The organism is Streptomyces sp. NPDC026575 (assembly GCF_055567415.1).
The window spans coordinates 1-54,783 of the sequence record NZ_JBVHQM010000038.1; the positions used below are offsets into that span (position 1 = coordinate 1).

52 protein-coding genes and 3 pseudogenes (1 of these 55 only partly in view) are annotated in these 54,783 nt (G+C 70.4%); 31 read left to right on the forward strand and 24 right to left on the reverse strand.

Going from position 1 to position 54,783, the window contains the following annotated elements:
- Positions 1-206 precede the first annotated feature (206 nt).
- From gcl to ACZ4NB_RS34835, 4 genes are all read right to left on the reverse strand, one after another.
- Positions 207-1,988: a glyoxylate carboligase gene (gene gcl / locus ACZ4NB_RS34820; RefSeq protein ID WP_467667048.1), complete on the reverse strand. Its 1,782-nt coding sequence runs from the start codon at positions 1,986-1,988 to the stop codon at positions 207-209.
- 360 nt (positions 1,989-2,348) lie between these two features.
- The gene (locus ACZ4NB_RS34825) at positions 2,349-2,843 is read right to left on the reverse strand and encodes a cupin domain-containing protein (protein WP_467667049.1); all 495 of its coding nucleotides are present in this window, start codon (positions 2,841-2,843) and stop codon (positions 2,349-2,351) included.
- Positions 2,844-2,977: 134 nt separating this feature from the next.
- Entirely contained in the window at positions 2,978-3,415 is a 438-nt protein-coding gene (locus ACZ4NB_RS34830; RefSeq protein ID WP_467667050.1) for a VOC family protein, read from the reverse strand.
- A gap of 1 nt (position 3,416) precedes the next feature.
- A complete protein-coding gene (locus tag ACZ4NB_RS34835; RefSeq protein ID WP_467667051.1) occupies positions 3,417-3,989 on the reverse strand; it encodes a DinB family protein in 573 nt (190 codons plus the stop codon).
- Positions 3,990-4,051: 62 nt separating this feature from the next.
- On the opposite strand from ACZ4NB_RS34835, the gene ACZ4NB_RS34840 reads away from it, so the two are divergent.
- Positions 4,052-5,011 carry a helix-turn-helix transcriptional regulator gene (locus tag ACZ4NB_RS34840; RefSeq protein WP_467667052.1) on the forward strand — a complete coding sequence of 320 codons (960 nt, stop codon included), beginning with the start codon at positions 4,052-4,054 and terminating at the stop codon, positions 5,009-5,011.
- A 218-nt stretch (positions 5,012-5,229) separates the two neighbouring features.
- Here ACZ4NB_RS34840 and ACZ4NB_RS34845 read toward each other — a convergent pair whose 3' ends face one another.
- Together ACZ4NB_RS34845 and ACZ4NB_RS34850 are read right to left on the reverse strand one after the other, a co-directional pair.
- Complete coding sequence (locus ACZ4NB_RS34845) at positions 5,230-5,715, reverse strand: pyridoxamine 5'-phosphate oxidase family protein (protein WP_467667053.1); 486 nt, start codon at positions 5,713-5,715, stop codon at positions 5,230-5,232.
- Between the two features lie 171 nt (positions 5,716-5,886).
- Entirely contained in the window at positions 5,887-7,317 is a 1,431-nt protein-coding gene (locus tag ACZ4NB_RS34850) for a globin domain-containing protein (RefSeq protein WP_467667054.1), read from the reverse strand.
- 169 nt (positions 7,318-7,486) lie between these two features.
- Here ACZ4NB_RS34850 and ACZ4NB_RS34855 point away from each other — a divergent pair, with 169 nt between their 5' ends.
- Positions 7,487-8,221 carry a response regulator gene (locus ACZ4NB_RS34855; RefSeq protein ID WP_467667055.1) on the forward strand — a complete coding sequence of 245 codons (735 nt, stop codon included), beginning with the start codon at positions 7,487-7,489 and terminating at the stop codon, positions 8,219-8,221.
- Between the two features lie 151 nt (positions 8,222-8,372).
- On the opposite strand, the gene ACZ4NB_RS34860 is transcribed toward ACZ4NB_RS34855, so the two are convergent.
- Positions 8,373-10,046: a sensor histidine kinase gene (locus tag ACZ4NB_RS34860; RefSeq protein WP_467667104.1), complete on the reverse strand. Its 1,674-nt coding sequence runs from the start codon at positions 10,044-10,046 to the stop codon at positions 8,373-8,375.
- 693 nt (positions 10,047-10,739) lie between these two features.
- On the opposite strand from ACZ4NB_RS34860, the gene ACZ4NB_RS34865 reads away from it, so the two are divergent.
- Positions 10,740-11,579, forward strand: coding sequence for a DUF1963 domain-containing protein (locus ACZ4NB_RS34865; protein ID WP_467667056.1), 840 nt, complete (start codon positions 10,740-10,742; stop codon positions 11,577-11,579).
- 157 nt (positions 11,580-11,736) lie between these two features.
- Here ACZ4NB_RS34865 and ACZ4NB_RS34870 read toward each other — a convergent pair whose 3' ends face one another.
- Positions 11,737-12,546, reverse strand: coding sequence for an alpha/beta fold hydrolase (locus ACZ4NB_RS34870; RefSeq protein ID WP_467667057.1), 810 nt, complete (start codon positions 12,544-12,546; stop codon positions 11,737-11,739).
- Positions 12,547-12,681: 135 nt separating this feature from the next.
- Here ACZ4NB_RS34870 and ACZ4NB_RS34875 point away from each other — a divergent pair, with 135 nt between their 5' ends.
- Positions 12,682-13,050: a MerR family transcriptional regulator gene (locus ACZ4NB_RS34875; protein WP_467667105.1), complete on the forward strand. Its 369-nt coding sequence runs from the start codon at positions 12,682-12,684 to the stop codon at positions 13,048-13,050.
- A gap of 135 nt (positions 13,051-13,185) precedes the next feature.
- Here ACZ4NB_RS34875 and ACZ4NB_RS34880 read toward each other — a convergent pair whose 3' ends face one another.
- A complete protein-coding gene (locus ACZ4NB_RS34880; protein ID WP_467667058.1) occupies positions 13,186-13,959 on the reverse strand; it encodes a HisA/HisF-related TIM barrel protein in 774 nt (257 codons plus the stop codon).
- A gap of 278 nt (positions 13,960-14,237) precedes the next feature.
- Here ACZ4NB_RS34880 and ACZ4NB_RS34885 point away from each other — a divergent pair.
- Positions 14,238-14,534: pseudogene (locus ACZ4NB_RS34885) on the forward strand (MerR family transcriptional regulator); the annotation flags it as partial.
- Positions 14,535-14,816: 282 nt separating this feature from the next.
- A complete protein-coding gene (locus ACZ4NB_RS34890) occupies positions 14,817-15,452 on the forward strand; it encodes a hypothetical protein (RefSeq protein WP_467667059.1) in 636 nt (211 codons plus the stop codon).
- A gap of 104 nt (positions 15,453-15,556) precedes the next feature.
- Here the strand turns inward: ACZ4NB_RS34890 and ACZ4NB_RS34895 are convergent, their stop codons facing one another.
- Positions 15,557-15,916 (reverse strand): DUF6300 family protein, encoded by a 360-nt coding sequence (locus ACZ4NB_RS34895; protein WP_467667060.1) that lies wholly within the window; start codon positions 15,914-15,916, stop codon positions 15,557-15,559.
- Positions 15,913-19,554 carry a DNA polymerase III subunit alpha gene (dnaE, locus tag ACZ4NB_RS34900; RefSeq protein ID WP_467667061.1) on the reverse strand — a complete coding sequence of 1,214 codons (3,642 nt, stop codon included), beginning with the start codon at positions 19,552-19,554 and terminating at the stop codon, positions 15,913-15,915. The genes ACZ4NB_RS34895 and dnaE overlap by 4 nt, the downstream gene beginning before the upstream one ends.
- An 840-nt stretch (positions 19,555-20,394) precedes the next feature.
- Between dnaE and ACZ4NB_RS34905 the strand changes: the two genes are divergently transcribed.
- Positions 20,395-21,432 (forward strand): PP2C family protein-serine/threonine phosphatase, encoded by a 1,038-nt coding sequence (locus tag ACZ4NB_RS34905; RefSeq protein ID WP_467667062.1) that lies wholly within the window; start codon positions 20,395-20,397, stop codon positions 21,430-21,432.
- A gap of 20 nt (positions 21,433-21,452) precedes the next feature.
- Here the strand turns inward: ACZ4NB_RS34905 and ACZ4NB_RS34910 are convergent, their stop codons facing one another.
- Positions 21,453-21,617 carry a hypothetical protein gene (locus ACZ4NB_RS34910; protein WP_467667063.1) on the reverse strand — a complete coding sequence of 55 codons (165 nt, stop codon included), beginning with the start codon at positions 21,615-21,617 and terminating at the stop codon, positions 21,453-21,455.
- A gap of 360 nt (positions 21,618-21,977) precedes the next feature.
- Here ACZ4NB_RS34910 and ACZ4NB_RS34915 point away from each other — a divergent pair, with 360 nt between their 5' ends.
- The 5 genes and pseudogenes from ACZ4NB_RS34915 (at position 21,978) to ACZ4NB_RS34935 (ending at position 24,767) form a co-directional block, all read left to right on the forward strand.
- A complete protein-coding gene (locus tag ACZ4NB_RS34915) occupies positions 21,978-22,718 on the forward strand; it encodes a DUF6333 family protein (RefSeq protein ID WP_467667064.1) in 741 nt (246 codons plus the stop codon).
- A gap of 101 nt (positions 22,719-22,819) precedes the next feature.
- A complete protein-coding gene (locus ACZ4NB_RS34920; protein WP_467667065.1) occupies positions 22,820-23,317 on the forward strand; it encodes a GNAT family N-acetyltransferase in 498 nt (165 codons plus the stop codon).
- Between the two features lie 195 nt (positions 23,318-23,512).
- A pseudogene (locus ACZ4NB_RS34925) lies at positions 23,513-23,821 on the forward strand (DUF6924 domain-containing protein); the annotation flags it as partial.
- Positions 23,822-23,877: 56 nt separating this feature from the next.
- The gene (locus tag ACZ4NB_RS34930; RefSeq protein ID WP_467667109.1) at positions 23,878-24,057 is read left to right on the forward strand and encodes a hypothetical protein; all 180 of its coding nucleotides are present in this window, start codon (positions 23,878-23,880) and stop codon (positions 24,055-24,057) included.
- Positions 24,058-24,320: 263 nt separating this feature from the next.
- A complete protein-coding gene (locus ACZ4NB_RS34935; RefSeq protein ID WP_467667066.1) occupies positions 24,321-24,767 on the forward strand; it encodes a TIGR03618 family F420-dependent PPOX class oxidoreductase in 447 nt (148 codons plus the stop codon).
- Between the two features lie 261 nt (positions 24,768-25,028).
- On the opposite strand, the gene ACZ4NB_RS34940 is transcribed toward ACZ4NB_RS34935, so the two are convergent.
- Both ACZ4NB_RS34940 and ACZ4NB_RS34945 read right to left on the reverse strand, forming a co-directional pair.
- Positions 25,029-25,748, reverse strand: a complete 720-nt coding sequence (locus tag ACZ4NB_RS34940) for a leucine-rich repeat domain-containing protein (RefSeq protein WP_467667067.1) — start codon at positions 25,746-25,748, stop codon at positions 25,029-25,031.
- 346 nt (positions 25,749-26,094) lie between these two features.
- Complete coding sequence (locus ACZ4NB_RS34945; protein WP_467667068.1) at positions 26,095-26,745, reverse strand: recombinase family protein; 651 nt, start codon at positions 26,743-26,745, stop codon at positions 26,095-26,097.
- A gap of 259 nt (positions 26,746-27,004) precedes the next feature.
- Here ACZ4NB_RS34945 and ACZ4NB_RS34950 point away from each other — a divergent pair, with 259 nt between their 5' ends.
- Positions 27,005-27,730 carry a dienelactone hydrolase family protein gene (locus ACZ4NB_RS34950; RefSeq protein ID WP_467667069.1) on the forward strand — a complete coding sequence of 242 codons (726 nt, stop codon included), beginning with the start codon at positions 27,005-27,007 and terminating at the stop codon, positions 27,728-27,730.
- Positions 27,731-27,763: 33 nt separating this feature from the next.
- On the opposite strand, the pseudogene ACZ4NB_RS34955 reads toward ACZ4NB_RS34950, so the two are convergent.
- From ACZ4NB_RS34955 to ACZ4NB_RS34965, 3 genes and pseudogenes are all read right to left on the reverse strand, one after another.
- Positions 27,764-27,940, reverse strand: a pseudogene (locus tag ACZ4NB_RS34955) (DUF4158 domain-containing protein); the annotation flags it as partial.
- 1,069 nt (positions 27,941-29,009) lie between these two features.
- The gene (locus tag ACZ4NB_RS34960) at positions 29,010-29,522 is read right to left on the reverse strand and encodes a hypothetical protein (RefSeq protein ID WP_467667070.1); all 513 of its coding nucleotides are present in this window, start codon (positions 29,520-29,522) and stop codon (positions 29,010-29,012) included.
- Between the two features lie 154 nt (positions 29,523-29,676).
- Entirely contained in the window at positions 29,677-30,150 is a 474-nt protein-coding gene (locus ACZ4NB_RS34965; protein WP_467667071.1) for a MarR family winged helix-turn-helix transcriptional regulator, read from the reverse strand.
- 101 nt (positions 30,151-30,251) lie between these two features.
- On the opposite strand from ACZ4NB_RS34965, the gene ACZ4NB_RS34970 reads away from it, so the two are divergent.
- The 3 genes from ACZ4NB_RS34970 (at position 30,252) to ACZ4NB_RS34980 (ending at position 34,929) form a co-directional block, all read left to right on the forward strand.
- A complete protein-coding gene (locus ACZ4NB_RS34970) occupies positions 30,252-30,548 on the forward strand; it encodes a hypothetical protein (protein WP_467667072.1) in 297 nt (98 codons plus the stop codon).
- A 505-nt stretch (positions 30,549-31,053) separates the two neighbouring features.
- On the forward strand, positions 31,054-34,473 hold the full coding sequence (locus tag ACZ4NB_RS34975; RefSeq protein ID WP_467667073.1) for an NACHT domain-containing protein: 3,420 nt from the start codon (positions 31,054-31,056) through the stop codon (positions 34,471-34,473).
- Positions 34,474-34,593: 120 nt separating this feature from the next.
- Positions 34,594-34,929 (forward strand): trypco2 family protein, encoded by a 336-nt coding sequence (locus ACZ4NB_RS34980; RefSeq protein ID WP_467667074.1) that lies wholly within the window; start codon positions 34,594-34,596, stop codon positions 34,927-34,929.
- Between the two features lie 70 nt (positions 34,930-34,999).
- Here ACZ4NB_RS34980 and ACZ4NB_RS34985 read toward each other — a convergent pair whose 3' ends face one another.
- Positions 35,000-35,692 (reverse strand): MerR family transcriptional regulator, encoded by a 693-nt coding sequence (locus ACZ4NB_RS34985; RefSeq protein ID WP_467667075.1) that lies wholly within the window; start codon positions 35,690-35,692, stop codon positions 35,000-35,002.
- Between the two features lie 86 nt (positions 35,693-35,778).
- Here ACZ4NB_RS34985 and ACZ4NB_RS34990 point away from each other — a divergent pair, with 86 nt between their 5' ends.
- Both ACZ4NB_RS34990 and ACZ4NB_RS34995 read left to right on the forward strand, forming a co-directional pair.
- On the forward strand, positions 35,779-36,270 hold the full coding sequence (locus tag ACZ4NB_RS34990) for a DUF6194 family protein (RefSeq protein WP_467667076.1): 492 nt from the start codon (positions 35,779-35,781) through the stop codon (positions 36,268-36,270).
- Positions 36,271-36,560: 290 nt separating this feature from the next.
- The gene (locus ACZ4NB_RS34995) at positions 36,561-37,103 is read left to right on the forward strand and encodes a hypothetical protein (protein WP_467667077.1); all 543 of its coding nucleotides are present in this window, start codon (positions 36,561-36,563) and stop codon (positions 37,101-37,103) included.
- Between the two features lie 91 nt (positions 37,104-37,194).
- Here ACZ4NB_RS34995 and ACZ4NB_RS35000 read toward each other — a convergent pair whose 3' ends face one another.
- Positions 37,195-38,424 (reverse strand): acyl-CoA dehydrogenase family protein, encoded by a 1,230-nt coding sequence (locus tag ACZ4NB_RS35000; protein ID WP_467667078.1) that lies wholly within the window; start codon positions 38,422-38,424, stop codon positions 37,195-37,197.
- Positions 38,425-38,586: 162 nt separating this feature from the next.
- Here ACZ4NB_RS35000 and ACZ4NB_RS35005 point away from each other — a divergent pair, with 162 nt between their 5' ends.
- Positions 38,587-39,234 carry a TetR/AcrR family transcriptional regulator gene (locus tag ACZ4NB_RS35005; RefSeq protein ID WP_467667079.1) on the forward strand — a complete coding sequence of 216 codons (648 nt, stop codon included), beginning with the start codon at positions 38,587-38,589 and terminating at the stop codon, positions 39,232-39,234.
- A 77-nt stretch (positions 39,235-39,311) separates the two neighbouring features.
- Here the strand turns inward: ACZ4NB_RS35005 and def are convergent, their stop codons facing one another.
- Positions 39,312-39,884 (reverse strand): peptide deformylase, encoded by a 573-nt coding sequence (gene def / locus ACZ4NB_RS35010; RefSeq protein WP_467667080.1) that lies wholly within the window; start codon positions 39,882-39,884, stop codon positions 39,312-39,314.
- A 185-nt stretch (positions 39,885-40,069) separates the two neighbouring features.
- Here def and ACZ4NB_RS35015 point away from each other — a divergent pair, with 185 nt between their 5' ends.
- From ACZ4NB_RS35015 to ACZ4NB_RS35035, 5 genes are all read left to right on the forward strand, one after another.
- Complete coding sequence (locus ACZ4NB_RS35015; protein WP_393500810.1) at positions 40,070-41,308, forward strand: Mur ligase family protein; 1,239 nt, start codon at positions 40,070-40,072, stop codon at positions 41,306-41,308.
- Positions 41,309-41,337: 29 nt separating this feature from the next.
- Positions 41,338-42,066, forward strand: coding sequence for a type 1 glutamine amidotransferase (locus ACZ4NB_RS35020; RefSeq protein ID WP_384434810.1), 729 nt, complete (start codon positions 41,338-41,340; stop codon positions 42,064-42,066).
- A gap of 143 nt (positions 42,067-42,209) precedes the next feature.
- Positions 42,210-43,235 carry a 6-phosphofructokinase gene (locus ACZ4NB_RS35025; protein WP_467667081.1) on the forward strand — a complete coding sequence of 342 codons (1,026 nt, stop codon included), beginning with the start codon at positions 42,210-42,212 and terminating at the stop codon, positions 43,233-43,235.
- Between the two features lie 373 nt (positions 43,236-43,608).
- Complete coding sequence (locus ACZ4NB_RS35030) at positions 43,609-44,568, forward strand: cytochrome c oxidase assembly protein (protein WP_467667082.1); 960 nt, start codon at positions 43,609-43,611, stop codon at positions 44,566-44,568.
- 178 nt (positions 44,569-44,746) lie between these two features.
- Positions 44,747-44,905: a hypothetical protein gene (locus ACZ4NB_RS35035; protein WP_467667083.1), complete on the forward strand. Its 159-nt coding sequence runs from the start codon at positions 44,747-44,749 to the stop codon at positions 44,903-44,905.
- 93 nt (positions 44,906-44,998) lie between these two features.
- On the opposite strand, the gene ACZ4NB_RS35040 is transcribed toward ACZ4NB_RS35035, so the two are convergent.
- Positions 44,999-45,481, reverse strand: a complete 483-nt coding sequence (locus ACZ4NB_RS35040; RefSeq protein WP_467667084.1) for an SSI family serine proteinase inhibitor — start codon at positions 45,479-45,481, stop codon at positions 44,999-45,001.
- Positions 45,482-45,631: 150 nt separating this feature from the next.
- Entirely contained in the window at positions 45,632-46,303 is a 672-nt protein-coding gene (locus ACZ4NB_RS35045) for a hypothetical protein (RefSeq protein ID WP_467667085.1), read from the reverse strand.
- Between the two features lie 282 nt (positions 46,304-46,585).
- Here ACZ4NB_RS35045 and ACZ4NB_RS35050 point away from each other — a divergent pair, with 282 nt between their 5' ends.
- The 3 genes from ACZ4NB_RS35050 (at position 46,586) to ACZ4NB_RS35060 (ending at position 49,605) form a co-directional block, all read left to right on the forward strand.
- Positions 46,586-47,314: a lysophospholipid acyltransferase family protein gene (locus ACZ4NB_RS35050; RefSeq protein WP_467667086.1), complete on the forward strand. Its 729-nt coding sequence runs from the start codon at positions 46,586-46,588 to the stop codon at positions 47,312-47,314.
- 183 nt (positions 47,315-47,497) lie between these two features.
- Entirely contained in the window at positions 47,498-48,628 is a 1,131-nt protein-coding gene (locus ACZ4NB_RS35055; RefSeq protein WP_467667106.1) for a GDSL-type esterase/lipase family protein, read from the forward strand.
- A gap of 149 nt (positions 48,629-48,777) precedes the next feature.
- Positions 48,778-49,605, forward strand: a complete 828-nt coding sequence (locus tag ACZ4NB_RS35060; protein WP_467667087.1) for a TIGR02452 family protein — start codon at positions 48,778-48,780, stop codon at positions 49,603-49,605.
- A 94-nt stretch (positions 49,606-49,699) separates the two neighbouring features.
- Here the strand turns inward: ACZ4NB_RS35060 and ACZ4NB_RS35065 are convergent, their stop codons facing one another.
- Complete coding sequence (locus ACZ4NB_RS35065) at positions 49,700-51,337, reverse strand: alpha/beta hydrolase (RefSeq protein ID WP_467667088.1); 1,638 nt, start codon at positions 51,335-51,337, stop codon at positions 49,700-49,702.
- A gap of 547 nt (positions 51,338-51,884) precedes the next feature.
- Between ACZ4NB_RS35065 and ACZ4NB_RS35070 the strand changes: the two genes are divergently transcribed.
- From ACZ4NB_RS35070 to ACZ4NB_RS35085, 4 genes are all read left to right on the forward strand, one after another.
- The gene (locus ACZ4NB_RS35070; RefSeq protein ID WP_467667089.1) at positions 51,885-52,268 is read left to right on the forward strand and encodes a hypothetical protein; all 384 of its coding nucleotides are present in this window, start codon (positions 51,885-51,887) and stop codon (positions 52,266-52,268) included.
- A 44-nt stretch (positions 52,269-52,312) separates the two neighbouring features.
- Positions 52,313-53,161 carry a hypothetical protein gene (locus tag ACZ4NB_RS35075; RefSeq protein WP_467667090.1) on the forward strand — a complete coding sequence of 283 codons (849 nt, stop codon included), beginning with the start codon at positions 52,313-52,315 and terminating at the stop codon, positions 53,159-53,161.
- Between the two features lie 70 nt (positions 53,162-53,231).
- Positions 53,232-53,615, forward strand: coding sequence for a roadblock/LC7 domain-containing protein (locus tag ACZ4NB_RS35080; protein WP_467667091.1), 384 nt, complete (start codon positions 53,232-53,234; stop codon positions 53,613-53,615).
- Between the two features lie 131 nt (positions 53,616-53,746).
- On the forward strand, positions 53,747-54,121 hold the full coding sequence (locus ACZ4NB_RS35085; protein WP_384434844.1) for a roadblock/LC7 domain-containing protein: 375 nt from the start codon (positions 53,747-53,749) through the stop codon (positions 54,119-54,121).
- A gap of 3 nt (positions 54,122-54,124) precedes the next feature.
- On the opposite strand, the gene ACZ4NB_RS35090 is transcribed toward ACZ4NB_RS35085, so the two are convergent.
- Positions 54,125-54,783, reverse strand: partial view of an urease accessory protein UreD gene (locus tag ACZ4NB_RS35090; RefSeq protein ID WP_467667092.1) — the 3' portion only. Its footprint extends 187 nt past the window's final position; 659 of the gene's 846 nt are visible here — the last part of the coding sequence; its start codon lies off the right edge, out of view — the gene reads right to left on this strand; it ends in the stop codon at positions 54,125-54,127.

Here is a 54,783-nt window from a genome sequence, read left to right on the forward strand (position 1 = left end):
CGCTCCAGCAACGCAAGCTCGGTGAACAGGATCGACAGATTGACGTTGAAGCGCGTGTCCGTGAAACCCATAAGGCCGGCGCTCCTTCCGGATAGCGGATTTTTGTTTCTGTTCTACGGGATAGTGGCGGCGCCGGGCGCGCCGGTCAAGCGCGCCCGGCCCACCGTCCGAGCCGGATCCGGGTCAGGTCCGGATCCGACCCGGGGTCAGGACTTGAGCGGCTTGATCGCGGTGGGAGCGTGACCCGGCTCGGTCGCGATCTCCTCCCACTCGTTGACGCTGGCGATGTCCGAGCCGCTCATCGAGATGTTGGTGATCCGCTCCAGAACGGCCTCGACGACGACCGGGACGCGGTGCTCGGCGGCCAGCTTCTTGGCCTCCTCGAAGGCGGCCCCCAGCTCGTTCGGGTCGGTGACCCGGATGGCCTTGCAGCCCAGGCCCTCGGCGACCTTGACGTGATCCACGCCGTAGACACCGATCTCCGGCGAGTTGATGTTCTCGAACTCCAGGTTGACCTGGAAGTTGATGTCGAGGTTGCGCTGCGCCTGGCGGATCAGGCCCAAGTACGCGTTGTTCACCAGGACATGGACGTAGGGGATCTTGTGCTGGGCGCCGACGGCCAGCTCCTCGATCATGAACTGGAAGTCGTAGTCGCCGGAGAGCGCGACGACCGGCGAATCCGGATCGGCGGTGGCGACACCCAGCGCGGCCGGGATGGTCCAGCCCAGCGGGCCGGCCTGGCCGCAGTTGATCCAGTGGCGCGGCTTGTAGACGTGCAGCATCTGGGCGCCGGCGATCTGGGAGAGGCCGATGGTGGTGACGTAGCGGGTCTCCGGGCCGAAGGCCTTGTTCATCTCCTCGTAGACGCGCTGCGGCTTCATCGGGATGTTGTCGAAGTGCGTACGACGCTGCAGCTCGGCCTTGCGCTCCTGGGTGGAGGCGGCCCAGGCGCTGCGGTCGGGCAGCTTGCCGGCGGCCTTGAGCTCCTTGGCCACCTCGACGAACAGCTCCAGCGCGGCCTTGGCGTCCGAGGCGATGCCGAAGTCCGGGGCGAAGATCTTGCCGATCTGGGTCGGCTCGATGTCGACGTGGACGAACTTGCGGCCCTGGGTGTAGACGTCCAGCTTGCCGGTGTGGCGGTTGGCCCAGCGGTTGCCGATGCCCAGGACGAAGTCGGACTCCAGGAAGTTCGCGTTGCCGTAGCGGTGCGAGGTCTGCAGGCCGACCATGCCCGCGTTCAGCTCGTGGTCGTCGGCGAGGATTCCCCAGCCCATCAGGGTGGGGACGACCGGGGTGCCGGTCAGCTCGGCGAACTCGACCAGCAGCTCGGAGGCGTCGGCGTTGATGATGCCGCCACCGGCGACGATCAGCGGGCGCTCGGACTCGTTGAGCAGCGCGATCGCCTTCTCGATCTGCGCCCGGGTCGCGGCGGGCTTAAAGGCCGGCAGCGGCTCGTACGTCTCGGGGTCGAAGTCGATCTCGGTCAGCTGGACATCGATCGGCAGGTCGATCAGGACCGGGCCGGGACGTCCGGAGCGCATCAGGTGGAATGCCTGCTGGAAGACACCGGGGACCTGCGCGGCCTCCATCACGGTGGTCGCGGCCTTGGTCACCGGCTTGGCGATCGAGGCGATGTCGACGGCCTGGAAGTCCTCCTTCTGGATCACCGCGGTCGGCGCCTGGCCGGTGATGCACAGGATCGGGATGGAGTCACCGATCGCGGAGTAGAGACCGGTGATCATGTCCGTGCCGGCCGGGCCGGAGGTGCCGATGCAGACACCGATGTTGCCCGGGTGGGTGCGGGTGTAGCCCTCCGCCATGTGCGAAGCGCCCTCGACGTGACGGGCCAGCGTGTGGTCGATCCCGCCCGCGCCCTTGAGCGCGGCGTAGAACGGGTTGATCGCGGCACCGGGCACTCCGAAGGCGTTGGTCACGCCCTCGCGCTTGAGGATCTCCACCGCGGCACGGGCGGCTGTCATTCGAGGCATCGAGTACTCCTGCGTCGACCTGTCACGGGCACGCTCCGGCCAAGGACCGGAGTTCCTTAATTCCGCATCATGGAATTAATGTTTTGCTTTATGGAAGGAAAGTAGAGCGCGCCGCATCGCCCGTCAAGGGGATGACGGGCGCCTGATGCCGGAATGTCCGCGATCGCGCGAGTTCGACGGGCGGCGCGAGGGCGCCGGCACCCCGGACATCCGGCGGCAAGCACGCAAAAGGGGCCCCACCCCTTACGGGGGTGGAGCCCCTGAGCCGCAGCGGAAGACCGCTCCTACCTGCCGGCCTCACGGCATCCTGGCTGTTCCCACGGCACCGCGGCAGCCGTCCCTACGACTCCGCGGCCGCCCCTACCGCACCGCGGAGGAAGGGCCCTGGTAGGAACGGGTCCGGTAACGGCTGCGGAACTCGGCCAGCAGCTCGTCGGTCACCTCGGCGCCGGCGCTCACGGCGGCGTGTACATCGCGGAAGTAGTCCTCGTAGCCGGCCGGCGTATAGAGGCACAGGGCACGCGCGGGCACCGATCCCGCATTGCGGAAGCCGTGCGGGGTGCCACGGGTGGCGGCGAGCAGATGACCGGGGCCGGCCGTCACCTCGCCGTCGCCCGTGTGGAGCGTCAACTCCCCTTCGAGAACGTAGAAGTACTCGTCGTGCCCATCGTGCACATGCGGCCTGGCACCTATGGTGCCGGGCGCGAGGCGGAACTCCTCGAAGGAGAAGTGCCCGCCGGTGTGTTCACCGGTGAGCTTGAAGAAGTGCTCGACGCCTGCGACGTCGAGGAGTTCACCGTCCTGGGGGCTGCGCAACAGCGGACGGGGGGCGGGAGTATGGGCCTCATCAGTCATGGCGGCATTGTTGCCCAGCAGACCTGCGCCGCGGCCCGAACGACCCCAAAACCGCACACCGGGCGGGCTCCGCTCACCACACCACTCCAAGCAGGCCCCCAGCCGGACACGGATCAGCCGGGACAGAGCACATTTCAGTCGAGGCAGAACTCATTGCCCTCGGGGTCGGCCATCACGATGTGTCCGGCGGCGAGCGGAGGAGCGGGCTCGAAGCGACAGAGCCGGGCGGCGCCGTGGGAGACGAGCCGCTCGGCCTCCTCTTCCAGGGCCGCCATCCGCGCGTCGCCCGCAAGCCCGGGGGCGCCTCGTACGTCGAGGTGCACGCGGTTCTTGGCCTGCTTGTGCTCCGGGACCCGCTGGAAGAACAGCCGCGGCCCGGAGCCCTCCGGGTCGACCACCGCCGAGGCGTCGTTGCGCCTCTCGGGCGGCACCCCCATCGCCTCCAGGGCCTGCTCCCACGACACGAACCCCTGGGGCGGGTCCTGGAGTTGGTAGCCGAGGGCCTCGGCCCAGAACGCCGCCAGCCCGGCCGGGTCGGCGCAGTCGAACGTGATCTGGATGTCGCGCGCCATCTCAGCTCGCCTCCCCGCGGGTGTGCAGGTGGAGGTCGCGCAGCAGGCACACCTCGGACAGATGGTGGATCAGCTCGCGGTTGATGTGCAGCACCAGCGACGCCATCGGACGCTCGCCCCACGGCGCCTCCGCGTCCCCGCACGGGCGCGCGAGGCCCGCGTCGCCGAGGGACTCGACCCCGGCCAGCCACGTGGCGTACTCCGCGTCGAGCTGGGCCAGCGCCTCGTCCGCGGTCGCCGCGTACGCGAACGACCGGTAGTCGGTGGCCGCGCGACCGAAGTGCGCGGCGTTGCGCATCGCGAGCACGCCGACGATCACGTGGCCGAGGCGCCAGGCGATCGTGGTGAACGGTCGCGGTTCGGGCTCCGGCATCGCGAAATCGATGGTCATCGCGCCGGACCCGGCCTGGACCGGTGCGCTGCCGGTGCCGCGCGGGCGCACGCTCCAGCAGTCGGGCGCCGGCTCCCAGAAGTACTCGTCGTCGGTGAGCCCGTCGAGGCGGTCGCGCAGCTGGTTGGTCCAGTGCCAGGAGATCTGGTCTCGGAGCAGGGGGTTCCACGTCTGGTCGGTCATGGGACCCAGCCTTGCGCATATAGCGGACAGCTTCGTTCCGTGATGCGTGGAACGATGGGCGCATGACCGTTGAGGCGACGACCGAACGGGTGCTGCGGCTGCTGGCGCTGCTGCAGCGCCGGCCGTCCTGGACCGCCGCCGAGCTCGCCGCGGAGCTGGGGGTCACCGACCGGTCGGTGCGCCGCGACGTGGAGCGGCTGCGTGCGGTCGGCTACCCCGTGCACGCGACGGCGGGCGTGGGCGGCGGCTACCAACTCGGCGCGGGCACCCGGCTGCCGCCGCTGCTCCTCGACGACGAGGAGGCGATCGCGACGGCGGTGTCCCTGCGGCTGGCGTCGGGCGGCACGGTCGCCGGGGCGGGCGAGGCCGCGCTGCGGGCGCTCGCGAAGCTCGACCAGGTGATGCCGCCCCGGCTGCGCGCCGAGGTGCGGGCCGTCCACGGCGCGACCGAGACCCTTGTCGGCCCCGGGGTGGAGATCGACGCGGAGCTGCTGGTGACGCTCGCGCGGGCCTGTCGCGACGCCGTACGGGTGCGCTTTCGCTATGCCGGACGCGACGGCGGGGAGCGCGAGCGCACGGTCGAGCCGGTGCGAATGGTCGCCACCAGCCGCCGCTGGTACCTGATGGCCTGGGACGTCGACCGCGACGACTGGCGCACCTTCCGGCTGGACCGGATGCGCGAGGCGGTGGCGACGACCTGGCGCTTCCGGGCCAGGGAGCATCCGGACCCGGTCGCCTACGTACAGCGGTCCGTGACCGGGGCGCCGTACCGCCATCTCGCCCGGGTACGGCTGCACGCCCGGCCCGACCAGGTACGGGAGCTGGTGCCGCCCCAGGTGGGGCGCGTCGAGGACGATCGCGACGGGTGGTGCGTGCTCGTCGCCGGCGGGGACGACCTGGACTGGCTCGCCCTGCACGTGGCCCGGCTGGGCTTCGAGGCGGAGGTGCTGGAGCCGCCCGAACTGCGGGAGGCCGCCGCCGCGCTCGCCCGCCGCCTCGCCGCGATGTCCGTGACCGGCTGACCGGCCGACTGGCCAACTGGCCGACCGGCCCAGCGGCGTGCCTGCGGCGGGAGCCCGTCCGAGCTCGTACCCCTGCTGATCAGTACCGGCGGCACGGCGGCTGGACGATCGGCCTCTCACCGCCCAGGCAGATGGATCGATAACCTTCCGCAATGGCCGTCTCCTCCCCCGCCTCTCGGCGCAGAACGGCACCGATCGCCGCACCGGCGATCGCACCACTAGTGGGACAGCCGCAGCCCTGTGACCAAGTCCGGGCGGATCCGCAGCGCGTAGGACATCCGGTGGTCGGCCCAGGGGTGCAGCAGCGCCTGATAGTGCGCCAGGTCGTCGGGATCGGTGACCAGGTGGCAGTAGCCGGTCACCACCACGCTCCAACCGCAGTGCGTGGTCGGGTCGATGGCGTCGGCCTCGTAGGCGACGACCACTCCCGCGTCCTCGGCGTGCTCGGTCAGGCTGGTCAGTGCCGCGCCCTCGTGGGTACGGATGATCACCTCGCCGTGGTGGAGGAGGTGGTTGACGGGGCGGATGGCCGGCAGCGCGTTCTGGGTGAAGACGATCCGGCCCAGCGACACGCTGCCCAACAGGCGGAGGGCCTCGGCTCGGTCCAGATCGGTGCCGCGGCGGGATGCCTCGCGGTCGGCCCAGGCCACCGGCGCGGAGTCGATGGCGTTCCCGGTGGTGTGCCGGGCCGGGATGTCGTTCACGGCGTGCTCCCTGTCCTGGTGACACTGCGGATGCGCTGGCTGGGCGCGGTGTTGATGACGCGCTGGGCTATCGGCCAGTAGACGTCCCTCGGCGGCCGCCCGCCAGGGCCGTTCGGCCCACCTCGGGCAGTGCGGCCGACGGCCCATGCGACGGTCGGGGCCGGGTCGGCGTCACCGCGCCGCTCCGGCCACCGCGCCGTCCTCCGTGTGCGCCGGGCAGCGGTCGGCCGGCGAGGTCAGCACGTCCGGCACCGGGTCGTGGCGGATCTGGTCGGCGGGCATGCCGGCCGCGGTCAGCCGCGCGACGGTGGCACCGACCATGGCCGGCGGACCGCTGACGAAGGCGACGTGCCGCGACCACCGCCGGTCCCGCGCCACCGCCTCGGCCAGGGGCCCGCATTCGGACAGCGGGTCGCTACTGCCCGGGGCGGCGTCCTCGTCCAGCACCCGGACCAACCGCAGCCGGTCGTGGCGCGTCGCCAACCGGGCCAGTGCCGCGGCGTCATACAGCTCGGCGCGGCTGCGGGCGCCGACGAAGAGGTGGACCCGGCCCGCCGGGCGCTGCGGAAGACCGGCGGTCCCGCGGCGGCGCCCCTCCCACTCCTCCAGCAGCGCCTTGATCGGCGCCCAGCCCGTGCCGCCCGCCACCATGAGCAGATCGCGCGAGCGGTCCTCGTCCTGGAGCGTCATCGTGCCGTGTGCCGGGCCCAGCCGCAGGGTGTCGCCGACCCGGGTGCCGTCGACCAGGGCCTCGCTGACGCCGCCGGGGCCGGTCCGCCGGACGTGGAGGGCCACCTCACCGTCGGCCACGGGCGCCGAGGCGAGCGAGTAGTGCCGCCACGCCTGCGGCATCAGCGGCGATGCGACCGCCGCGTACTGGCCGGCCCGGTACGGATACGGCTCGTGCGGCCGCACCCGCAGCACCGCGAGGTCCGGGCGGCGCCGCTCGTGGGCGGTCACCGTGCCCTGCCAGCACGGGGGTTCGGCGAGTGCGGCATCGGCGCCCTCGACCATCGACGCGACGGCGAACCGCAGCATCCGCACCCATGCCTGTTCCACCGCCTCGGCCCAGCGGGGCCCGGCGGTGCTCCGCAGCGCCGCGCACAGCGCCGTCTCGAACGCCTCGTAGTGCACCGGACGCACCCCGAGCTTGCGGTGGTCATGACCAAGCTGCCGGAAGTAGGCGGCCACCTCGGCGGGGCGGTGCAGATTCTCGATCAGGTACCAGAAGGCGCGGGCCAGATGAGCGCGCTGGAACTCCATGGACGCGGGGAACAGCGATCGCAGGTAGGGCCACCGGGCGAACATCTCGTCGTAGAGGCGGGCGATCAGCTCGCCGAACGGCGTGACCAGGTCGAGGTACTGGGTGATCAGCCGCTGGTCCGCGGCACCGTCGTAGGCGGCGGACGCTAAGTCCGGTGCGGGTGCCCGGCCCTGACCGAGGATGCGCTGCCGCAGCCGCATGGCGTCGTGCCGGGCGAGCAGGGCGTGGTACTCGCCGCCTACGGTATCCGCGGCGGGGCATCCGGACGGTACGGACGAAGCGGAACGCGGGGGCTGGTACGGCTGGCCGGGCTGGTACGGCTGGCTGGGCTGATGCATGGGGGCGACCTCCTGACGGGGGGCGTCAGTATCGCAACGCGGTGCCGTGCCCGAAGGGCCCCGATCCCCCAGGGCCGTTCGGCCCTTGCGCCGGCCGCCGGGCCCGACGAACCTCGTGGTCGGGACCGTTGTGCCCCGCCGAACCGCGAGAACCACAGAGCGAGAGTGCATGAACCAGCAGCCCGTTCACCCTGCCCCCGACGCATCCGCCGGCGCCCCCGATGCGCCGCTGCGCGTCTTCATCCTCGACGACCACGAGGTGGTCCGCCGCGGAGTACGGGACCTTCTGGAGGCGGAGGAGGACATAGCGGTCGTCGGGGAGGCGGGGGACGCCCGGCAGGCCCTCGCCCGGGTGCCGGCGATCCGGCCGCAGGTGGCCGTCCTGGATGTCCGGCTCGGCGGCACCGGCGGGCCCGAAGGCGATCACGAAGGGATCGTGGTCTGCCGGGAGTTGCGGGCCCGCATGCCGGAGCTGGCGTGCCTGATGTTGACGTCCTTCGACGACGACGAGGCGCTGTTCGACGCCATCATGGCCGGGGCGGCCGGCTACGTACTCAAGCAGATCGACGGCAGTGCGCTGGTGCAGGCGATCCGCACGGTCGCGGCGGGGCAGTCGATGCTGGATCCGCGCACCGCGACCCGGGTGATGGAGCGACTGCGCGAGCCGGGCCGGGGCCGGGCGGCCGAGGCGGAGACGTCCGAACTCGGCCTGCTCTCACCGCGCGAGCGGCAGGTGTTGGACCTGATCGGCGAGGGATTGACGAACCGTCAGATCGCGGACCGGCTGTTCCTCTCGGAGAAGACGGTCAAGAACCGGGTGTCCGCGATCCTGTCCAAGCTGGGGGTGGGCCGCCGGGTCCAGGCGGCGATGGTCGTCGAACGGCTGAAGGGGCCACGGGCATGACAGTGGGCCCGCGGGACCACCCCCAGGCGCCTGACCCGCCGCTCCCGGGGTGCCGCGAGCCGAACGGCGCCCGGCGTCACGCGGTTCCCGACCCCCTCCCCGCGTCCGGCACCGGAACGGACCGGCGAGTCGGGCAGCGGCACGGGCCGGGTCAGCCGGGCAGCGGCACCCGCCATACGATGCGGGTGCCCCCGCCCTCCGGCCTCTCGACGGCCAGCCGACCGCCGTGCATATCGGCGCGGGCCAGCATGTTGGCCAGCCCCCCGGTGTGCGGTGCGTCCCCGACGCCCACCCCGTCGTCCGTCACCGTCAGCGTCACCGCGTCCACGGTCGCCGACAGGGTCACGTCCAGGTGGCGGGCGCGGGCGTGGCGGGCGGCGTTACTGAGCGCCTCCGCGGTCACCGCCACCAGGTGCTGGGACAGTTCGTCTGGGACCGCGGCGTCAACCGGGCCGTCGATCCGGAGCGCCGGGCTGAAGCCGAGGGGGCCGGTCGCCCGCTGCACGGTCTCGGTCAGGTCGCGGCGCAGACCGCGGCCGCCCTTGCCGTCCCCGGTGGTGCGCAGCCCGAAGATGGTGGAGCGGATGATTTTGATGGTGGTGTCCAGATCGCTGACCGCACGGCCGACCCGTTCGGCGGCCTCCGGACGGTCGATCAGCCGGGTCGCACTCTGCAGGGTGATGCCGGTCGCGAACAGCCGCTGAATGGCGAGGTCGTGCAGATCCCGGGCGATCCGGTCACGGTCGTGAAGGACCGTCAGTTCCTCCGACTCGTCCCGACGACGAGCGAGTTCGAGCGCTATCACGGCCTGGTCGGCGAAGCCCGATATCAGGGTGACCTCGGCGTCGTCGAAGGCGGGTCGCCCGGCCAGGCGGCTCAGCCGCAGTGCCCCGCAGCCGGTGTCCACCTGGAGCGGGACGGCGACCGTCGGCCCGTACGCTTCGATGGGCTCTCCGTTCAGCGCCGCGCCGTGCGACTCTGCTTCCCCGGGCGGGTGCGCGGCCTCGGCGCCGGGAGCGTCCGGACCGAGCGGGTACGCCCGTGGGTCGGCCCGCAGATCGGCGCTGACCACTGGTCGGCCGCTGCGGACGGCCATCCCGGGCAGTGATCCGTCGGCCGGTACGCGCAGCCCCAGGATCCGGCTCGCGCCCGTACCGCACGCCACCGCCACCGCCAGCTGGTCCGCGGACGAGGGCGCCGGCAACAGGACCGCCGCGCAGTCCGCGCCGGCGACGTCCTGTGCGCGCTGGGCGATCAGCCGCAGCACCTCGTCGGCGTCGGTACCGGAGAGCAGGCTGCGGGTGATCTCGCCCAGTGCCTCCAACCACCGTTCGCGGCGGCGGCTCTCGTGGTACATGCGGGCGTTGTCGATCGCCACCCCCGCCGCGATGGACAGTGTGGTCAACACGGCCTCGTCGTCGGCGTCGAACGAGCCACCGCCCCGCTTCTCGGTGAGGTAGAGATTGCCGAACACCTCGTCGCGGACCCGGACCGGCACTCCCAGGAACGTCCGCATCGGGGGATGGTTGGCCGGAAAGCCATAGCTGTGCGGATGCCGGGTGAGATCGGTGAGCCGCAGCGGCGCCGGGTTGCGGATCAGCTCCCCGAGGATGCCGCGACCGCACGGCGTCCGGCCGATCAGCCCGATGAGCTCGTCCGACATCCCGACGGGCAGGAACTGCGAGAGCTGTCCGTCGCCGACCACGCCCAGTGCCCCGTACTCCGCGTCGGCAAGGGTGACCGCCGCCTCCACGATGCCCCTGAGCACCTGCGGGAGTTCGAGCCCCCGCCCCAGGCTCATCACGGCGTCGAGCAGGCTGCGCATCCGGTCCGGTGCAGGGAGCTGCGGCCCGTGCGGACCGCTCGCGGCCGGTGCGTACTGCTGCGATTCGGACATGCCCGTGCTGCTCCAAAGATCCCGTACGTCTGCCCGGAAGCGTACGTGATCACCGCGGCGGCGCCGGCGGGCACCGGCGCCGACCGGCCATTCGCAGCCGTCCGCAATGGGGTCCGACCGTCCCGTTGCCGAGGGCCGATCGCGGTCTGAGGGAGGGCCGTTCGGCCCTGGGGTCGGCGCAGCTGTCCGGCTGACGATGTGTCTGCCGGGAAGGGCCGGCCTCCCCCGTGCCAATGGCTCTTCCCGGCTCCGGCCGCTCCCGGCCCGGTTCACGTTTCCGAGGTGGAGGACACAGCACGGTGAATGGTGGGGAAGTACGGACGACGGTCGGAGTCGGCAGACGGTAGCCAAGCCAACGGCTTCGCTGGCGACGGCGGTCGGGCGTCGGCGGTCAGGCGTCAGCTCTCGGGGGTCGGCCGCCAGCCGCCAGCCACCAGCCGTCAGCCGCCAGCCGCCAGCCACCAGCCGTCAGCCAAGGAGCTCATGAATCGTGTCCGCGGCGATTCTGGCCGCGGGCGGCTCCGGACGTGAGCCGGCGGCAGGCCCCGCCGATGGGCAGCCCCGCGAGATGGCACCAGCTTGTCCCCACCGACTGTCAGAGGCGGGTGGTTGACTGCCCGTATGGATCCAGAGACCACCCGCTCCGCCCTCCGTGACTTCTGTGCCGATCGACTCGGCACAGGTCTCGCCGCCGGCCTGGTCCGCCTCGCCCGACCCGGATTCGCGCTCGCCGAGGCCGGTCCCGGCGAAGCCGCCGGCCACAGCCGGTTCGGCGGCCGGGCGATGCTCGAACCGGGCACGCCCTGGCCGACATGCGACGGCTTTCCGCTGAGCCTGATCGCCGTCCTCGACGTCGACGCCTTGGCCCCCTGGCTCGGCGACGTCCTCCCCGCGGGGACGGGCCTGCTCAACTTCTTCTCTCTGGACACCGACTCCGAGCAGTGCGACCCCGCCTCCTACGAGCTGGCGATCAAGTACAACTCCTTCGACCCGCAAAGGGGCAAGGTGATCGCAGCCCGTTCCGCACACGCCGTCGAGACGCACCCACCTGCCCGGTCGAGCGTCTTCGACCCGGTCGCCTGGGCGGCCACCCCCGGCTTCGACTTCCCCGACACCTGGGACCCGGCCTGGCACGCCCTGGACCTGGGCCCCGAGGCCGACCACATGGCCCGGGCCATGCCCGGTCAGCACGTCGAGGAGTTGCTCACCGACTGGTCCAAGCGGCCCGGGGCGCTCGATTCCGAGGACATGGCCTTTGGCTGGCCGAAGTTCCCCACGGGGAGTTCGCCGATGGTGCCGTGGGGCGAGGACCCGACCGTCTACCACCACCTCCTCCAGCTGTCGGGACAGGACGAGTGGTACCTCGGCGGCGACGGCGGCTGGATGCACTGGTCGATACCCACCGATGCGCTACGAACCGGCGACTTCCGCCGAGCCATTCCGACCCCGGACATTTGGTAGCCACCGGACGAGCGGATTCGGTCGGTAGCGGGCTCTGTCCGTAGCGGGCTCTGTCCGTAGCAGGCTCTGTCCGTAGCAGGCTCTTTCGGTAGCGGGCTCTGTCGGTAGCAGCGTCTGTCGGTAGCGGCATCGACACCGACGACCGGCCGGCTGGGTGTCAGGAGGCCGTCTCGGCGAGGAACCGTCGTACGTGCCCCAGCCACACCGCCCGGTCCGCCTCGTCCAGGACGTGCGCGCCGCCAGGGATCTCGACCGTCGTGGCGCCGGGAATGCCCGCGGCGAGTCGACGCGGGCTGTCGGGCAGCACCAGCCGGTCGCCGGTCGGCACCGCCACCAGGGTGGGCACGCGTATGTGGCCGAGGTCGTCGCGGACGTCCAGGCGCGTGATCAGCTCGAAGTGGGCCAGGACTCCAGCGGGCATCGCGGCCAGCGCTCCGTCGACGGCCCTCTCGACGTTCTCCGGGGACATCGCGGCCAGCTGTCGCTCCGAAAGGCAGGACAGCAGCGCGAGCCGGGCCACGGCCCGCCACTCGCCCGCCGCCCCAAGGGCGGCGAAGAGCTGCGCCGCGCCCCCGACCACGGGGTCGGCGACCGCGAATCCGGCGGTGAGCACGAGGGCCGTGACGCGTTCGGGGTGTCGGGTCGCGGCCCGAACCGCCACTGCGGAGCCCAGCGATTCACCGATCACGGCGAACCGCTCGTGCCCGTTGTCGACGGCGGACGCCACGATGGCGTCGGCGAGCGCGTCGAGGTCGAGCGGCGCGTCCGGGAGGGGCGTACGACCCACGCCCGGGTAGGACGGACCGATCGTCGTGTGGTCCCGCCCCCAATCGTCAAGCACGAGACCGAAGTTGCCTTCGATGCCGCCGCCGGCCCCGTGCGCGAGCAGCAGCGCGGGCCCGTTGCCCCGTACGTCGACATCGAGCTGGTAGCGCTGCGTCTGGAGAAATGCCTGTTCAGAAGCCATGTCCAGGACGTTAAACTCTGACATTGATGTCAGAGTCAAGTCATTCAAAGTGAAGCCGTTCAAAGCGAAACCGTTCAGAGTCAAGCTGTTCAGAGTCATGTCTCTGAGTCGGGGGAAGAGATAGCTCCGATGCGGATGAAGGAGATGGCCCAGCGTTCCGGCGTGCACGAACGCTCGTTGCGCTACTACGAGAAGCAGGGCCTGCTCACTCCCCAGCGCCTTTCCAGCGGCTACCGCGAGTACAGCGAGGCGGACCTGGAGACCGTGCGCCGCATCCGCTGCCTGCTGATGGCCGGGTTGTCGACCGCCGTCATCGCACAGGTCCTGCCCTGTATCCGCGACGACGACGGCCGTCTCGCGCCGACCTGCCCCGACCTGGTCGGTCAGCTGAGAGCCGAACGGGAGCGCATGACCCGCGAGATCGAGGCACTGAACACCTCCCGCGCTCTCCTCGACACCGTCCTGGCTGCCGCACCCCGGGAATTGGCCCGCCAGGCCGACTGAGGCCGGGCTGTCCCATTGGTGGCCGCGACCGTGCGCCGAACGCGCGCCGGTGTCCTGCGGCCCAAGTCGGGTTGCGCGTGATCGGCGACGAGCTGACGGCACCGTACGGAGAATCCGTGAACGTCGGCATACCCGCTACCCACTGCTGGCCACGCAGGCCAACGCCTGGGAGAGGTGGAAGGCCCCGGTGTACAGGGCGCGGCCGATGAGAGCGCCGTCGACTCCGTACGGGGCCAGTGCGGCCACTGCGCGCAGATCGTCCAAGGTGGCGATACCCCCCGCGGCCAGCACGGCAGCAGCAGTCCGGTGGCACACGTCGCTGATGAGTTCCAGGTTGGGGCTGGCGAGGCTTCCTTCCCGGCTGACGTCGGTGACCACGTAGCGGGCGCAGCCGGCGTCGTCGAGCATGGTGAGCGCGCTCCACAGGTCGCCGGCGTCGGCGCCACGCCCCGGCCCGGCCAGGCGCGGGCCGCGATCGGTCAGGTGGACCGGCAGGCTCACGCCGACCCGCTCGCCGTGCCGGGCGATGGCCTTCGCGCACCAGCGGAGGTCGGTCAGGGCGCCGCGGCCGAGGTGGAAGCGGGCGCAACCGGCGGCAAGTACGCGTTCAAGGGCAGCCTCGTCGTCGACGCCGGCCCGGCACATCAGCTGGACATCGATGCTGACGGCCTCGATGACGCGCTGGGCCTGCCCGAGGTCGACGCCCCCGTCCTCCTCTTCGGCCATCACCAGGTGCAACCACCTGGCGCCCTGCTCCTCAAAGGCCAACGCCGCCTCCAACGGATCACACCGGTCGAGTTCCGGCACCAGACCGTCCCCGACCAGGTGCACCACCCGGCCACCGGCCACATGCACCGACGGAAAGAGCTCGAACCTGGCCCCGGCACCGGGCTCCTGTGCAGAAGCCACCGCCTGCGAACGTCGCGGCATCCTCGCCACCGTTCCCCTTCTCACGACCGAATTCTCGCGACCGAACAACCCACACCGCCGGCGCCACGGTAGGAGCCGTCCATCCCAGCCGTATACGGTGCAAAACCGTCACCCCGACCCGCCCCCGCGCCCGCATCCCCACCTGGCAATGGACGGGGCCGCAGGCGCCCCACCGACCCAGAGCAGCGCTCGCGCTCACTGCGGCCACGTAGCTTCTTGACCCTCACACCGTGTCAGGCGCTGCACTTGGAGACACCATGTTCACCATCGGAGACTTCGCCCGGCACGGCCGCGTCTCGGTCCGGATGCTGCGCCACTACGACGCGACCGGACTGCTGCGCCCGGCCCATGTCGACCCCGCGACCGGCTACCGCTACTACGCCGCCGCCCAACTCGCCCGGCTCAACCGAGTCATCGCGCTCAAGGACCTCGGCTTCACCCTCCAGCAGGTGCGGGACGTCGTGGAGGAGAAGGTTGCCGCGGAGGAGCTGCGCGGCATGCTGCGGCTGCGGCGCGCCGAGCTGGAGACCGCCATGATTTCGCTGGATCGACGGCAACGGCTACCAGTCGGCCGGATACCCCGGGAGATCAACCTGGAGTGCCCGGAGAACCGCGACGACTGGGTGACGGAACTTCAGTCACCGGTGACCCGGGGCTGACCTGCGAGGACCACGGTCGGATGGCCGGGGCCCGCTGCGGCCCCGACCACCCGGCCACCCGACCCCATGTCGTCGCTGGAGCCTTGGAAATCACGCAGGGTACCTTCGAGCGAAACCGGTCGGAAGCCAGGCACGCCTTGAGTCGGCCGACGGCCTTGCTGAACGTGAGGGAGCACCTTGATCTCGGAGTACCAGCAGCAATTGCGCGAACGCTTCCTTTCCGCCCCCGAGATTTCTCCGCCCGCTCCCTGGCGCCCGGTCCTGAACCGGCGGAAGCCCATTGGCGGCCTGCTCGGCATCGGCTTCGCCATCGCCCCCGACACCGGCCACGACCTGGTCATGGTGGTCTCGGCCGCCGGGCACGGGCTCTTCGACACCCTTACCGGCGAGAAGATGGCCAGGGACCGCGACCCTGATCCCGACGACAGCACCCCGGACGCAGTGCCTGACCTGTCATGCCCCGGACTCGGACCGATCGCCGGGACCCGAGTGCGCATCGCCGGACTCTTCGGAGGCGGCCTCCACACCACCACTTCCGACGGCTGGAGCCTGGAAATCGTCAGCCCCGAATGGCCGCACCACCGGGTCCTGCTCTCCACAGACGGAGGAATGCCCCACCGCGGACCGCACGGCGAGCGCTGGTGGCACATCTTCGACTCCAACTACTCAGAACTGCGGACCGCCGGCTTCTCCCCCTCCGGACGCACCCTGGCCGTCGCCACCAGCAGCGACCTCACCCTCTGGACCCGTCCAACTGCCGCAGCAGACCCGACGGTTACCGTCGACGCATCACGCGCGAGGACCTCGCCATGATGCTCAACGAGGCAACGAGGCAAGCGTGATGGACTCACATAACGCACTCGCGTAACGAAGGAGCATGACAGCACGGCACAGCACGGCACCGGCCGGCAACGTCGTCACAGCTCACCGAGGTGCCAGCGTCGCTCCTCCTCCGCCAACGCCTTCGCATCGGGTGCGCGGCGACGGGCGTTGTCGATCCAGGCGACAGCCAGCCGGAGGAACGTCTCGACGTCTGCCGGGTGCACCGCTCCCTGTGCGTCGATCAGCGCCGACAACTCTGTGACCGTCCCCTCGCCGTCGTCGCACGTGGCGCACAGGACCGCCTCCTTGAACCCGCGGACCGGCTGCCCCGTGTGCCCGTGCCAGGTGTGGGGGAAGCGGGCGGACATCAGGCCCGCTCTTCCGCAGTGCGGGCAGTCCGGGGTGTCGTCGGTCTCCTGCCGTGCGGTGGTCGCGGCCGGTCGGTCGGCGGTCATGTCGTACCCGCCCAGGCATCGGGGCCGAACGCGCCCTTGATGTCGGAGGCGAGGGTCGCGGCGTTCACCAGTCTGCCGAGCGCGTACACCGTCGTCGTCTGGGGAGACCTGACCCGCAGGTGCACCGGCGAGTCGCCGGGATGGGCGCCCAGGATGCGTTTCAGCTCCGCGACGGCGGAGGTGTTGACGCGGTGGACCGGCATATGGAGCTGCACGGGTGGCCGGCCCCCGCCCTCGACGGAGGACACGTCGAGGACCTCCAGTTCCCGTCCGTGGAGGTTCAGGGTGCCGTCGCGCTCCTCGATGCGGCCCCTGACGGCGATGACGTTGTCCTCCACGAGCGCGTGCTGGAGGAGTTGGTAGCTCGCCGGGAAGAACAGGACCTCGATCGAGCCGTCGCGGTCGGCGAGATGGGCGATGGCCCAGGGGTTGCCCTGTTTGGTCATCTTGCGCTGCACACCGGCGATCAGCCCGGACAGCTTGATCTCCCCCGTGGTGCGGCCGGAGCCGAGCAGCTCGGCGATGGAGGCGTCGCGGTGGGCGGCGAGGAGGTGTTCCGCGCCGTCGAGCGGATGGGCGGAGACGTACAGGCCGAGCATCTCGCGCTCGGTCGCCAGCAGCTGCCGACGTGGCCACTCCGTGTCGCTGATCGTGAAGTCGAGGCCGAAGGCGGGGGTGTCGGACTCCAGGCCGCCCAGGTCGGCGAACAGGTCGTCCTGGCCGTAGGCGGCTGCCTTCTTGACCGGGATGACCGAGTCGATGGCGTCCTCGTGGATCGCGGCGAGGCCCTTGCGGGTGTGGCCGAGCGAGTCGAAGGCGCCGGCTTTGATCAGGGAGTCGACCGCCCTTTTGTTGAGCGCGGCGATCTCCGCCTTGTCCAGGAAGTCGGCGAAGGAGGTGAAGGCGCCGTGCTGCTTGCGGGCCTGGACGATGGCGTCGATAACGTTGTCACCGACGTTGCGCACGGAGCGCAGGCCGAAGCGGACGTCGTCGCCGATGGCCGTGAACTCCGCGGCCGATGCGTTCACGTCCGGTGGCAGAACGCGTACGCCGTTCTTGCGGGCGTCGGCGAGGTAGACGGCGGCCTTGTCCTTGTCGTCGCCGACGGAGGTCAGCAGTGCCGCCATGTACTCGGCCGGGTAGTTCGCCTTGAGGTAGGCGGTCCAGTAGGCGACCAGGCCGTAGCCGGCGGTGTGGGACTTGTTGAACGCATAGCCGGAGAACGGGAGCATGACGTCCCAGAGCGCCTTGATGGACTGCTCGGAGTAGTGGTTGGCGGTCATGCCGTCGTGGAACTTCTCCCACTCCGCGGCCAGTACCTCCGGCTTCTTCTTGCCCATGGCGCGGCGCAGCATGTCCGCGCCGCCCAGGGTGTAGCCCGCCAGCCGGCGGGCGATGGCCATGATCTGCTCCTGGAAGATGAGCAGGTGGTGGGTGGAGCCGAGGATCGGGTCCAGGGCTTCCTTCAGCTCCGGGTGGATCGGCGAGGGTTCCTGCCTGCCGTTCTGGCGCAGGGCGTAGTTGGTGTGGGCGTTGGCGGCCATCGGGCCGGGCCGGTAGAGGGCCAGGGCCGCGGCGATGTCCTCGAACCGGGTCGGCGCCATCTGCTTGAGGAGGGCGCGCATCCCGCCGCCGTCGAGCTGGAAGACCCCGAAGGTGTTGCCCTCGGCCAGCAGCCGGAAGGTCGCAGCGTCGTCCAGGGGGATGACGAGAGTCGAGGCGTCGCCGTCTTGCGGGTCTACGGTGGCGAGGTGCACCCCGCGGTTGTCGCGGATGTTGGCGATGGCCTGGTCGATGACGCCCAGGTTCCGCAGTCCCAGGAAGTCCATCTTGATCAGCCCCATGTCTTCGCAACTGGGGTAGTCGAACCCGGTGATCTTCACGCCGTCCTTGGCGCGCATGTGCAGCGGGATGCGGTCGGTCAACCGGGTCTTGGACAGGATGACCGCCGCGGCGTGCACGCCGGTGCCCCGGGTCAGGCCCTCCACCCCGCGGGCGGTGTCGATCACCCTGCGGACGTCGGGCTCGCCTTCGTACATCTGGCGGATCTCGCCGCACTCGCCATAGCGCGGATGGGTGGAGTCGAAGATCCCGTCGAGTGGGATGGACTTGCCGTTCTGGTCCGGTGGGAGGGCCTTGGTGATGCGCTCGCCGTGCGCGAAGGGGTAACCGAGGATGCGGGAGCTGTCCTTGATGGCGTTCTTGGCCTTGATCTTGCCGAAGGTGTTCACCATGGCGGTGAACTCGTCGCCGTATTTGTCGGTGACGTAGCGGACCATCTGGTCGCGCTGGCGGTCGTCGAAGTCCAGGTCGACGTCCGGAGGGTTGATGCGCTCGGGGTTGAGGAAGCGCTCGAACAGCAGGCCGTGCTCAAGCGGGCAGAGCTCGGTGATGCGGGTGGCGTAGGCGACGATCGAGCCGGTGGCCGAGCCGCGGCCCGGCCCGACGGAGATCTTGTTGTCCCGGGCGTAGCGGCAGATGTCGGCCACGACGAGGAAGTAGGAGCTGAAGCCCATCGGGCCGATGACGGCCATCTCGGTCTCGAACCGGTCCAGGACGTGCTGCGGGAGGGGGGCGCCGTAGCGCGCGGTCAGGCCCTGGAGCACTTCCTTGCGCAGCCACGACTCCTGGGTCTCCCCCTCGGGAACGTCCGGGTACCGGGGCATCTCGTCGACGTAGTCGAACACCTCGTCGTAGGGCTCGACGCGTTCGGCGATCAGCAGGGTGTTGTCGCATGCCTCGGGCAGCTCGGCAAACAGGCGACGCATCTCGTCGGCGGTCTTGAGGTAGTAGGCGGTGCCGTTGAAGCGGAAGCGGTTCGGGGCGTCCTTGTTCTTGCCGACCCCGATGCACAGGAGATTGTCGTGGGCGTCGGCCTGGTCCTCGGTGACGTAGTGCGCGTCATTGGTGGCCAGCAGCGGGAGGTTCAGCTCGGCGGCCAGGCGCAGCAGGCCCTCGCGCACGTCCCGCTCGATGGGCAGGTCGTGGTCCATCAGCTCCAGGAAGTAGTTCTCCTTGCCGAAGATGTCCTGGTAGGCGGCTGCGGCTTCCTTGGCCTGGTCGAACTGGTTCAGGCGTAGACGGGTTTGGATCTCGCCGGAGGGGCAGCCGGTGGTGGCGATGATGCCGTCCGGCCGTTCGGCGATCAGCTCGCGGTCCATGCGCGGTTTGCCGGCCGGGAACTGTCCCTCGTAGCTGGCCTGTGTGCTCAGCCAGAAGAGGTTCCGCAGGCCCTGGACGCTCTGGGCCCACATGGTCATGTGGGTGAAGCGACCGCCTCCCGAGACGTCCTTGGACCCCTCCCCGTCATCCGAGACGGCCCTCTGGCCCCCCGGTCCCCAGAACTCCCGCTTTCGGCTGCGCCGGGAGGACGGGGCCACGTACGCCTCGATGCCGATGATCGGCTTCACAGCGGCGTACTCCTTCGCCACCTGCTGGAACTCATACGCACCGAAGAGGTTGCCGTGATCGCTCATGGCGATGGCCGGCATTCCCTGCCGATCGACCTCGGCGAACATCGGCTTGAGCCGCTGCGCGCCATCCAGCATCGAATACTCAGTGTGATTGTGCAGGTGGACGAAGCGTTTGCCGGACACCAGGCAGTCACCTCCGGAACGGGTCAGGGAAGCCGTCACCATATCCCCGCGGCCGCTCTCGAACCGCCGTTCACACGGGCGTCAAGAAAATCAACTCGCCTGCACAGCGCCCACCTTGAGGTATCACGCAAAGTTCACGACGCCACGGCGCGGCGCCCGGCGAGCGCCGTCGGAGACCAGTCAAGACCAGCCCGTGACGAGTAAGGGGCCATAAGAGGCCACTACGCTCAGTGAGCACGGCATGGAGGTAGGCGGGGACGCGAAGGGGCATGGCGCCCCCCGTCGCGGCACGGCACCCCGCGACGGCCGGCCAAGACCTGCGACGACTGGCCAAGACCTGCCCCGGCTCGCCGGCAGCGGGGCCCGGAGCCTTGGCCATCAGCGGGTGACATCGACGCATCGACACATCGACACCGGCACTGGTGCCCATCACCCGGTCGGCGGGCACCCGGATCGTTACCCGGAGGCGTGCGCGGCCACCCTCACACCAGGTCTGCAGAACGCGGCGGCTGCGCACATCCAGACAAGGCGAGTCGTTCACTCGTTCGACTCCGGTCCGGGTGACTCCCCTACCTGGCCGAACCTTGACGACCACCGAGCCTGCGCCCCCTACCCCTATGGCACCCGTCAAGCCGCGCGAGCGGGCGGAGCCGGGGGCGGGAAGCCGGGACGGGAGGGGGAGGCGGTGCGCGCGAGCCCGCAATACCGACCGCCATTCGCCAGACCCCAGAGGCATTGGCGCGGCGACAGGCGAGCGGGACGGGCGGCCGACTGCGACCCGTCAAGACGCTATGTCCTGATTGCGTAGATATTCTGTGGAGTGTGATCGAGTCTGGACGGCCGCGGCTCCCTCGTCGCCACGACCGAGGGAAGCTTGTGCGGATGTCGCCGGTGATCTTGACCGTCGTCATCGCCAGCCTGGCCTACGCCACTCCCCCGGACATGGCCTTCAGCCGCCTCCTGCCGGCGGCGCCGGCCCTCGCGGCCGCCATGTGGCCGGTGCTCCCCACCATCCTGCTGGGCACGGTCTGCCTCTTTCTGATGATCGGCCTCAGCATCGTCTTCCCCGGTCTGGGGACGTGGTGGACGGCCGCGGGGATCATCGCGGTGACCGTGGCGGCCGCGTACGGAAGTCATGTCCGGCTCCAGCGGGAGAGGACCCTCTTTCAGGTGCGGCTCGTCGCCGACGCCGCGCAGCAGGTGGTGCTCAGTCCGATGCCGCGCCGCTTGGGGAGCGTGGAGATCGAGTCGCTGTACCTTGCGGCCGCGGCGGAGGCCCGGATCGGCGGGGACTTCTACGAGGTGGTCGATACGCGATACGGGGTCAGGCTGCTCATCGGTGATGTGCGGGGCAAGGGCCTGCCGGCGGTGGGGGCGGCCGCAGCGATCGTCAATTCCTTCCGCGAGGCCGCCTTCAGCGAAGCCGACATGGTCGAGGTCGCCCGCCGCCTCGATGCCAGCAGCACCCGCTACAACGCCGCCTATCCCCCCGAGGGGCCCATGGAGCGCTTCGCCACCGGCCTCCTCGTCCAGATCCCGCACGGAGGCAGGCGTATGGAGATCCTCAACTGCGGACACCCCCCGCCGCTGCTCCTGAACCGCCGGGGAGTGCGTGCCCTCGAACCCACCGCGCCCTCGCCGCTGCTCAACCTCGCAGACCTGATCGGCGACGACTACACCGTCGACACCTACGATTTCACCCCCGGCGACCTCCTGCTCCTCTACACCGACGGGATCGCCGAGGCCCGCACCCACAACGGCCAGTTCTTCCCTCTGGCGGCCTGGATGCGACAGCAACCCGCGACGACTCCCCACGAGCTGCTCACGGCCCTGCACCGCGACCTCCTCCACCACAGCAAAGGACGCCTCGACGACGACATCGCCGCCCTCGCCGTACGCCTGCGCACATCGCCGCAGTAGTAGTCGGGTGCCAGCGCCACCTACCTGGCCGCCGCCAACTCTGCGCAGGTGTCGCGGGCGTAGGCGTTCACTCCGTAGAGCTCGGAGCAGACCACCACCGCGCCCCGCACCTCACCCGCCGGGCGGTGCACATACGCCTCGATGCCGCTCGCTTCACCGAGCATCTCCCACTGACCAGTCACCATGCTCCCGTTCCTCCATGACTCAATGCCCGCCGAATCGTAGGCTCAGGAAACGGTCGGCAACTCGGAGATGCGCACACAAGTAGCGCCAATGCGGATTCACTTGGGAAGTCTCTGCCCTTGCTCCCGACTCCCGGCTCTCCTGGCTCCTGGCTCCTGGCGCCCGACTCTCCTGGCTTCCGACTCCCGGCACTGCTAGCTCCTGGCTCCTGGCTCCCGGCGCCCCCGCGAGATCCAGCACCTTGGCCTGCCTACCCGATAGTTCCCTTCCCGCCCGACTCGCCCCGGAGGAACAATCATGTGACGCAACGTCAACTGACGCTGCTCACAACGATGTCAGTGGTCGCCGCTACGGTTCCTGTCATGAGCGACCTCTCTTTCTGGACGTGCCCGCCCGAGACGGCCGTCCGCAGTTCGAACTCCGATGAATACTTCATCACCCTCCTGGACCCGCCGCGCCCCGAGAGCACCGCCGAGTTGCCGCCTCACGACCACGTGCGGGCACGCGCGTTCGCTGAGGCATTCCCTACGGTCGACGCGGTGCTGGAAGAGCTTCCTCCCCTGCCTGCGTCCGAGGCTCTGTGCGCGGACACGCTCTCGGACCTGGAACTGATCACGGTTGGCTGCTGGGGCGCCGTGACCCGCATATCCGATCCGGCCCTTGCCACTTACGACGCCGGCATGACCCCGGTCCTGCATCAGGTCACGACGCTCCACGAGCGCCACCCCAGCGCCCTGATCGTGGGCTCCGCCGCGCCCGACTTCGGTGAGACACACACGGAGAACGTGATCTGCCTGCCCGACGGTCCGACGCTCTTTGCTTCCGGGTTCCCCGCCTACCCATCCCCGTGGGACGTCGACGGGGACCCCCGAAGCATCCTGAACGCTCTTGGCATCGATCTGGCGGATCTGACCGATGAGGACCGCGAGTACCTCAACTTGGACGCAGAACCCCACCTCACCAACTGGGGGCTGCTGGGAGGACTGGTCCTTGAACACTGTGGCCGCAGGTTGCGAACAGATCTTGAGATGTCTGTCTTCCGCGTTCGCCACACCGAGGACTACGCCTCGATGATGGAGGAGATGTGGATGTGGACGCGTTAGGGGTCTCCGCTGGGTCGGTCACTTGGTCCCCAAGGAGGCTGCCCTGTGCAGCCCGCGCCGCCTGGATCACCCCGCGCCGACCGGATGTAGCCTCGGCCCTTATGAGCTGGCTACCTGACGACTTCGTCCACCCTGTGCACGTGCCCGTGCCCGACACCATGCTTCACCTGCGACCGATCCGGGAGGCGGACACCGCGCTCGACTACCCCGCCGTGATGGGCTCCCGAGAGCGCTTGTGGGAGATCTTCGGCCCGGCCTGGGCTTGGCCCAAGGAGACGATGACCTATGAAGAGGACCGCATCGACCTGCTGCGGCACGAGAAGGAGATAGCCGCGCACCAGTCGTTCAACTACGCACTGTTGGACAAGGAGGAGACGGCGCTCCTCGGCTGCGTCTACATCGACCCGCCCGAGCGCACCGGCGCCGATGGAGAGATCTCCTGGTGGGTGGTGGACGACCTCGTCGGCGGCGAGGCGGAGCACGCGCTCGACGCGCTGGTGCCGCAGTGGATCGCCACCGACTGGCCCTTCCAGCAGCCCCGCTATCTGGGCCGCGACATCACCTGGCAGGACTGGCTCGCGCTGCCGCGCTCCTCATGACACGTCCGAGGTAGCGCCTGGACCCGCCGTTCAAGATCGCCTGATCGTCGTGCGAACTGCGTTGCCCTTCTCGTAGCTGCGCGGGGCCTGTGACGGTGGCGCGGCCCATCCGCATCCAGAATCCTCGTACTGTCAGTGCCCGGCACTAGCGTCCACGACATGAATCACGACCGACGGCCGATACGCCTGCCCCGCATGGACGCCGCTCCCGTGCTCCGGACCGACTTCACCGACCCCGCCGGCTGGGCTCGCCTGCTGCGGGCCCTGGAGATGCCCGTCACCTTCGAGGAGGGCTCGCAGGACGTCTGCGACTACGACCGGGCCATCGCGTATGTCACCCCGATCGACAAGGAGAAGTACCGGGGCCTGCTGTCCGATACGGTGCTCGCCGCCGCCCCGGACAGCGGCCACGACCTGCCGTACGACCACCTCTATCTGGCCGACGCGGAGACCTTCGCCTGCGACGATCTGCCGCTGCTCGGCATCGACATCCATGTGGACGACGCGGGCTATGAGCCCTGGCCGCGTGAGAAGCCGTTCCGTGTTCCGGCTCTACACGCGTGGCCACCATCGAAATCAACGACAGCATCGCCAACTTGTTCTTCCGCGAATTCCACGACTCCGACTGGTCGGATTCCGAGGTGCATGTGGCGGGGCCGGGGACGGCTGTGTACGAGGAGTTCCGCAAGATGGATCAAGAGGACATGGAGCAGCAGGACGAAAACAAGGACGTCGACTGACGGCGTGTCAGTCAGTCCCTATCAAGACGACCTTCACATCCGTACCTCCTTCCCGAGAAGGTAGCGGGGAGAACAAGGCCCAACCGCCCAGCTGCTACTCGTCGTGCGGTGCTGCTGGAAGAGGCCCATGCGCGTGGCGAGTTGTTCGCGGTGAGGGCGGCGGACGCGCCACCGGCGCAGAGCCGGGGCTCCGTGAAGGTCTTGGTCCAGCATGCCTGGTTCCCCCGAAACACGCTGGTGATCATGGTTGGTAGCCTGCCGGGATGACTGCGACCTTCGACGAAGCCGTCCGTGCCCGTCTGCAAGCCCCCAACATCTGGTACGTCGGCACCGTGTTCGCCGATGGGGCGCCACAGGTCAGCCCGATGTGGGTCGATCTGGAGGGAGAGGGGGAGCTGACGTTCAACACCTCGGTGGGCCGGGTGAAGGAGGAGAACCTGCGCCTCGACCCCCGCGTCTATCTCTCGCACGCGGACACCACCGATCCCTTCGACCGAGTGCAGATCAGTGGCGAGGTGGCCCGCTTCATCGAGGGCGAAGAGGCGCACGACCGAATGGACCGGCTCGCCCAGAAGTACCTGGGCAGCGACCGCTTCGAGTGGCTCATGCCGGGGGAGCAACGGGTCGCGGTGATCGTGCGCCCGATCAAGGTCCGGCACATCGTCGGGGTGGAGCGCTTCCGGCCCGGCGGCCCCTGCCCCGCCCCCTGATCCTCGTCGCTGTGATCGGGGAGCAGGAGTCGGCAGCAGGCTCCGGCTACCCGACCACAGACGACCCGGCAGGCGTGGGAGCCTGAGCCTGGGTCAGACGATGACCACCTTCAGGACCGACACCCAGGTCAAGATCGCGCAAGCCACCGGTGCCTGTCGGACGGCGTCGGGTGTCCGCCGTCGATACGGCCTCTGGCCGGCCCTCGCGGACACCGGACCGGGGGTCTTGCCGATAGAGCGGTGCTCTTGGCTATCAGTGATTCACAGCAGGACGACACACCCGCGCTCTTCCAGCTCGGTCAGCACGTGAGGGGAAGGCACGCAGGTGTTCCAGCGCAGATCGAGCTTCTCCAACGCAGGCATCCGTGCGACCCAATCCGGCAGCGCAACGATGCGGTTGCTGCGCAGGTCGAGCTGACGAAGCCGTGGAAGATCGGCCAGGACCTCCGGCAGCTCGGTGAGTGCGTTCTCCCGCAGTTCCAGGTGCCGCAGTTCACCCAGATCAGCCATCGAGGATGGCAGATTGGTGAGCTTGTTCCCTCGCAACCAGAGTTCGCGCAACCTGTGCAGATGACCGAGGCCGTCAGGCAACCTGGTCAGCCGATTGTGCTGAGCTCGAAGCTCGATCAGCCCCGTCATCCGGCCGATGGTTTCGGGCAGGGCGGTGAGCGGGTTTTCGCCGACGTTGAGGTAGCGCAGCCGCGTCAGGCTTCCCAGCGTGTCCGGGAGCCGGGACAGGTTGTTGTCGTGCAGGTAGAGGAAGCCGCTGAGTTCCGTCAGGTCGCCCAGAGTGTCGGGCAGCGAGGTGAGCTTGTTGTGGCCAAGGTCCAAGGTGATGAGCCGGTGCAGTTCGCCGACCTTGGGTGAGAGAGCCGTGAGCCCGTTGTCCGCCAGGATCAGCACCTGGAGCTCGGTTCGCTGCCAGACCGACTCGGGCACTTCCCCGAGTCCGTGGCGCCAGAAGTTGAGTGTGGGCTGCACGGGTTGTCCCCTCCGTCGGCGGTTCGACTCCAGATTCTCGTGTGGATCTTGAGCCCGTGCAGCTGTTTTAGGACGGGCCCAGCCTGGGAGCGGCCGACGCTCAAGGAATGCGGTGACATGGTCGGGGTGATCCAGTTCGGATGGTCTGGCCACCAATAAGGCTGTACGCGGCTACCGATGAGCATGCCGTCAGACGGCACGAGATCCGCACCTCGGAAGGCAGCCGGGTCGATCGAACACCGGCGATTCTGCCGAGCGGAGGGGGGCGAGAACCCGGCCCGAGAAGTCGAGCGTGGATTCGCGATGCCGGACGGCGGCATGATTCCTCACCGAGGACGACTCGCCATCAGCGCAAGGAGGCGGTCTCCTCGACGGCGGTGTGGTCAGGCAGGAGATCGGCGACGGCCGTGCGGATCGCGCCGCGGCTGACGCCGAGGTCGCCGGCGAGAGCGGCGATGGAGCGGCCCTGCAGGTACGCGGCCGCGGCGTCGTCGGTCTTCGTGGCTGCCACGGCGGGGCGGCGCCCGCCCTTGCTGCCCTTGGCCTCGGCGGCGCGCAGTCCGTCGTAGGTCAGCTCGCGCTGGAGGTCGCGTTGGAGTTCGTCGGCGGCGGCGAGGGTCTGCACCATGAACTTCACGGTGGACAGCAACTCTCCGGTGCGCGGGTGGCGGACGGTGAGGTCCATCGCGGAAAAGGCGCCGTCGTGGATGCGCAGGGCGAGATGGTCGCGGTGGAGGACGTCGAGCACGTCGAGGATGTGGCCGGTGCCGCGGACGAGGCGGAACATCTCGGAGAGGTGCACGGTGTCGCCCGGCCGCGCGTAGGTGAGCAGTTCGCGGAACTTCGGGCGCTGGAGTGGGTGGAGGCGGCTGGAGGTGGTGCCGCCGTCCTCCTCAAAGACGACCGGGTCCTCGATCCCGGCCTCGTCCAGGACGAGGTTCTGCCGGGCGGTGGACTGCTGGTCGGTCGAGACCTGCTTGTAGACCAGGTTCGCCATTGAAGGGTCCCTTCCGTACGAAGGACCGGACCCCATCTGTCGTTAGACCCTGTCAGCAATCGCCATCGGATCTGATGGGATGCGAGCCGCCGCGAACCCCCGGATTGCACGGGTTCCTTGGACGCGTCGGCCGCCTGTCGTCAAACGATGGCGAGCTCAGGCGGTCGACGCGTCCGGGTGATGCAGTCGGGACAGACTGCTGTCTGCCATCGGTGAACACCACCCCGAGCGGGCGCAACGGTCATTACCGTTCAGTCGCATGACGACGATCACAACCCGTACGGTCGAATACCCGGCCGACAACCTGACGATGATCGGATACCTCGCGCTCCCGGCCGGTGCCGAGCGCCGGCCCGCAGTCCTGATCGGACCCGAGGGGATGGGGCTCAGCGATGTCGAGCGCCGCCGAGCCGAGGCTCTGGCCGAGCTGGGGTACGTGGCGCTGGCCTTCGACCTCCACGGCGGACGCTATTTGGAAGACCCAGAAGACATGTTGGCCCGTTGCATGCCGCTGCTCGCCGACCCCGACCGGATGCGAGGGATCGGCCATGCCGCGCTCGACGTGTTGCGTGCCGAACCACGGGCCGACCTCGACCGGACCGCCGCCATCGGCTACGGCACCGGGGGCGCAGTCGCACTGGAACTCGGTCGCGATGGCGTCGACCTGCGCGCGATTGGGACGGTCAACGCACTGACCACGGGCCGACCGGGCGAGGCGGCACGCATTCGCTGCCCGGTATGGGTCGGGGTCGGGTCGGAAGACCCGATCATGCCGCCCGCGCAACGGGACGCGTTCACCGCAGAGATGCAGGCCGCGGGCGTCGACTGGCGCCTCGTGGTCTACGGAGGAGCCCTTCACGCCTTCCACCACCCGCCGGTCGACCACACCGCGCCTCCCGGCGTCGGCTACCACCCACGGCACGCACAGCGAGCCTGGCGTGACATCGTCGCCCTGCTCGCCGAGTGCCTGCCCGTCACGGATTGATCCGATCGGCTCCTGATACTCACTCCTGCCCGCCGTCGTCGTCTGGAGCGCGAAGCCGAGCTGGTGGTGCGTCGAGCGTCGCAGCGCGATCAGATCGCGGTCGACGTCGTCCAGGAAGAAGAACCGCTCCGGCTCAGGACGGGTCGGCTCCTCGGCGAACTTCCCGTACGCCGCCCCGGCCTGCTGATCTGTCAGAAACTCCACCGGCACGAGCGGACCATAGTCAGCCCCGGCACCCGCCCGGCGATCTTTCCGCGAACCCCAGCGGAGCCCCGACCGGTGCGCTGGCCGACCATGATCGTTCCCAGCGCCAACCGCTGTACCGATGTTCCCCGAGGCCGGAATCCTGGTTGTCCAGGCGGCGGTTAGTACAGGGCGAGCAGCCGTCCGACGAGCGGGTACGCGGCCGCGCGGAGGGTGCGCCGTGCGTGCGAGTCACCGGGCGCAGCCGATGCCGGGACTGCCCTAGCACCACGAGTTGCAGGCTTGGCAACCGCCGGCAGTCACGCGGATCTTGCACCGCCTGGACGAGGAACACGCTGCCGCGGCCTCCTACCAGCAGCTTCGATGCGCGGCGTTGGAACAGTCGCTTGCTGAGGAGAGCCGCTCGCGCACACACTGATCCCATGGCCAGGGCGACGAGGGAACTACTGCCGGGGAGCGGACTCGTTCTGACCGTACCCGAAGGCCGACCAGGCCCGCACCCGCTGCACTTCGAGCGGGTGCAGGGCAGCCGTTGCCGTACTGGTCGCGCTAGGGGGCCGCATCTGGCGCCGAGCCGTAGACAATCAAGGCCGTCTGTGTCCCCTGCCTCAAGGGATGAGGCAACCGCTGTGCACGCTGTCATCGTCTGGTGGGACCTGGCCGCTTCCGGTCAGACCATCGAGTCCCTGCGCACCTACCTGCGTGAGGAGTCCGCAGATGAGCTGGCCGCCCCGCTCGTTTCACCCCGCCCGGCGCGGTTTTGGACCGACGACAAAAACCCGCCAACTATGACTGACTCCACCATCAGGCCGGAGAATGGATGAAGTCCGGCCCCCCAGCCCCCCTCTCTAGCCCCCATCCCTCGGGGGACCGGGACTTGTGAGCGTCGGCCGGGCGGCGCGCGGCCGGTACTGCCCCGGTCTCCCGCGGCGTCCTCCATGCCTCCGCCGCCCGGCCTGTCGTTTCGAGGTCTACGTCACCGAAGCCGCCGCCACCCCGGACGGCCCTTGGAGCTGACAGACGCGGACGGTGGCCCGGCATGGCGCCTTTCCGTCCCGGCAGTACACCTTCAGGTTCATGAGCCGCCGAACTCCTTGCGCCACGAGTCGAAGTCGATCTCCTCGGACCCGAACTCCTCCAGCCAGTCGATGAACCGGGCTCCGTGCGCCCTGCCGCCCGACCTCAGGAGCTCATCGGTTTCCGCGTCGGTGGGAGCGGTCAGGCCGAACGTCTCCTTCAGCCAGGCCAGGTACGCCGTGTGCCCCGGTGAGTGCTCCTCGTCGGGGTCCGCCTCGCGCTCCTTCCCCCAAGGGGTGAACCACTCGTCGTCGATCGCGAGCAGCCGGAACAGGTTCCGCAGGCCGTCGATGATGTCGAGATCGCCTTCGTCGCCGAAGCGGATGAGGGGAAGCGTGGCGAGGTCGGCGCGGTCGTCGCAGTGCCACAGGGCGTAGAACGACCCCGAGCCGGTGGCCTGGGCGAACGGGCTGAGCCGGTCGAGGTGGCCTCTGACCTCCTCGGCCGCCCTGACCTTCCTGGCTGCCCTGGCCGCCCTGCGCGTGCACGGGGCGACGTGCCGTGGGTGCACCCCGCGCCGAGATGGCGCAGCGCACGATCTCGGCGGCCGGCACTGGTCGGGGCAGCCGGAGGCGGCCCGGCAGCCGGTCTCGCCCACGCCCCGGTACCGCCCATGCCCCGGTACCCCCGCGGTCCGACACCGCCCAGGCAGCCCGTGGCCCGTTTCAGCGCGAACGGTCCGCCTCGCCCTGAGCGAGCGACTCCGTCAGACGCTCCAGGCGCATGGCGAAGGAGGCGGCCTCACCCGGCGGCCATGTCGCCATCTCCTCGGCCAGGAAGGATTCCATCGCCCCTCGCAAGGCCGTGACCGCCCGCTCGCCCGCAACGGTGAGGTCCAGCCTGGTGGCACGGGCGTCAGCAGGGTCGGGGCGACGGGCGATCAGCCCGGCCTCCTGCAACCTGGTCGCATAGCGGGTGGTGACGGTGCGGTCCATCCCGATCGCCTCGGCGAGCTTGGTGGCGGTGACGGGCCCCATGCGAGCGAGCCCGGACAACACCGGGTAGGTCGTGGCGTCCACGCCCTCCACCCCGGAGGTCAACCGGCCGTAGAGCCCGGCACGAGTGGCCCGCAGGGTCAGCGCCCCGATGGCGGCGGCCACGCGGGCGGCGGACGTGCTGTCACCTGTCGTTTCACTCACACCTCGATGATACGTGCAAAAAGCACGGAGTCCTGCTACCTTCGGATGCGTGCAGAAAGCACGTACATCTAGCACGCAACACGACCATGCAAAGGACAGTCATGTCGCATTCGTCATCGCACCAGCACCAGCACCAGCCCGCCGTACGCCCCGAAGACGTCCTGCCCGAAGGCGTCGACTCGACCGCGATCAACGGGCAGACCGTCCGCAAGGGTTCGGTGGCTGCATTCGTCGCCAACGCCCTACGGCTGGACGACCTCGCCGAGGGCACTCCCGAGCACGCAGCCGTCGTCACGCAGATGCGGGAACTCGCTCCCGCCCTGCGCACCATCGGCCTCCTCGACGTCTTCCGGCCCCGCTCCCCCGCAGTGGAGCGGATCCTCGCCGAGGCCGCGTAGCGCGGCGCAGGCAGCCGGCGGCCGGCGGCCGTCCAGCGCCCGGGAAGCGGACAGCACGAACCGCGGCGGTCAGCTCCCGTGGTCTCGCTGTGGGGCAGCTCCCCCTCCCCCTCGTGCAGGACGTCCCTGCCACTTGGGAGCTGCCGCCCCCGGAGTTGGACGGCCGAGGCTCAACTGCCGTATGAGCGCCGGCATTCGGAAGTCGGGCGTCAGGAATTCCACGCCCCGCCGTGTCGATGTCGACCCAATCCCACGCAGGAGAGCCGCCCTCGCCGGCACTCGCCACTACGCCCAGCCGCCGCAGCACCCGAGAAAGCGGGCTGCCGACAGGCGTGAGCCTCGTCCCACCCGGCGAAGCCGAACCCAGGCGGCGTCCCTGCCCGTGGTGAGGTTGCTCTGGACGTCACGGAAGGAAGGTACGTACGACCCGACCGCCCGCCCCTGCGCGGACGCACCGTTGAGGAACTCGCTGACGAGGCCGGGCCGCATGCCCTACGGTCGGTGCGTGGGACCGGAACGCCATCGCATCGCCGCCGTGCTCGGCGCCCAGCAAGGCAGCGGCTACCTCCTGACAGCCCGTCTTGTCCTGACAGCCGGCCATGTGGTGAAGAACCGCGTCCTGGTCAATGTCGCGGCGCTCGGCGGTGTCGGCGAGGTGCAGTGCCGGGTGGTGTGGGCGCGCCACGATCGTGAGTGCGATGCCGCGCTCCTGCTCGCCCCGAGGAGGCAGAGCCTGCTCCCCCCTGAGTCGGCCGAGCAGCTGGGACCCGTTCGCTGGGGCGTGCCCTCCGGACTCGAACCCGTGGAATCCTGCCAGGCCATCGGCTTTCCGCAGGTGCAGCGCGACGACGAGGACGGGCTCGACACCGAGCAGATCGTCGGCACGTTCAAGCCCGGTTCCCGTATGGTCCGGGCCCGCTATGTGCTCGACAGTCCGCACACCCCGCCGCTCCGGCAGGCGGACGGCGCCTCGCCGTGGGCGGGCATGTCCGGCGCCGCGCTCTTCGCGGACGGCATGATCATCGGGGTGGTGGTGACGGATCCGTTCAACTGGCAGCACGGTCGCGTCGAAGCCATCAGAAGCCGAGTGCTCTTCGCGGACCCCGAGTTCGTCCAACAGCTGGCGGAGCACACCGGATACCAGCCGATCGTGGACGAGCTCTCCGGCCCCCAGCACAACCCGCACGCCGAGTTCGAGCGCCGTTACGCCGCCTTCGTCGCCGAGTCCTACAGCGAACTGAAGATCTTCGGGCTGGACTTCAGCCGCCGGGAACATGCCGAGTGGCCACTGGACACCGCGTATCTGAGCCTGGAGCTGGCACCTCACCACAGCCGCGAACAGAATCGGGACGGCCTCGGAATTCCCCCGGCCGCATCGCTCCGCGGACCGGCCATCGGCGAACGGCAGCGGGTCGAGGCGGCCTTCGCCCGCCAGACCCGCATCCTGTTACGCGGCAACGCCGGCTCCGGGAAGACGACCCTGGCGCAGTGGCTCGCGGTGACCGCCGCGCGGCAGGAGTTCCCGCCCGGGCTCGGACACCTCCAGGGCTGCCTCCCGTTCGTCCTGCCCCTGCGCACCCTCGCCCGGCGGGACTCCCTCCCCGCCCCACAGGATTTCCTCGCGGCGGTCGGCAATCCCCTGCACGCGGTGCAGCCCGATGGATGGGCCGATCAGATCCTGCAGTCCGGGCGCGGGCTGTTGCTCATCGACGGTGTGGACGAAGTCCAGGAGGGCGACCGGCAGTACACGCTGGACTGGCTCAAGAACCTCATCGCGCTCTACCGCGACTGCATCTTCGTCGTCACCACGCGTCCCTCGGCCGTGGCCGACGGGTGGCTGGGCCCCGAGCGGTTCACCGAGCTCAATCTGCTGCCGATGAACCGGCAGGACGTCAATGCCTTTCTGCACCGCTGGCACCAGGCGGCCGCCGAGACCGTCCAACGCCCGGCGGAGCGTGCCCAACTGCAACAGTACGAGCGGGAGCTGGCGGACGCCCTACCGCGGAAGAACGACCTGGCCCAGCTGGCCACCAACCCGTTGATGTGCGCGATGATCTGCGCGCTGAACCGGGACCGCAACTCCTATCTGCCGCAGAACCGGCTGGAGCTGTACGACGCCGCACTCAGCATGCTCCTCGTCCGCCGTGACGCCCAGCGGCGGGTCACCGCGAAACTGGAGATCAACGAGAGCGCCCAGCTGTGGCTGCTGCAGCAGCTCGCCTACTGGATGATCCGCAACGGCCATGCCGAGGCCGACCGCGCGCACGTACTGCGGGTGGTGGCGGACGCCCTGCGCTCGATGCCGCAGGTCGCCGCGCCCGAGCAGGCCGGCGCAGTCCTCGAACATCTGCTGTTGCGCAGCGGCGTCCTACGGGCACCGGCGCCCGACACCGTGGAGTTCGTGCACCGCACCTTCCAGGACTACCTCGGGGCCAAGGCCGCCGTGGAGGGCCAGGACCTCAATCTGGTGGCCGCGCACGCCCACGAGCCGCAGTGGGAGGACGTGGTGCGGATGGCGGTCGGCCACGCCCGTGCGGACGAACGCGCGGTGCTGCTGCGGCGCCTGCTCGAACTGGGCGACGCCGCCACGTCCCCGCAGCGGGAGCGGCTGCACCTGCTGGCCGCGGCATGCCTGGAGCACGCGACCGCCCTCGCACCAGACGTACGTGTCGAGGTCGAGCGACGGGCGGCGGTCCTGGTCCCGCCGGGCGACCTCGCGGACGCCGAGCTGCTGGCCCAGGCCGGTGCGGTGGCCCTGGGGCTGCTCCCGCCGCCCGACGGACTCACCCCGAGGCAGGCCCAGGCGGTCGTCCGCACCGCGCGGCTGCTGGGCGGGGAACACGCCTTCCAGGTGCTGTCCACCTTCCGGGAGCATCCGGACCAGCAGGTCAGGCAGGAGCTCGCCGACGCCTGGGACGGCTTCGACGCCCGGGCCTACGCGGAGGGCGTCCTCACCCACACACCGCTGACCGGAGTACGCCTGACCGTGAGCAGCACGGAGCAGCTCGCCGCGCTCTCCGTGATCGGCGCGGTCCCGGCGCTCCGCTGCGGGGGCGACTTCCCGGCCGAGGCGCTGTCGTCCACGCTCCGCCATGCCCGCCCCGACGACTTCACCCTGGAATCCAACGACCTCTTGTCGGACCTGGAGTTCCTGACCGACATCCCGAAACCGTCCGTACTGCGACTGTCCGACTGCGGCGGCCTCGTGGACTACTCGGCGCTGCCCGGCCTGGGCCTGGAGGCCCTCACGCTCCGGAACGCGCCCAGCGGCCCCGACCTGTCACCGCTGCAGGACATGACGACGCTCCGCAGCGCGACGTTCCGATGGGACCGCGACGGGGAGGCACGCCGGATCTCCCTGCCCGACGTCCCGTTCCCCGCCGGCATCGAGACTCTGGGTTTTCACGGCAACCTGCTCATCCACGATCTTCCCCTCATCGACCGATGGCAGCACCTCACCTCGCTCACCCTGGCGACCGCCCCGGTGCCTGCCGATGAGCTGGCCGCGCTCGGTCGGCTCCCCTCCCTGGAGTGTGTGGATCTCGCTCTGGAGAACCTCTGCCCGCCGGACCTCGCCGAGGTGCCGCGTCTCGACGGGGTCACCAGGGCGCAGCTGAGCACGTTCCTGACGGGAGACCTGGGCGACACCGAGCTCCTGCGCCGGATGCTCCCCTCGCTGCGATCCCTCCGTCTGCACATCGAAGTCACCCACTCCCTGCGCCGTCCGGCGACCCTCGACCTCTCCGCGCTGGCCGGAATCCCCGACCTCTCGGTGGCGCTCTTCCTCCCGGCCTCGGGGGATCTGCGACTCACCGGGGACGAGCACCTGCCGAAGGGCTCGGTCGTACGCCACATGTGGGGAACTCCCGTGCCCAGCGCATCGAAGCCGCCGTCTCCCTGGTGGCGGCGCTTCGGGGGCCGCTGACGGACCGCAGGACGCGGGCGGCGGGCCGCGGGTCCGCAGGTCTCGGGCCGCGCAAGCACCGCAGGGAAGCACCGCATGCCCTAACGTCGGAGTTCTCGGCCGACACCAGGGGGTACCGCCATGCCTGATGACTTCGAGGACATCGAGCTCGTCGCCGCGGTGAGAGCCATCAGGGACCAGCTCGTGGATGCGGCGGCAGCCGGGGCCGGGGAGCCGATGCGGTTCGAAGTCGGGCCGATCCAAATGGAGTTCACGGTGGAGCTGCGCCGCGAAGCCGGCGCCAAGGCCGGCGTCAAGGCATGGGTGGTCAACGCCGACACCGAGGCGCGGGCGTCCCGCGCCCGGACCCACCGGATCGCCTTCACCCTCACCCCGAAAGACACCGCCACGGGACGTGGCGTCGAGATCGGCAACGACGCCCCTGGGAACACCGGTGACTTCAGCGCCGTCGACTAGGGCTGTCCCGCCAAGGATTACGGGACACCCTTGAGCGTGCGGGGCGGCGGAATCCGCTCCCACACGTCGCTCACCTGCGCAAGGCGAACACCGCACGGAGTGCGACGGCCCCTTCGAGCAGGGCCTCGGAACGAGCCGCGATGTCGGCGTCTCGGGCAGCCAGTGCGGAGGCGACATCCGCCAATCGGCGGGGGCGCCGTAGCTCCGGCATGAGGGCCCGCAGGGGTGCGATGCGGTAACCGGCCTTGCGCAGTTGATGGACGATCCGCGCATCCCGCACCTGAGCGGGCGTGTATCGGCGCGTTCCTCGCGCGGGGTCGCGTTCCGGGACGACGAGATCCTCCGCATCCCAGTGCCGCAATGTCGAGGGGCGCACGCCGAGGGCGGCGGCGAGTTCGGAGACGTCCATCGAGTCCGACGCGCGTACGTCGCCGAGCGGCTCGCTGGAGATTGCCTCGGCGGCCTCCTTGGCCTGGTTCAGTTCCGTGCGCTCTGTGTGGAGCCGGGCGTGCGCCGCGTCGAGCAGTGCGAGGGCCTGCGAAGCGGGCAACTGGTGGACGGCCCGAACGATCTTCTTGGCCTCAGTCGGGCCGGCGCCTGCCGCGAGGGCGCGGTGGGCCAGCGCGGACTGCAGATGCGCCTCCCCGTAGATGCGGTAGCCCGTGGTTGTGCGCAGTGCCGGCGGCAGCACACCGTCGCGCTCAAGATTGCGAATCTGCTGAACGGAGTACCCGGCACGCCGCGCGACGTCGCCGGTGCGCATCTCCCCCGATTTGAGACTTGCCATCTCAAAGTCCCTCTGTCTCGCTCCAAAGTCTCCACAAGCACTTCAATGCAACGCTAGAGCACATGACCCAAAACGAGCACCTGACCATGGACGAGATCATCAGCTTCGTGGACGGCCTCGACGGCGTCCTGACCATGAGGCCGGAGCCCGGCGACGGCTCGCCGGAAATCGGCTGGGGCGACACGTTCTTCTCCTACGCGCCTGATGGCGTCACCCCGACCGCAACCCAACCGTTCGCAACGATCGTGACCAAGGACTACCCCGGCGACGAGGGCTCCCGCCTGGACCGAGCGGACGCCTTCCGCGTGAACATCGCCGCCGGGAAGGAAGCGTTCATCCAGTGGACCGGCCACGCGCCACGCGACCCGGCCACCACCGAGGTCGACCCCAGCACCACCGACACCGTGATCGCACACCCCGTCTACGGCACCCTCGGCTGGTTGGCAGTGGTGAACCCGGGCAAGCGTACGGCAGCGGCAACCCGTGAACTGCTGCGTGCGGCCTACCGCCTCGCACGCTCACGCCACGAGCGACGCGCTGAAGCGACTGCGTGATGACACGGTCCGAAGCCGGGGCGTAGCCGGGGGGTGTAGTCGGGAGGTATCCGGAGGTATCCGGGGTGGCGGCCTGGATCTGCCCGGTGGTGGGGACGTCGAAGACGAAGTGCGCGTCGACCTCGGCCTGCACGTCGGGGTCGACGCGCTTCCCCGCGCTCCAGCTTGCCGCGAGGTGGACGTGGTGAAAGCCTGGAGTTGTGGCATGCACCCGCCGGTCAAGCCGCTCTCTGACGCAGCGCCTGCTGGTCTACGGCGCCTCGGTCGCCCTGGCTGCAGGAGGCGTACTGATGCCCGGCGGCGCATGGGCTACGGCCGCCGCGATGCCACAACTCGGCGCAGCGCACACAGTTGCAGCCGGAATCGACATCACCGCCGCGGATTGGGCAGAGGTCACCGATTCCCCGAGTGGTGTCACAGCCGAGCTTCCCGGAGACGTCAAGCTCACAGAATCCGGCGACCCGCCCTGCCGGTTCTACAAGGCCATGACGGCCGATGCGGCTTTGACTTTCGGCGTCTGCGATCTACCGGAAACCCCGAAGATGAGCGGCCTTCATGAGACTGCCGAAGGAACCGCTGACGCGTTTCGCGAGAAGCATGGAGACGTTGCCATCAAGGTCAGCACACGGGAGACCGAATTTGATGGCCACCCGGCTCTAGATCTCCACTTGTCCACCAAGGACCGCCGCCCCGACACCCTGGTCGGCGCCGCCCGCTACATAGCCGATGACCACCGCATCATTATTGCCGAGACATTCGTCTACGCGCAGAACGAGAAGTCACTGAATCCGACCCATCAGCGACTCGTCGCCAGCATCCAGATCCCGGAATGAAGTCACTCGGCCGGGCGCATTGCGCCTCCCCCAGCATGCAGAAAGCCCCCGATGTCGACCGGGGGCTTTTGACGCTTGCAGGAAGTTGAAGTCAGCGAATCGGCATGCCCGAAAGGGTTCGGGCGATCACCAGGCGCTGGATCTCGCTGGTGCCTTCGAAGATGGTGTAGATGGCTGCGTCGCGGTGCATGCGCTCGACCGGGTATTCGCGGGTGAAGCCGTTGCCGCCGAGGATCTGGATGGCCTGGGCGGTGACCTTCTTGGCGGTCTCGCTGGCGAAGAGCTTGGACTGGGAGCCCTCCGCGGCGGTGAACGGCTTTCCGTTGACGGCCATCCAGGAGGCGCGCCAGACCAGCAGTCGGGCCGCGTCGATGGAGGTGCGCATATCGGCGAGCTGGAAGGCGACGCCCTGGTTGTCGATGATCGGGCGGCCGAACTGCTCGCGGGTCCTGGCGTACTCCAGGGCCTCCTCGTACGCGGCGCGGGCCGTGCCGACGGCCATCGCGCCGACCGCCGGGCGGGATGCCTCGAAGGTGGCCATCGCGGCGTTCTTCACACGCTCGCCGCCGCCCGCCTTGGCGCGCTCGCGGGCGCGGGCCAGCCGCTCGTCCAGCTTCTCCTTGCCGCCGAGCAGGCAGCTGCCGGGGATCCGCACGTCCTCCAGGACGACCTCGGCGGTGTGCGAGGCGCGGATGCCGTGCTTCTGGAACTTCTGGCCCTGGGAGAGGCCGGGGGTGTTCGGCGGGACGATGAAGGAGGCGTGGCCCTTGGAGCCGAGTTCCGGGTCGACGGAGGCGACCACGACGTGGACGTTGGCGATGCCGCCGTTGGTGGCCCAGGTCTTGGTGCCGTTGATGACCCACTCGTCCTTGGCCTCGTCGTACACCGCACGGGTGCGCATCGAGGCGACGTCCGAGCCGGCGTCGGGCTCGGAGGAGCAGAAGGCGGCGACCTTCACGTCGTCGGCGTCGCCGTACATCTGCGGCACCCAGGTGCCGATCTGCTCCTCGGTGCCGTTGGCGAGCACGCCGACCGCGGCGAGGCCGGTGCCGACGATGGACAGCGCGATGCCCGCGTCGCCCCAGAAGAGCTCCTCCATGGCCATGGGGATGCCGAGGCCGGTCGGGTCGAAGTACTGCTGCGCGTAGAAGTCCAGCGAGTAGATTCCGATCTTGGCGGCCTCCTGGATGACCGGCCAGGGCGTCTCCTCGCGCTCGTCCCACTCCGCGGCGGCGGGGCGCATGACATCGGCGGCGAAGCCGTGAATCCAGTCACGGACTTCCCTCTGCTCGTCGTTGAGCTCCATGATGAACTCGGCCATGTCCCCTCCAGCGCTGCAGGCAGTACGATGTTACTAGCGGTAACCCGTAGTGTGTTACTCGCCAGTAGGCACTGTCAACTCCCCCGGTGACGAATTCACGGTGGAGCACGGGTGTTACGTTGCGCGAGCGCCACAGATTCACAACGGGTGGGGAGCACGACCATGGAGAGCACAGAGCACAGCGACGGCCGTCATTCGGCGACCGAGCGCAGGCGGCGGGAGCTGCTGGAGGCCGCCGAGCGCATCGTGCTGCGCGACGGCCCGGACGCCTCGATGAACGCCATCGCCGCCGAGGCCGGCATCACCAAGCCGATCCTCTACCGGCACTTCGGCGACAAGGGCGGGCTGTACCGCGCGCTGGCCGTACGGCACACCGACGCCCTGCTGGACAATCTGCGCACCGCCCTGGACGCGCCGGTCCTGCGCCGGGACCGGGTCGAGGCCACCCTCGACGCCTATCTGCTCGCGATCGAGACCCGCCCGCAGGTGTACCGCTTCCTGATGCACCCCTCGGACGAGGAGAACTCCCCGGAGTCCGGTTTCGACGTGGGGCGGCACTCCGCTCCGCTGCTGCGCCGGCTCGGCGAGGAGTTGGCCAAGGTCATCACCGACCGGCTCGACCTGGGTCCGGGCGGCGAGCTGCGGGCCCGGGTGTGGGGGCACGGCATCGTCGGCATGATGCACGGCGCCGGCGACTGGTGGCTGCGCGAACGCCCCTGCTCCCGCGAGCAGTTGGTCCAGCAGCTGACCGATCTGCTGTGGGGGCAGCTGGCCATGGTGGAAGATCTCGCGGGCGGCCCCGGCTTCTGAGCCGGAGCGGCGACGCGGAAGCCGCATCGCAGCAGCCGCCGCGACAACCGGGCCCGCCGTCCAGCGGGCCCGTCGCCTCAGCGGGCGGCCGTCGCCTCCACGGGCGCGGCCTGCCCCGCCCAGGGTGATCTGGCGGCCGTGCGCAGCACCCGGCGGCGGCGCAGGCCGGTGAGCCGGTCGACGTACAGCCGGCCGTCGAGGTGGTCGCACTCGTGCTGGAGGCAGCGGGCGAAGTATCCGGTGCCGGTCACCGTCCTCGGCTCGCCGGTGACGGTGAAACCGGTCACCACAGCGCGGTCGTGACGCGGGGTGGCGGCCTCGATCCCGGGGAGCGAGAGGCAGCCCTCCGGCCCGCGGACGACCGGTCCGTCGACCTCGACGAGCCGGGGGTTGACGAGATGTCCCAGATGGCGGACGTCCTCGTCGTCGGGGCAGTCGTAGACGAACACCCGCAGCGGGACGCCGATCTGGTTGGCGGCGAGGCCGACGCCTTCGGCGGCGTACATCGTCGCGAACATGTCCTCGACCAGCCGGGCCAGCTCGCCGTCGAAGACGGTGGCATCCTGACAGGTATCGGTCAGGACCGGATCGCCGAGCAGGCGCATCGGGCGAAGGCGGCCGGAACTACCGGGAATGGTGCGGGAACGCATGGGGCCAAGAGTACGGTCCGTGAATGCCGGATGACGTTGCACGGGTGGCGGGGTTCGGGCCCGCGGCCGGATCTCGATAGGCTGATCCCCGACCGAAGCCTCCGGCCGGTCATCGGCGGCGGAGGAGGCGTTCCACCGGCAGCCACACCGCAGGGGGGCGCCGGATGCAAGGAGGATCTAGGACGATGGCAGGCAACACGGAGCCGCTGTCGCCGCGGGCCAAGCTGGCCGTGACGGCAGGCAAGGCCGCGGCGGCGGTATCGCGCGCGGCGGGCCGCGGCAGCGGATCGGTGATCGGTGGCCGGGTGGCGCTCAAACTCGACCCCGACCTGCTCGCGCGGCTGGCCCGGCACCTCGACGTCATCCTGGTGTCGGCGACGAACGGCAAGACGACCACGACGCGGCTGATCGCCGAGGCGCTGCGGGCCAGCGGCCCGGTGGTCTCCAACGCGCTCGGCGCCAACATGCCGGCGGGCATCACGTCCGCGCTGGCCGGCGGCTCGGACGCGAAGTACGGCGTGATCGAGGTCGACGAGAAGTACCTGGCCGGAGTGGCGCGGGATGTGACGCCGAAGGCCATAGCGCTGCTGAACCTCTCGCGCGACCAGCTCGACCGCGCCGCCGAGACCCGGATGCTGGCGGAGCGCTGGCGCGAGGGCCTGGCCGACTCCAAGGCGCTGATCATCGCCAACGCGGACGACCCGCTGATCGTCTGGGCGGCCTCGTCGTCCGCGAACGTGGTGTGGGTCGCGGCCGGCCAGGAGTGGAAGGACGACGCCTGGTCCTGCCCGTCGTGCGGTGGCGTGATGCAGCGCCCCGGCGACGACTGGTTCTGCGGCGAGTGCGGCTTCCGCCGCCCGATGCCCAGCTGGGCGCTGTCCGGCGATCACGTCCTGGACCCGCACGGCAGCGCCTGGCCGATCAAGCTGCAGCTGCCCGGCCGCGCCAACAAGGCGAACGCCACCACTTCCGCCGCGGTCGCCGCCGCCTTCGGGGTGCCGCCGCAGGTGGCCCTGGAGCGGATGTTCTCGGTGCAGGCGGTGGCCGGCCGCTATGACGTGGTCACGTTCATGGAGCGCGAGCTGCGGCTGCTGCTGGCGAAGAACCCGGCCGGCTGGCTGGAGACGTTCTCGCTGATCGACCCGCCGCCGACCCCGGTGATCATGTCGGTGAACGCGCGCGGCGCGGACGGTACGGACACCTCCTGGCTGTGGGACGTCGACTACACCCGGCTGGCCGGACACCCGCTCTTCGTGATCGGCGACCGCAAGCTGGACCTGGCGGTGCGGCTGGAGGTCGCGGGGCTCGACTTCCAGGTGTGCGAGAGCGTCGACGAGGCGGTGCGGATGGCGCCGCCCGGCCGGATCGAGGTCATCGCCAACTACACGGCCTTCCAGGACCTGCGCCGTCGCGTGGGCAACTGAGCGCGATGCGCGGACAAGGACGAGCGAGAATGAGTGACAACAGCCTGCGCCTGGTGTGGGTCTACCCGGACCTGCTGAGCACGTACGGCGACCAGGGAAACGCCCTGGTGGTGGAGCGGCGGGCGCGCCAGCGCGGTCTGGACGTCCAGCGGCTGGACGTACGGTCCGACCAGCAGATTCCGACCTCCGGTGACATCTACCTGATCGGCGGCGGGGAGGACCGGCCGCAGCGGCTGGCCTCCGAGCGGCTGATCCGCGACGGCGGGCTGTCCCGCGCGGTCTCCAACGGCGCGATCGTCTTCTCGGTGTGTGCCGGCTACCAGATCCTGGGCCACGAGTTCATCAACGACCTGGGCGAGCGGCAGCAGGGCCTGGGGCTGCTGGACGTGGTCAGCACCCGCGGCGAGGGCGAGCGCTGCGTCGGCGACGTACTCGCCGACATCGACCCGAAGTTGGGGCTGCCGCCGCTGACCGGCTTCGAGAACCACCAGGGCGTCACGCACCTGGGCAAGACCGCCCGGCCGTTCGCCAAGGTGCGGTTCGGCAAGGGCAACGGCGTCGGCGACGGCTATGAGGGCGCGTACAACGACACCGTCTTCGGTACGTACATGCACGGTCCGGTGATGGCCCGCAACCCGCACATCGCCGATCTGCTGATCAAGCTGGCGCTGGACGTCAACGCGCTGCCCCCGGTGGACGACCGCTGGTACGAGGCGCTGCGCCAGGAGCGGATCGCCGCGGCGACCCAGCCCGCTTAATCCGTTTCACCCCTTTTCGTACGCCCGCAGTCCCGCACTGCGGGCGTACGTGTACCCGCGGCCTTCGCGCTTGTAGGGTGAGCGGAATCCAACCGGACGACGGGGTCCGGGCCCCCGGTTGAGTTGCAGAGGTTTTTCGAGCAATGCGCATTGGTGTACTCACCTCCGGCGGCGACTGCCCCGGACTCAACGCCGTCATCCGCTCCGTCGTCCACCGCGCCACCGCCGATCACGGCGATGAGGTGATCGGCTTCCGCGACGGCTGGAAGGGCCTGCTGGAGGCCGACTACCGCAAGCTCGACCTCGACGCCGTCGGCGGCATCCTGGCGCGCGGCGGCACCATCCTGGGGTCGTCGCGGGTGCAGCCCGCCCACCTCCGGGACGGCGTCGAGCGGGCCCGCGGCCACGTCGCGGAGCTGGGCCTGGACGCGATCATCCCGATCGGCGGCGAGGGCACGCTCAAGGCGGCGCGGCTGCTGTCGGACGCCGGGCTGCCGATCGTCGGCGTACCGAAGACCATCGACAACGACATCGCGGTCACGGACGTGACGTTCGGCTTCGACACCGCGGTGGGCGTCGCCACCGAGGCGCTGGACCGGCTGAAGACCACCGCCGAATCGCACCAGCGGGTGATGATCGTCGAGGTGATGGGGCGGCACACCGGCTGGATCGCACTGCACTCGGGCATGGCGGCCGGTGCGCACGCGATCGTGGTGCCGGAGCGGCCCTTCGACATCGAGGAGCTGACGGAGCGGGTCTCCGCGCGGTTCGAGGCCGGCAAGAAGTTCGCCATCGTGGTGGTCGCCGAGGGCGCCAAGCCGCGCGAGGGCACGATGTCCTTCGACGTCGGCGGCAAGGACGTCTACGGGCACGAGCGGTTCGCCGGCGTCGCCCGCCAGCTCTCCGTCGAGCTGGAGAACCGCCTCGGCAAGGAGGCCCGCCCGGTGATCCTGGGCCATGTCCAGCGCGGCGGCACCCCGACCGCGTACGACCGGGTCCTCGCCACCCGCTTCGGCTGGCACGCCGTCGAGGCCGCGCACCGGGGCGACTTCGGGATGATGACCGCGCTGCGCGGTACGGACATCACGCTGGTGCCGCTGGCCGAGGCCGTGGAGACCCTCAAGACCGTGCCCGCCGAGCGCTACGACGAGGCGGAATGCGTGCTGTGACGCCGCCCTAGGGCCTGTCCGATGGGGCCTGGCCGGGCCCGCGACGCCTGGCACGGCACCTCGCGGCGTTGCCGAATCATCCCGATAGCTCCGCTATCGAGACGCTCCGGCGCCTTGCGATGCACCGCACCAGACGCCGCGGCCTTTCCGACCCCGACCCATCGGACAGGCCCTAGCCCTACGACGCGCGAACCGCCCCCGGCCGCTGTGACGGCCGGGGGCGGTTCTGGACGGGTGAGTCCGGAGTCCCGGCGTCCGCCCAGAGGGCGGGCGGGGAGGCAGGTGCGTGCCCGACGCCTCCCCGCAGGCGGGACTCCGGACTCACCCGTCTAGTGTTGTCGCCGGAGCATTGGTACGAATCAGGAGCGAGCGGATGGATCACAGCGGGCACGGCATGGACGGCATGAACATGGATCTGCCGCCGTTCACGCTGGGGCGGGGCCTGGAGTTCGGTGGTGATCCGTTCTTTCTGGTCGGCTGCCTGCTGGCGCTCGGGCTGTACGGCTGGGCGGTGGTCCGGCTGCGGCGGCGCGGTGACGCCTGGCCGACCGGCCGGATCGTCGGCTGGGTGCTGGGGGTGCTGACCGTGGCGCTGTCGATGTGCACCAAGCTGAACGACTACGGCATGGCGATGTTCAGCGTGCACATGGTCCAGCACATGATCGTCAGCATGCTCTCGCCGATCCTGCTGCTCCTCGGCGCGCCGGTGACGCTGGCGCTGCGCGCGCTGCCGGCGGCCGGGCGCGGCCGCAAGGGCCCGCGCGAACTGCTGGTGGGCCTGCTGCACAGCCGCTACATGCGGATCATCACGCACCCCGCGTTCACCATCCCGCTGTTCATCGCGAGCCTCTACGCGCTGTACTTCTCGCCGCTGTTCGACTTCCTGATGGAATCCAGGGCCGGGCACATCGGGATGATGGTGCACTTCCTCGCGGTCGGCCTGGTCTTCTTCTGGCCGATCATGGGCGTCGACCCGGGGCCGCACCGGCCCGGCTATGTGATGCGGATGCTGGAGCTGTTCGCGGGCATGCCGTTCCACGCGTTCTTCGGTATCGCGCTGATGATGGCGTCGGAGCCGATGGTCGACACGTTCCTCCACCCGCCGGCCTCGCTGGGGATCGAAGCGCTGGCCGACCAGCAGGCCGCCGGCGGAATCGCCTGGGCCTTCAGCGAGATCCCGTCCGTCGTGGTGCTGATCGCCCTGGTCTACCAGTGGTACAAGTCCGAGGCGCGCCAGTCGCAGCGCGCGGACCGGGCCGCCGAGCGCAACGGCGACAAGGATCTGGCCGACTACAACGCCTACCTCGCCTCGCTCAACGCGCGGGGGCGCTAACGGCGGGTCGGCGCGTAGCGCCGTCTTCTGGGGGTGGAGGTCGGGCGACGGGCGGGCGGGTCGCCCATCTGGCGCCACGGGCCGCGGCCGGGGACGATGGTCCCATGGCCGCGGCCCGTGGCGTGTGAGCGGACGAAGCGAGCGCGTCATCCGGGGCCGCCATGAGGAGGTTGCGGGTATGCCCGGATCTGCCAGGACGATGGCCGTGCTGACGGTGGGCGGGCTGGTGGTGGCCAGCGCCTACACCGTGGCGCTGGGCGCCAATGGCTGGCTCTGGTTCTCTTGGGTGGTGCTGGCGCTGGTGACGATCGGGGTCGTGGCGGCACGGCCGGTCTGAGCGCGCGGACGCGTACGGCCGCGCGGCGTCTCCGGGGCCCTGACACCCTCGGAAGCCTTCAAGGCACGGGGACCCCTTGGAGCCTTGGAGCCCTCAGAAGCGGAAGACGGGCCCGGTGGCGGAGTCCATCGTGCAGAGGTTGTCGAACTCCTGGTGCCAGTCCACCGCGGCGCCCCGGAAGGTGCCCCGCGCGCTGACCGTGACCGGGGCGAACTGCTTGGTGCAGCCGTGCGGCTCGCCGGGCAGCGCGTCGAAGTCCCCGCGCGCCCAGGTCAGCGCGTTGCACGCGGCCAGGGCGTGCGGATGTCTGCCGTAGGTGTCCGGGCAGCCGAGCCGCACCCCGCGGATCCAGGTGTTGCCGTCCCCGGACACGGTCAGCAGCAGGCCCTGATCGGCTGCGGCCGGCTTCGGCGCGACGGCGGCGGGCGGCTTCGGCTCGGCAGCCGCGGGTGGCGGCGGCTCGACGGCGTCCGCCGGGGTGGGCAGGAAGGTGCCGGCCAGCGCCGCGGACACGGTGGCGAGGACGGCGGCGGGCAGGGCGGCACGGGCGGAGGTGTGTCGGCGGCGCACGGGCATCGGTGTCTCCTCGGAACCCTCGGTGGGTTCAGGCCACCTCGCCCGGCTCCGGCGCACAAGCGGCCACGCCGCGAGGTCGCCCGTACGGGCCGCGCCCTAAGGTGACCGGCGGCGGAGGAGGCGGCTCCGCCACCGGTCACCGGACCGGGGCTACCCGACGCGCTCGATCCGGGCGCGTCGGATCAGGAACTTGCCCTCCTCGCGTACCTGCTCGAACGCCGCGTTGTTGAGCAGTACGCAGCTGCCCGACGTCGAGGTCACGGACACGGTCGTCGACTTGTCGTTGTCCAGGTTGGTCACCTTCAGCTTGGTCCCGGCGGGGAACTGGTCGCTGGAGGCCGCCGGTGCGCCGCCCTCGCCGGAGAGCGTCACCGTCGAGCCGGGGCAGACCACATCGCCGTCCGCGGCGGGCGGGGCGGCGGAGGCGGACGGGTCGTCGGACGCGGGCGGCTCCGCCGAGCCCGGCGGCTCCTCGGCGGCGGGTGGCGTGCTGGCGGCGGGCGGCTGCTGGGCCTGGGGTGGAGCGCCCGCGGCAGCACCCCCGTCCGCTCCCGCGCCGCAGCCGGCGGCTTTCTGCTTGGCCTGGATCTCCTTGATCACGGCCTGCCGGTTGGCGATCCGCGCCGCCGACTGGGCGTCGGGGCGGGCCTGCTGATCGGCGATGAACTTCTGGTTGTTGCTCAGCGCGGTGGCCAGTCCGTCGCACGCCACCGATGCCTGGCTGGTGCCCGTCGTCGCGATGGCGATGCCGCCGACCAGCGCCGCGGCGCTGACCCCGACGACGATCTTCTGACGACGCGTCACTCTTCTCTTTCGGGACATGTATGACTCCTGCCTTCGGCCTGGAACCTGGGGTTCAGGCTCGGTTGCCGGGCAGTACGGCGCGCCGGGCCGGCCTCGCTCAGGGCGGGGGGAAAGTTGTCCGCGGATGCCAAAGCGACGGCGGCGGTCCGGCCGGCCCCGGTAGCCACCGGACGGCGTGATCCGGGCCGGGGGTGTTACCACCGACGGCGGTTGCCCATACACTCACCTCCCATCCGGGAGCCCTCGTGACCTGGAAAGACGCAGCCGGCGAGACGATCCGACGGGAGAGGGAGCCGCCCCGTGTTCTATCAGCTGCTGAAGTACTTCCTGCTGGGGCCGTTACTGCGGCTGGTGTTCCGGCCGCGGATCGAGGGGCTGGAGCACGTCCCGGAGGAGGGCGCGGCGATCATCGCGGGCAACCACCTCTCGTTCGCGGACCACTTCGTGATGCCGGCGATCGTGCCGCGCCGGGTGACGTTCCTGGCCAAGGCCGAGTACTTCACCGGGCCGGGTCTCAAGGGGCGGTTGACCGCGGCGTTCTTCCGCGGCGTCGGGCAGATCCCGGTGGACCGCTCCGGCGGCCGCGCCTCTCAGGCGGCGATCTCCTCGGGGCTCGCCGTCCTGCGCAAGGGCCGCCTGCTGGGGATCTACCCGGAGGGCACCCGCTCGCACGACGGCCGGCTCTACAAGGGGCGTACCGGGGTCGCCTCGATGGCCATCCGGGCGGGGGTGCCGGTGGTGCCGTGCGCGATGATCGGCACGTTCGAGGCGCAGCCGACCGGTCGGCGGCTGCCGCGGGCCGTGCGGATCACCATCCGTTTCGGCGCGCCGCTGGACTTCTCGCGGTACGCGGGGATGGCCGACGAACGCATCGCGCTGCGTGCCGTCACCGACGAGATCATGTACGCGATCCTCACGCTGTCCGGTCAGGAGTACGTGGACAAGTACGCGGGCGAGGCCAAGGCGGAGGCCCAGGCGCAGGCCCGCGCCCACGGGCGGCGCGGGCACGGCGGCGGGCAGGCGGGGTAGGCGGCCGGACCACGGGCCGGACCACGGGGCGGCCCGGGCGGCGGCCCCGCGGGGCGGAAACTCGGATGCCGAGAGGGCCTCCGGTTGGCAGGCTGGGGTCATGTACTGCGAGCTCAACGACGTCCCCGGCCTTGCGAGGAGGGCGGCGTGACGAACTGGATCACCACGCCCGTCGAACCGCGCATGCTGCGCGGCGCCCTCGATGTGGAACGCACCGCGCATGGTCTGCTGCCGCACCGGCTGCCCGCCTGGGCCCGGAAGCAGTTCCCCGACGAGAACTTGGCGATGACCGAGGCCAAGCCCGCCGGGGTGCGGCTGGTCTTCCGGACCGGGGCCACCGTCGTCGAGCTGGAGACGCTGCCCACCAAGCGGGTCTACGAGGGCGTTCCGCCGCTGCCCGACGGTAGGTACGACCTGCTCGTCGACGGCCGTCTCACCGGCCGGGCCACCGCGTCCGGCGGCAAGGTGCAGACCGTCGACATGGCCACCCAGTCCGTGGTCACCCGGCCCGGCCCGGCGGGCACCGTCCGGTTCGACGCGTTGCCGGCGGGGGTGAAGGACGTCGAGATCTGGCTGCCGCACAACGAGATCACCGAGCTGATCGCCCTGCGCACGGACGCTCCGGTCGAGGCCGCGCCGGACCACGGCCGCAGGGTGTGGCTGCACCACGGCAGTTCGCTCAGCCACGGCTCCAACGCCGAATGCCCGACGGAGACCTGGCCGGCGCTGGTCGCCGCCCGGGCGGGCGTGGAGCTGATCAACCTGGGGTTCGGCGGCAATGCGCTGCTCGACCCGTTCACCGCACGTGCCATGCGGGACACCCCCGCCGACCTGATCAGCGTCAAGATCGGCATCAATGTGGTGAACGCCGACGTGATGCGGCTGCGTGCCTTCGGCCCGGCGGTCCACGGCTTCCTCGACACCCTCCGCGAGGGCCACCCGAGCACACCGCTGCTGGTCGTCTCCTCCGTCCTGTGCCCCGTCCAGGAGGACACCCCGGGACCGCTCATGCCGGACTTCAGCGCCGGAAGGCTGCAGTTCCGGGCCGTTGGGGATCCGGCGGAGCGCGCCGCCGGCCGACTGACGCTGAACGTCATCCGCGACGAGCTCCGGCGCATCACCGCGCAGCGGGCGGCCGACGACCCCCATCTGCACTACCTCGACGGCCGCTCGCTCTACGGCGAGGCGGACTTCGCCGAACTGCCCCTGCCCGACGGGGTCCATCCGGACGCGGCCGGTCATCGCCGTATCGGTGAGCGCTTCGCCGAGCTGGCCTTCGGTGCCGGCGGGCCGTTCGCCGTGGCGGCCGACTGAGCGTCATGGGCCCCGGGCGGCAGAACGTGAGCCTCGCCGCCCGGGGCCTGCGTGCCGGTGCCGGCGTGCCCGCCGGAATTCGCTCGCGCGGTGGCCCGTCCGGCCCGTACCTTGATCACCATGAGTGATCGGACACGGGGGTGCCGACGATGAGCGCCCGGCTGCGCGGGATGGCGCAGGAGACGGAGCGGATCGTGGCGGCGGGTGCGTATCGCGCGCCGGGCGGACGGCTGGTGGAGATCGCGGCGGCGGTCGAACGGGCACGGGCGGGGACCCGGATGTACGGGCCCGAGCCGGTCGCCGTCGAGCGGCCGTCTCCGGAGGCGCGCACGACGGTCTTCGAGGTGACCGGGGAGGGCAGTCTCACCGCCGGCCGGCGGCTGTCCGAGGCGGGCGGCGGCCCGCCGGCCGTGCTGAACTTCGCCTCGGCGCGCAATCCCGGAGGCGGCTATCTCAGCGGTGCGCAGGCCCAGGAGGAGGCGCTGTGCCGCGGGTCGGCGCTCTACGCCTGCGTGCGCGAGGCGCCGGAGTTCTATGCGGCGCACCGGGCCGATCCCAGTCCGTTCTACAGCGACCGGGTGATCCTCTCGCCCGGTGTGCCGGTGTTCCGCGACGACCGGGGCACGCTGCTGGAAGTGCCGTACGAGGCGGGGTTCTTGACGGCCGCGGCGCCCAACGCGGGAGTGATCGCACGGCAGCGGCCGGACGAGGCGGCGCGGGTGCCGGCGGCGCTCACGGCGCGGGCGGAGCGGGTGCTGGAGGTCGCGGCGGCCGGCGGGCACCGCCGACTGGTGCTCGGTGCCTGGGGCTGCGGGGTCTTCCAGAACGAACCGGCCGATGTGGCACGGGCGTTCGCCGCCGCGCTGCTCGACAGCGGCCGTTTCGCGGGGTGGTTCGACCAGGTGGTGTTCGCCGTACTGGACCGCAGGGCGGACTCCCCCACCAGGGCCGCCTTCGCGGAGGTCTTCACGGGGTGACGCGCCGGGAGCGGCGAGCGGGCAAACGCGAGGAGCATGAGAAGGGGCGGCCGGGAGGGATTCCCGGCCGCCCCTTCATGTCATCGCTGCGCCACTACGGCGCGGCCGGAAGGTCGGCCGCACCCTTGGCGGCGGCCTTCGCCGTCGCCTTGCCCGGCTTCGGCGTGGCGTGCGGGGCGCACGTCACGTCCTTGGCGTCGGTCTTGCCCTCCAGGAAGTAGGCGTCGACCCGGTCGTTGATGCAGGGGTTGACCTGCCCGGTGACACCGTGCGAACCGGCGTCCTGCTCGGTGATCAGACGCGAGCCCGCGAACCGCTTGTGCAGCTCGACGGCGCCACCGTACGGCGTGGCCGCGTCCCGCTCGCTCTGCACGATCAGCACGCTCGGCAGGCCCTTGCCGGTGGCGACCTCCACCGGGCGCTGCTGCTTGACCGGCCAGGTGGCGCAGGGCAGGTTCATCCAGGCGTTGGACCAGGTCATGAACGGTGCCTGCCGGTGGATGCGGGTGTTGTCCCGGTCCCACTTCCGCCAGCTGGTGGGCCACTTGGTGTCGGTGCACTCGACGGCCGTGTAGACGGCGTTGCCGTTCTCCGAGGCGATGTTGCCGGCGGTGTCCTTCAGGTTCGGACCGGCGTTCTCGACCAGCGGCTTGCTGTCACCGGCGAGGTAGGCGCTCCAGACCTCGGCGACCGAGGTCCACATCGAGTCGTAGTACGGCGCGTTCTGGAAGAAGCCGGTCAGCTCGGCGGGGCCGACGACACCACCGATGGGGTTCTTCTTCGCGGTCGCCCGCAGCTTCTCCCAGGCGGCCTGGACCTTCTCGGGGGTGTCCCCGATGTGGTAGGCCGCGTCGTTCTTGGCGACCCACTTCTTCCAGTCGCCCCAGCGGGTCTCGAAGGCGAGGTCCTGGTCGAGGTTCGCCTGGTACCAGACCTTCTCGCGGGACGGGTCGACGACACTGTCGACGAGCATCCGGCGGACGTGGTCCGGGAAGAGCGTCGCGTAGACGGCGCCGAGGTAGGTGCCGTAGGAGACGCCCAGGTAGTTGAGCTTCTTCTCGCCGAGCGCGGCACGCACCACATCGAGGTCGCGGGCGGTGTTCGCGGTCGTCATGTACGGCAGGAGGTCGCCGCTGCGCTCGGCGCAGCCCTGCGCGTACTCCTTGGCGAGCTTGCGCTGGGCGCGCTTGTCCGCCTCGCTGTCGGGCACCGGGTCGGCCTTGGGTGCCTTGACGAACTCCTGCGGGTCCATGCAGGAGATGGCGGCGGAGTGGCCCACTCCCCGGGGGTCGAAGCCGACGAAGTCGTACGCCTTCGCGGTCTTGGCCCACAGCGGGTTCTTGGTGGTGATGCGGGTCGGGAACTTCATGCCCGAACCACCGGGCCCACCGGGGTTGTACAGGAGGGAGCCCTGTCGCTCCTCCTTGCCGCCGGTGCTGACGGCCCGGTCGACGGCGATCTTGATGGTGCGGCCGTTGGGCCGGGCGTAGTCGACCGGGACGGTGACATAGCCGCACTGGACGGGCGACTTCAGGCCCCAGTCCGCGGGGCAGTCCTGCCAGTCGATGCCCTTCTTGGCCGCGCGTGCGGCGGCGGTCTCAACACCGCGCGCTTCGGCCGTCTTGGTCTTCGGGTGCTCGCCGGCGCTGGCGGGCGTGGCGGCTATCGCTCCGGTGAGGAGCGCGCCGGTCACCAGGGTGCCGGCGGCGCCGATCGCTGCTTTTCTTCTCACGTGGTGGTTTCCCCCTGCTCGGTTGCCACTTGTGGCGGCGTTGATCACAGGTCTACGGAGGGATCCTGTCGTCTTACCGCCCCTCCTGAACAGGTTTGACCACCAATTCTTTACCAAGCCGTAGGTTTTGAGGCCGAGCGGACCCCGCAGGAGGAACGGCCGGACATCGCGGTGGAACCGCACCATTTCGGCCAAGGCCGGCGAACGGTGGAACGAGGCGACAGGCTCGGCGCACCGCACCCGCAGGCCCACCAACCGACGCCGCACACCGGACAGTTGACGTGCCGCAATGCGCACCTCCGCAAGGCCGTCCCGCTCGCATGTCGCCAGATCCCGGCGGGGCGAGGCCCGGCTCGATGGCCTCCGGAGGGCGGTGGATGGGCGAGAACACGTCAATTGCCGGAGACCTGCCCAGGAGGCATGTGCCCAACGCGCACCTTCAGTAACCTTCCGTGAAGGCTCTCCCACACGCTGCCACAACGGGAGGGCTTCGGCGTTTTCGCGCCGCCCCCGCCCCCGTCCGCAGCCGTCGCGAAGGAGTGCCGAAGTGCCGGGTATCGATCAGGTTCTGTCCCAAGCAATGGGGATCCCGGGCGTCCTGGGCGCCGGGCTGATCGACTGGACCAGCGGGCTGACCCTCGGCACCGCCGGACAGGCCCCGCACGGCGACCACGACGCGGCCGCGGCCGACACCGCCGATGTCGTGCAGGCCGTGGCGCGCAACGCCACCTTCGACACCGGCGGCGCGTCCGGTCCGGGCCTGGAGGACCTGATCATCACGGCCGCCGGCAGCTATCACTTGATCCGTTTCGTGCACACCGCCTTCGACAGCCAGACCTATCTCTACCTCTGGCTGGACCGTGCGCAAGCCAATCTCGCCGTCGCCCGGCTGCGGCTGCGCGACCTGGCGGCGGAGCTGGTCCCGTCCTGACACCGCTGCTCCGCCCCCTCGCACGAACGGTTAGGGAACCAGCCATGGGCCTGCCCATACCTCCTCGTCCACCCGCCCCGGACGGGCTGCTCGACCGGTTCGCCGCGCAGCGCGTCACCGGCGTCCTGCGCGGCCCGCACGGCTCGGTCTACCTCCTCGACGGGGCGGTCACCTGCGTCGAGGGCGCCGCCGCACCCGGGCTCGACGTACGGCTCACCGCGGCCGGGAAGGTGCCCGAGCAGGGCTGGGGGCAGGCCGTCGACACCGCCGGGCCGCAGCACCGCGTCGGCCAGTTCCTGGTCAGCGAGGGCTGGTTGACGCAGGGAGAACTGGAGATCTGCCATCTGGCGGCCCTCCTCGACGCCGCCTTCTTCGCCCTGCCGCTGCCCCCCGAGGCCACGTCCTTCACCCCCGGGGCCGCTCACTGGCTCGGAGCCGTGCGCCAGATCAGCGCCACCGCCCTTCAGCAGGCGACGGCCCGCCGCCGGGCGCTGCTGGACCGGCTGCGGCCCTGGGCCGCGGTCGACACCTCTCCGGTCGTTCCCGTACACCCCAGCGGGCGGGCCCGCACCACGGTCGGGCAGCGGCGGCTGCTGGAACGGGCCGACGGCCGGCACACCCCGTACGAACTCGCCCGTTCGCTGGGCCAGTCCGCGTTCGTGACGCTGCTGGACATCCGCCGTCTGGCCGCGGCCGGCCTCGTGCGCGTGCCGTCGCCGGCCGCGCTCCCCCGGCGGCGGCCCGGGGCCTGCCTGGACGGGCCCCCGCCGGGCCCCGCCCATGGGCGCGACACCCCGACCTGGCAACTACCGGTACCGGAAATCCTCGATACCGCCGATCCGGATATTGCCCTCCTGATCCGATTGCGTACGGCGCTGGAGGAGAACCTGTGAACCCTTGCGCGCGAAGACCGGGCACGGCATGAGGCGCGCCATCAAAAGACTGGCCGCGAAAAGGAGACTGATGACGATCGAACCCCGGATACGGGACGAACTCCTCACACTGCGGGATCAGGTGAGGCATTTCCAGGGCGGAATGGTGGCGAGCGTGGACGGCATGGTCATCGCCCACGACCTTCCGGACATCGAGCCGGACGGTCTGGCCGCGCTCACCGCGGCGGCCATAGGGGTCGCCAAGCGGCTCACCGAGGCGACCGGCCAGGGGGCTTTCGAGGAGTCCCTGACGCGCGGCACCGGTGGCTACATCGCCGCCTACTCGGCCGGCCGCCGCGCCGTCCTGACGGCCGTGGCCAGCCCGGACACCAACGTGGGCCGGCTCCATCTGCAGGCCCGACGGGCGGCCGAACGCATCGGCGCACTGGTCGACTCGCCACCGCGCCGGCAGTAGCGACCCCACGGGATTCTCCTCACCGCGCCCCTACGACCCCGACCCGACGCAGCACGCACCACACAACAGGCAATCGACTCACCACGCACAACGCGGCAACACCTTCAAAGAACGGAAAGGTCACTCCCCTCATGGCTCAGATGGAATCCGCCCTCGCCGATGCCATGTCGACCATCGAAGGCGCCATAGGCGTCGCCCTGGTCGACTACACCAGCGGTATGGCGCTGGCCACCCTCGGCGACAACCTGGCCCTGGACCTCAATATCGCCGCGGCCGGCAACACCGACGTCGTCCGCGCGAAGATGCGCACCATGGAGATGCTGGAACTCCAGGGCTCCATCGAGGACATGCTCATCACCCTGACCGCCCAGTACCACATCATCCGGCCGGTCACCGGCAAGGGCGGCAGCGGCCTCTTCCTCTATCTGGTGCTGGACCGCAAGCGCGCCAATCTCGCGCTGGCCCGCCACCGCCTCGCCCGGCTGGAGGCCGACCTGGAGGTGTGAGCCTCACCCGGCGGCGGCGCCGTGGGCGGCCTCGTCCAGCAGGCGCCGCAGCCGTAGCGCGTCCGGGGCGAGGGCCGTGGCCAGCACCGCGCCACCGGCGAGCGGCGCCAGGACCCCCTGGCCCGCGCCGTCGGTGGACCGCTCGCCCGCCGCCGCCCCGAGGAGCAGTACCTCGGGCGGCCCGGACTCCCCCTGCTGGTCCACCACCAGGAGTTGACCGACGGCCCGGTGGCCGCCCAGTACGGCCGGGGTGTCCCAGCCGGGGACCCCGGGCCCGTACGCGGTCTCCTGGTCGAGCAAGGTTCGGCCGGCACGGCGCACGGTGAGCCGGCTGCGCAGCGTCCCGGTCTGCTCGCCGCTGCGTCCCAGGACCTGCTCCTCGCGGAGCACCAGGCGGGCGGTGGGGGCCAGTTCGACGGTCGTGGTCATCCGCAGATCGCTGCCCGCGGCGGAGATCAGCGGCTCGGGCAGCCAGTCGAGCCGTGCGCCGTCGCCCACCGTCAGATGCACGTCGTAGGTGGCCGGTTCGCCGGTGCGGCCGGGCAGCGCGACGGTCGCCGCGGCGGCCGTGATGTGCAGTGCGCTGCCCGCCTCGGCCGTGGCCTCGATGCGCAGCCGGTCGCCGCCGAGCGGTGCGCTCATGGCGCCGACGACGCAGACCC

Coding starts and splice junctions, on each gene's coding strand:
- ACZ4NB_RS34980 (WP_467667074.1), top strand. CDS start 34,594: ATGCCTGATGACTTCGAGGACATCGAGCTCGTCGCCGCGGTGAGAGCC.
- ACZ4NB_RS35085 (WP_384434844.1), top strand. CDS start 53,747: ATGGCTCAGATGGAATCCGCCCTCGCCGATGCCATGTCGACCATCGAA.
- def (WP_467667080.1), bottom strand. CDS start 39,884: ATGCGTTCCCGCACCATTCCCGGTAGTTCCGGCCGCCTTCGCCCGATG.
- ACZ4NB_RS35005 (WP_467667079.1), top strand. CDS start 38,587: ATGGAGAGCACAGAGCACAGCGACGGCCGTCATTCGGCGACCGAGCGC.
- ACZ4NB_RS34905 (WP_467667062.1), top strand. CDS start 20,395: ATGTCGCCGGTGATCTTGACCGTCGTCATCGCCAGCCTGGCCTACGCC.
- ACZ4NB_RS34970 (WP_467667072.1), top strand. CDS start 30,252: ATGTCGCATTCGTCATCGCACCAGCACCAGCACCAGCCCGCCGTACGC.
- ACZ4NB_RS34920 (WP_467667065.1), top strand. CDS start 22,820: ATGAGCTGGCTACCTGACGACTTCGTCCACCCTGTGCACGTGCCCGTG.
- ACZ4NB_RS35060 (WP_467667087.1), top strand. CDS start 48,778: ATGAGCGCCCGGCTGCGCGGGATGGCGCAGGAGACGGAGCGGATCGTG.
- ACZ4NB_RS35025 (WP_467667081.1), top strand. CDS start 42,210: ATGCGCATTGGTGTACTCACCTCCGGCGGCGACTGCCCCGGACTCAAC.
- ACZ4NB_RS35015 (WP_393500810.1), top strand. CDS start 40,070: ATGGCAGGCAACACGGAGCCGCTGTCGCCGCGGGCCAAGCTGGCCGTG.
- ACZ4NB_RS34945 (WP_467667068.1), bottom strand. CDS start 26,745: ATGGCGAACCTGGTCTACAAGCAGGTCTCGACCGACCAGCAGTCCACC.
- ACZ4NB_RS34915 (WP_467667064.1), top strand. CDS start 21,978: ATGAGCGACCTCTCTTTCTGGACGTGCCCGCCCGAGACGGCCGTCCGC.
- ACZ4NB_RS34865 (WP_467667056.1), top strand. CDS start 10,740: ATGGATCCAGAGACCACCCGCTCCGCCCTCCGTGACTTCTGTGCCGAT.
- ACZ4NB_RS34840 (WP_467667052.1), top strand. CDS start 4,052: ATGACCGTTGAGGCGACGACCGAACGGGTGCTGCGGCTGCTGGCGCTG.
- gcl (WP_467667048.1), bottom strand. CDS start 1,988: ATGCCTCGAATGACAGCCGCCCGTGCCGCGGTGGAGATCCTCAAGCGC.
- ACZ4NB_RS35055 (WP_467667106.1), top strand. CDS start 47,498: ATGCTGCGCGGCGCCCTCGATGTGGAACGCACCGCGCATGGTCTGCTG.
- ACZ4NB_RS34835 (WP_467667051.1), bottom strand. CDS start 3,989: ATGACCGACCAGACGTGGAACCCCCTGCTCCGAGACCAGATCTCCTGG.
- ACZ4NB_RS34895 (WP_467667060.1), bottom strand. CDS start 15,916: ATGACCGCCGACCGACCGGCCGCGACCACCGCACGGCAGGAGACCGAC.
- ACZ4NB_RS34875 (WP_467667105.1), top strand. CDS start 12,682: ATGAAGGAGATGGCCCAGCGTTCCGGCGTGCACGAACGCTCGTTGCGC.
- ACZ4NB_RS35080 (WP_467667091.1), top strand. CDS start 53,232: ATGACGATCGAACCCCGGATACGGGACGAACTCCTCACACTGCGGGAT.
- ACZ4NB_RS34990 (WP_467667076.1), top strand. CDS start 35,779: ATGACCCAAAACGAGCACCTGACCATGGACGAGATCATCAGCTTCGTG.
- ACZ4NB_RS35020 (WP_384434810.1), top strand. CDS start 41,338: ATGAGTGACAACAGCCTGCGCCTGGTGTGGGTCTACCCGGACCTGCTG.
- ACZ4NB_RS34995 (WP_467667077.1), top strand. CDS start 36,561: ATGCCCGGCGGCGCATGGGCTACGGCCGCCGCGATGCCACAACTCGGC.
- ACZ4NB_RS35045 (WP_467667085.1), bottom strand. CDS start 46,303: ATGTCCCGAAAGAGAAGAGTGACGCGTCGTCAGAAGATCGTCGTCGGG.
- ACZ4NB_RS35000 (WP_467667078.1), bottom strand. CDS start 38,424: ATGGCCGAGTTCATCATGGAGCTCAACGACGAGCAGAGGGAAGTCCGT.
- ACZ4NB_RS34950 (WP_467667069.1), top strand. CDS start 27,005: ATGACGACGATCACAACCCGTACGGTCGAATACCCGGCCGACAACCTG.
- ACZ4NB_RS34870 (WP_467667057.1), bottom strand. CDS start 12,546: ATGGCTTCTGAACAGGCATTTCTCCAGACGCAGCGCTACCAGCTCGAT.
- ACZ4NB_RS34850 (WP_467667054.1), bottom strand. CDS start 7,317: ATGCATCAGCCCAGCCAGCCGTACCAGCCCGGCCAGCCGTACCAGCCC.
- ACZ4NB_RS34935 (WP_467667066.1), top strand. CDS start 24,321: ATGACTGCGACCTTCGACGAAGCCGTCCGTGCCCGTCTGCAAGCCCCC.
- ACZ4NB_RS35075 (WP_467667090.1), top strand. CDS start 52,313: ATGGGCCTGCCCATACCTCCTCGTCCACCCGCCCCGGACGGGCTGCTC.
- ACZ4NB_RS35040 (WP_467667084.1), bottom strand. CDS start 45,481: ATGCCCGTGCGCCGCCGACACACCTCCGCCCGTGCCGCCCTGCCCGCC.
- ACZ4NB_RS34985 (WP_467667075.1), bottom strand. CDS start 35,692: ATGCGCACCGGCGACGTCGCGCGGCGTGCCGGGTACTCCGTTCAGCAG.
- dnaE (WP_467667061.1), bottom strand. CDS start 19,554: ATGGTGACGGCTTCCCTGACCCGTTCCGGAGGTGACTGCCTGGTGTCC.
- ACZ4NB_RS34910 (WP_467667063.1), bottom strand. CDS start 21,617: ATGGTGACTGGTCAGTGGGAGATGCTCGGTGAAGCGAGCGGCATCGAG.
- ACZ4NB_RS34825 (WP_467667049.1), bottom strand. CDS start 2,843: ATGACTGATGAGGCCCATACTCCCGCCCCCCGTCCGCTGTTGCGCAGC.
- ACZ4NB_RS35035 (WP_467667083.1), top strand. CDS start 44,747: ATGCCCGGATCTGCCAGGACGATGGCCGTGCTGACGGTGGGCGGGCTG.
- ACZ4NB_RS34830 (WP_467667050.1), bottom strand. CDS start 3,415: ATGGCGCGCGACATCCAGATCACGTTCGACTGCGCCGACCCGGCCGGG.
- ACZ4NB_RS34860 (WP_467667104.1), bottom strand. CDS start 10,046: ATGCGCAGCCTGCTCGACGCCGTGATGAGCCTGGGGCGGGGGCTCGAA.
- ACZ4NB_RS35030 (WP_467667082.1), top strand. CDS start 43,609: ATGGATCACAGCGGGCACGGCATGGACGGCATGAACATGGATCTGCCG.
- ACZ4NB_RS34855 (WP_467667055.1), top strand. CDS start 7,487: ATGAACCAGCAGCCCGTTCACCCTGCCCCCGACGCATCCGCCGGCGCC.